Genomic DNA, 56,754 nt, shown 5'->3' with positions numbered 1-56,754 from the left:
CGTGCACGCCGAGGACCCGCACCACCTGGCCGAGGCCCCGCAGCGCCCCGGGCCCGCCTACGCGGACTTCCTGGCCTCCCGGCCGCGCGACGCCGAGAACACCGCGATCGAGGGGCTCATCGCCCACGCCAAGCGGCTCGACGCCCGCGTCCACGTCCTGCACCTCTCCTCCAGCGACGCCCTGCCGCTGATCGCCGCGGCGAAGCGCGAGGGCGTCCGCGTCACCGTCGAGTCCTGCCCGCACTTCCTCACCCTCACCGCCGAGGAAGTGCCCGACGGAGCGACGGAGTTCAAGTGCTGCCCGCCGATCCGCGAGGCCGCCAACCAGGACGCGCTCTGGGCCGGGCTCGCCGACGGCACCATCGACTGCATCGTCAGCGACCACTCGCCGTGCACCACCGACCTGAAGACCCCGGACTTCGCCTCCGCCTGGGGCGGCATCTCCTCCCTCCAGCTCGGCCTGCCCGCCATCTGGACCGAGGCCCGCAGGCGCGGCCACTCCCTCGACGACGTCGCCCGCTGGATGTCCGCCGCCCCCGCCGCGCTGGCCGGGCTGACCCGCAAGGGCGCCATCGAGGCGGGACGCGACGCCGACTTCGCGGTCCTCGCCCCCGACGCGACCTTCACCGTCGACCCCGCCGAGCTCTTCCACCGCAACCAGGTCACCGCCTACGCCGGGAAGACCCTGCACGGCGTGGTCCGCTCCAGCTGGCTGCGCGGTGTCCGCATCGCCTCCGATGGCGTCCTCGCCGAGCCCGCCGGCCGCCTCCTCGAACGAGACCGCTGACCCAGCCGACCGGCCCGCTCCCTGTACGAGGCGGCCGACCCAGCCCGTCGGCCGCCTCCCCGTACGAGACCGCTGACCGAGCCGACCGGTCCGCTCCTCGAACGAGATCGCTGACGAGCTCACCGGCCCGCTCCTCGATCGCGCCCCTGACCGTGCCCGAAAGGAACCCCTGACCATGACGGACGCCGCGATACCGCGCTTCACCGGCGACGCAAGCCCCTACGCGGGCGGCGACCCGTACGCCGACCATCGCACCGCCGACTTCCCCTTCACCCACCTAGTCGACCTGGCCGACCGCCGTCTCGGGGCGGGCGTCATCGCCGCCAACGACGAGTTCTTCGCCGAGCGCGAGAACCTCCTCAAGCCCGGGCCCGCCCTCTTCGACCCGGAGCACTTCGGGCACAAGGGCAAGGTCATGGACGGCTGGGAGACCCGCCGCCGACGGGGTGTCAGCGCCGCCGAACCGCACCCCACCGCCGACGACCACGACTGGGCCCTCGTCCGGCTCGGTGCGCCCGGCGTCATCCGGGGCATCGTCCTGGACACCGCCCACTTCCGGGGCAACTACCCGCAGGCGGTCTCCGTCGAGGCGGTCGCACTGCCCGGCTCCCCGTCCCCCGAGGACCTCCTCGCCCCCGACGTGAAGTGGACGACGCTCGTCCCCCGTACGGCGGTCGGCGGCCACGCGGCCAACGGGTTCGCCGTCGACGCCGAGCAGCGCTTCACCCACCTGCGGGTCAACCAGCACCCGGACGGCGGGATCGCCCGGCTGCGCGTGTACGGGGAGGTCGTCCCCGACCCCGCCTGGCTCGGCGCGCTCGGTACGTTCGACCTCGCGGCCCTGGAGAACGGCGGCCAGGTCGAGGACGCCTCCGACCGCTTCTACTCCCCGGCCACCAACACCATCCAGCCGGGCCGCTCGCGGAAGATGGACGACGGCTGGGAGACCCGCCGTCGACGCGACCGGGGCAACGACTGGATCAGCTACCGTCTCGCCGCACAGTCCGGGATCCGGGCCGTCGAGATCGACACCGCCTACCTCAAGGGCAACTCCGCGGGCTGGGCGAGCCTCTCGGTACGGGACGGCGAGGACGGCGACTGGGCGGAGGCCCTTCCCCGGACCCGGCTCCAGCCCGACACCAACCACCGCTTCGTCCTGGACGGAACCGTCCGCGCCACGCACGTACGGATCGACATCTACCCGGACGGCGGCATCTCGCGGCTCCGGCTGTTCGGATCGCTCACCGACGAGGGCGCCGGGACCCTGGCGGCCCGTCACCGGGAGCTGGGCGGCTGACCCCGAACGCGCCCCGGCACCTGGCGCACCGCGGTCGCAGGGGGATCGCGGTGTGCCCGGCCGGTCCCGTTACGTGAGGGTGTGTCACCCTGGTCGAGGTGCGGTGAGCGGGCCCTGAAGGCCGGGCGAGCCGCACTTTCCGACGCCTCGACCAGGAGCCTTCATGATCTTCATCGTCGTCAAGTTCACCGCCCTCGACCCCGAGGAGTGGCTCACCCGGCTGGACGGCTTCACCGTCGCCACCCGCGGCGAGCCCGGCAACCTCTTCTTCGACTGGTCGCGCAGTGTGGAGAACCCCGACGAGTTCGTCCTGCTGGAGGCCTTCGCCGACGCGGCGGCGGGGGAGGCGCACGTGAACTCCGACCACTTCAAGGCGGCGATCGCGACGATGTCGGAGCTGGTGGCCGAGGTCCCCGAGATCATCAACGTCGAGGTGGAGGGCACCGGTTGGTCCCGGATGGCGGAGGTCACCCCGCGCAACCGCTGACCGGGTGGGCCCGTTCACCTGCCAGCCTAGAACTCCTCGTGGGACTCCGGGTCGCCGCCGAACCGCCGCTGCCGCCCGGACGCGATCGTCGTCAGCTCCTGCGCCGTCAGCTCGAACCCGAACAGATCCAGGTTCTCGCGCTGCCGGCCCGGGTCCGCCGACTTCGGGATCGGGACCGCGCCCAGCTGGGTGTGCCAGCGCAGCACCACCTGCCCGGGGCTCACCCCGTGGTCCTCGGTGATCGCCACGATCGAGGGATCCTCCAGCACCTCGCGCCCCCGGGCCAGCGGACTCCAGCTCTCCGTGACGATGCCCTTCGCCGCGTGCACCGCGCGCAGCTCCTCCTGCGGCAGCAGCGGGTGCATCTCGATCTGGTTCACCGAGGGCAGCACGCCCGTCTCCCGCTCCAGCCGCTCCAGCTGCGCGGCGGTGAAGTTGGAGACGCCGATCGAGCGGACGAGACCGTCCTCGCGGAGCCGGATCATCGCCTTCCAGGTGTCCACGTACTTGTCGACGCGGGGGAGGGGCCAGTGGATCAGATAGAGGTCGACGTACTCGACGCCCAGGCGGGCCCGCGACTCCTCGAACGAGGCGAGCGTCTCCTCGTACCCGTGGTGGCGGCCGGGCACCTTCGTGGTGAGACGGACCTCCTCGCGGGGGACCCCGCCGCGGGCGATGCCCCGCCCGGTTCCGGTCTCGTTGCCGTAGTTGAGGGCCGTGTCGACCAGCCGGTAGCCGAGCTCCAGGGCCCCGGCGACGGCCTCCTCGGCCGCCGCGTCGTCCAGCGGGTAGGTGCCGAGTCCCACCGCGGGGAGCCGCGTGCCGTCGTTGAGCGCCTGAACCGGTGTGCCGGACATGTGCTGGTCCCGTCCTTCCCGTCGCTGCCCCCGTCCCCGCCAGCGTAGGGGCGTGGCCGGTACGGGGGCAGCCGGACGGGGCCGACGGGGGAGCGTTCCGGGGGCCGCCGGGGGAAGCGGCGAGCTGCCCGGTCGGCGGGCGGGCTCTCCGGCCCGCCGGGCGGGAGGCGCGTGCGCCGGGAGGTGGGGCAGCTCGGGCCCGGGGGTCACTCAGGCCCGGGGGTCGCTCAGGCCGCGTGGCCGCCGTCCACGACGACCTCCGTGCCCGTGATGAAGCCTGCCTCCGCGCTCACGAGGTACGCGACGAGCGAGGCGATCTCCTCCGTCGTGCCGAAGCGGCCCAGGGCGGTCGCCGCGCGCTGGCCCTCGGCGTACGGCCCGTCGGCCGGGTTGAGATCGGTGTCCACGGGCCCGGGCTGGACCAGGTTCACCGTGATGCCGCGCGGCCCCAGCTCCCGGGCGAGCGGCTTGGTCAGCCCGACGAGGGCGGACTTGCTGAGCCCGTAGAGGGTGGAGCCGGGCCCGCCCGCGTACCGGCTCAGGGCGGTGCCCACGGAGACGATGCGGCCACCGTCGGCCAGCCGCTCCGCCGCCGCCCGGCAGGCGAGGAAGACCGCCCGCACGTTCACCGCCAGCGTCCGGTCCACCTCCGGCCCGGCGAGCGCGGAGATCGGTCCGAGGACGCCGATGCCGGCGTTGTTGACCAGGATGTCGAGCCGGCCGAGCGCGTCCGTCGCCCGGTGCACGGCTTCGGCGCCCGCGTCGGCGTCCGCCGCGTCGCAGCGCAGGGCGACGCCCCGGCGGCCGAAGCCCTCGATCTTCGCGACGACCGCACGGGCCGCTTCCTCGTCCTGAACATAGGTGACGGCGACGTCCACGCCGTCCTGGGCGAGCCGCAGCGCGATCGCGGCGCCGATGCCCCGGCTGCCCCCGGTGACCAGGGCGGCCCGGGCCGGGAGGCCGGTGGTGAGGGTGGTGGGGGTGGGCAGGGTGCTGGACATGGCCGGTTCCTTTGCTGAGGGACGCCGTCGCTTCGACGACATCCCTCAGCAAACGCGGGCCGGGGCCCGCGCACCGGCGGCTTTCGGACGCCCACGGCCGCAGGGCCCGGCAGCCCGGGCCGCCTACCGTGCGGGCAGCAGTGCGGGATCCGTCGCCGCGGCCCGCAGCCGGATCAGGATGGCCCGCGCCGCCTTTTCGTAGCCGAGGTTGTTGTTCTGGAGCACCGACTCGGCGTTGGCCAGCTCCAGCAGGGCGATCACCTCGAACGCCAGCTGGCACACGTCGGTGTCCCCGGCCAGCTCCCCGGCGGACCTGGCCTCCTCGATCGTCTGCTCCACGAAGGTGACCCAGCCGGTCTGCGCGGACGCCAGGGCGTCGTGCACCCTGCCGCCGCGGGCGTCGAACTCGGCGGTGGCGGCGTAGAAGAAGCAACCGCCCCGGAACACCCGCTCGCGGGAGTACGCGATCCACGCCTCGCACAGCCGCCAGACCCGTCCGAGCCCCGGCGGCACCGACCGGGTGGGGCGCAGCACATGGTCGACGTATATGGCCACCGCCCCCCGCACGGTGGCCAGCTGGAGCCCCTCCTTCGAGCCGAACAGGGCGAACACCCCGCTCTTGCTCAGCCCGAGCTCGGTGGCCAGCCGCCCCAGCGACAGACCCTCCAGCCCTTCGACCGAGGCGATCTGCACCGCCCGCCCCAGGATCAACTGCCGGGTCTGGTTCCCCCGCTCGACCCGCCCGTCCGCTCTCAACGACGTCATGTGACCACTCCGTGCCTCAGAGTTATCGAGGCGTCAGTCTAGGGAGCGGTGGCGCGGCCGAAGGACCCTCCGCCGTCCGGCCGAACGGCTCGACCGCCGCTGACCACGGGTGATGCCCCAGGACGCTCCGAGTGTTGAGACAGGTGTTCCTTTTCCAGGAGCCCAGCGGATAGCGTGATCACTCCGCGTGCGAGCCGGTGAGGTCTCCACAACACTTTCCGTGGAGATCACAGGAGATCCAGGTGTCCGCTGTCGCCGTGCCCACGACCCTCGCACCCCCGCGCCGCGCCTGGGTCACCGATCTGCCCGTGCTGGCGGTCGCCGTCGTCTGGGGCGCGAGCTACCTCGCGGCCAAGGGCATCACCACCGCCCACACGGTCATCGCCGTCCTCGTCCTGCGCTTCGCGATCGTGCTGCCCGTGCTCGTGGCGACCGGATGGCGCAGGCTGCGGGCGCTGACCGGCGCGCAGTGGCGGGGCGCCGGGCTGCTGGGCCTCGTGCTGAGCGGGATCTTCCTGCTGGAGACGTACGGGGTGGTGCACACCTCCGCCACCAACGCCGGGCTGATCATCAGCCTCACCATGATCTTCACGCCGTTGGCCGAGGCCGCCGTGACCCGGGTGCGCCCGTCGGCGGGATTCGTCGCGGCGGCCGGGCTCTCCGTGGCCGGAGTGGTCCTGCTGACCCAGGGCGGCGGGTTCACGAGCCCCTCGGGCGGCGACCTCCTGATGCTCCTCGCCGCCCTCGCCCGGACCGTCCACGTCCTGGCCATGGCCAGGATCAAGGCCGTCCAGGACGCCGACTCGCTCTCCCTCACCACGGTCCAGCTCGGGGCCGCGGTCGCCGTCTTCGCCGTGCTCGCCGCCGTCCCCGGCACCGGCGCCTCGCCGTGGAGCGCGGCGGCGGACTTCGGCGTCCGGGAGTGGGCGGGCCTGGTCTTCCTCTCGGTGTTCTGCACGCTGTTCGCGTTCTTCGTGCAGATGTGGTCCGTACGCCGCACCTCGCCGTCCCGGGTCAGCCTGCTGCTCGGTACGGAACCGCTGTGGGCCGCCGCCGTCGGCATCGGCCTGGGCGGCGAACGGCTCGGACTGCTCGGCGTCGCCGGGGCGGTTCTCGTCCTGGCGGGCACCGCGTGGGGCCGGCGCGGCGCGGACCGGGCCGCCTGATCGCCGCCGTCAGGACGTGTTCACCGCTGTCAGGAGCTGCTCGCCGGCGTCAGACCCAGTCCACCGCCGTCAGACCCAGTCCATCGTCGTCAGGACCTGTTCGCCGGCGTCAGGACTTGATCGAGTCCGCGGCGATCATCACGGCCGCCCCCGCCACGATCAGCACGATGTTGACGAACAGCCCCCGGTCGCTGAGGAAGTCGATCCGCCGCACCACCGTCCACAGCCGGAACCAGCCCGTCCACTCGTACAGCAGCCCGCCGGCTCCCTGGGCGAAGACGAGGAACCCGATCGTCTCGATGATTTTCTTCATGGGCCGAGCCTCCCGCCCGCCCCGCACCCGCCGCGTCGGCCACCGGTCCCGTCCGCAGCGCCGAAAGTAGCCGGTCCCACGACTTTGGTCGCTCCCTCGCCGCACAGGTCCCTCCGGGCTCCCCGGCTGCGTAACTTTGTCGATATGACGCGTACCGAGTACCGCTGGCTGCTCCCGTCGGCCATGGCCGATCCCGAGCTGCCCGGCGACCGGCCCCGGACGCGGCGCACCGTGCGGGACTGGGCCGTCGACATCACGGTCTTCCTCTGTGCCGCGGGCATCGGCCTGCTGGCGCTCGCCGCGATCGACGCCGACGAGACCACGGCGGACGTCTTCGTCCTCGTCGACTCGATGATCGGCGCGGCGGCCTGCTGCGCGCTCTGGCTCCGACGACGCTGGCCCGTCGGGCTCGCCGCCGTGCTGACCGTCGTCTGCATCGTCGAACCCGTGGCCGCCGGGGCGCTGATGGTGGCCCTCTTCAGTCTGGCCGTGCACCGCCCCTTCAAGCCGGTGGCGATCGTCGGCGCGGGCGCGCTGATCGTGGCTCCCCTACAGCCCCTCCTGCGCCCCGACCCCGCGACGACCTTCCTCGTCTCGGTCATCTTCGGGGTCCTGCTCGTCCTGCTGGTCCTCAGCTGGGGCATGGTCGTACGCTCCCGGCGCCAGCTCGTCCTCTCCCTCCGCGAACGGGCCCGCCGAGCCGAGGCCGAGGCGGCGCTGCGCGCCGAACAGGCCCAGCGCCTGGCCCGGGAGGCCATCGCCCGCGAGATGCACGACGTCCTGGCCCACCGGCTGACCCTGCTCAGCGTGCACGCCGGGGCCCTCGAATTCCGGCCCGACGCCCCCGCCGCCGAGGTCGGCCGGGCCGCCGGCGTCATCCGGGACAGTGCCCACGAAGCCCTCCAGGACCTCCGCGAGATCATCGGCGTCCTGCGCGGGCCCGGCGACACCGACGAGGGCCACCGGCCGCAGCCCACCCTCGCCACCCTGGACGCCCTCGTCGCCGAGTCCCGGCTCGCGGGCATGAAGGTCGCCGTCGACAACCGGGTCGCCGAACCCCAGGACGCCCCCGCCGCCACCGGCCGCACGGTCTACCGGATCGCCCAGGAGTGTCTGACCAACGCACGCAAGCACGCGCCCGGCGCCGAGGTCTCCCTCACCGTGACGGGCGGTCCCGGCGAGGGACTCACCATCGAGGTGGAGAACCCCGCCCCCACCGAACCCTTCGAGCGGGTACCCGGATCGGGCCAGGGGCTCATCGGCCTCACCGAACGCGCCACGCTCGCCGGCGGCGGGCTGGAGCACGGCCCGACGGAGGACGGCGGCTTCGCGGTCCGGGCCCGCCTGCCGTGGCCCGCCGCGTGAAGCCCCCGGGCGGCACGGGGCCCCGCCGGAGGACCGTGACCGCGACGCGTGCCCGAAGGCCCGTGGCCGTGACGTGTTCCCGGAGGACCGGGACCGCGACGCCCGGCGTACGGGGCCCGCTCACCGGCTGGCTACGGTGGCCGTCATGAACACCCCGGCGTCCCCGACATCCCCGGCGTCACCCACGCCCCCGCCCGTCCGGCTGCTGATCGTCGACGACGACCCGCTGGTCCGGGCCGGACTGACCCTGATGCTCGGCGGCGACGAGGGCATCGACATCGTGGGGGAGGGCGCGGACGGCGACGAGGTCGAGGAACTGGTCGAACGACTGCACCCGGACGTCGTCCTGATGGACATCCGGATGCCGGTCATGGACGGACTCACCGCTACCGAACGGCTGCGCCGCCGGCCGGGAGCACCCGAGGTCGTCGTCCTCACCACGTTCCACGCGGACGAACAGGTGCTCCGGGCCATCCGGGCCGGGGCGGCCGGATTCGTCCTGAAGGACACCCCGCCGGCCCGGATCGTCGACTCGGTCCGCCGGGTCGCCGCCGGCGACCCGGTGCTCTCGCCCGCCGTCACCCGCCAGTTGATGGCGCGGGCCGCGGGGAGCGGACACGCCGACCGGGCCGGCCGCACCGACCGCGCACGCGGGCGATTCGACCAACTCGCCGAGCGGGAGAAGGAAGTGGCCGTCGCCGTCGGACGCGGCGGCTCCAACGCGGAGATCGCGGGATCCCTCTACCTCAGTGTCGCGACGGTCAAGACCCACGTCTCCCGGATTCTCGCCAAACTCGAACTGAACAACCGCGTCCAGATCGCGCTGTTGGTCCATGACGCGGGACTCCTCGACACGGACGGGACGGACGGGGAGGGCGGGGGCGGCCTACGCTGACCGGACCGGAACGGACCGGAACGGACCGGAACGGAAGAGGGGCTGACCACCATGGCTGTGCTCGATCTGCGCGACCTGCCGGACTTCACCGCGAACCCCTATCCGTACTTCACGAAGCTGCGGGCCGAGGGGCCGGTGCACGCCGTGCGCACCGAGGAGATGGAGCGGGTCTGGCTGGTCGTCGGTTACGCGGAGGGCCGCGCCGCTCTGGCCGACCCGCGACTCGGCAAGGACTGGCGGTCCACCGGACGCTGGACCGCCTCCGAGGCCGTACTCAGCGCCAACATGCTGGAGTTGGACGCCCCGCACCACACCCGGCTGCGGCGGCTCGTCAGCCGGGAGTTCACCGCCCGGCGCATCGAGGCGCTGCGTCCGCGCGTCACCGAGATCACCGGCGACCTCCTCGACGCCATGGCGCCCCGGGGCTCCGCGGACCTGGTGGACGCGCGCGCCTTCCCGCTGCCGATGACCGTGATCTGCGAACTCCTCGGCGTCCCGGACCTCGACCGGGACGCCTTCAGGACACTCTCCAGCGGCATCGTCACCCCCACCCCGGAGCAGCGGGACGCCGACCCGGCCGGTGCGATGGGCGCCTACCTCGTCGAACTCATCGAGAACAAACGCCGTTCGCCCGGCGACGACCTGCTGAGCGGGCTGATCCGGACCGGGGAGGAGGACGGCGAGGGCCTCTCCTCCGCCGAACTGGTCGGCATGGCCTTCCTGTTGCTGGTCGCCGGTCACGAGACCACCGTCAATCTGATCGCCAACGGGGTCCGTGCCCTGCTCGACCACCCCGACCAACTGGCCCTGTTGCGCGCCGACCCGGGGCTGCTCGACAACGCCGTCGAGGAGATGCTGCGCTACGACGGACCGGTGGAGACCACCACCATGCGCTTCACCCGGGAGCCGGTCACGATCGGCGACACCGTGATAGCGCGCGACGAGCCGGTCCTCATCGCCCTGGCCTCCGCCGGCCGCGACCCGGGCCGCTTCCCCGACCCGGACACCTTCGACATCCGCCGCGAACCCCAGGGGCACCTGGGCTTCGGCCACGGCGCGCACTACTGCCTGGGCGCACCGCTCGCCCGCATGGAGGCCCGCATCGCGATAGGCGCGCTGCTGGAACGCTGCCCCGGTCTCGCCCGCGACCCGTCCGGGGGCGAGCCGGACTGGCTGCCCGGTCTGCTGATGCGCGGAGCGCGGAGGCTGCCGGTGCGCTGGTGAGGCCCCTCCGGTCGGCTGGTGAGGGCCGACCGGGGGCCGGTTCAGCCGCCGGGGATCTCCGTCATCGCCACCGGCCGGTGTTCGCGGCGGGAGACCTCGCACGCCTCGGCGATCCGCAGGGCGTGCAGGGCCTCCCGCCCGTCGCAGGGATTGGCCAGTTCGCCGCGTGCCACCCGCAGGAACGCGTCAAGTTCCGCCTCGTACGCCGGGGCGAACCGTTCCAGGAACCCCGGCCAGGGCTTGGCCGGTGCGCCGGGACCACCGGGCTCGGCCGAGGTCAGCGGCGTACGGTCGTCCAGGCCGACGGCGATCTGGTCCCGTTCGCCGGCCAGCTCCATCCGTACGTCGTACCCGGCTCCGTTGCACCGGGTCGCGGTGGCGGTGGCGAGCGTCCCGTCGTCGAGGGTGAGCAGGGCGGCGGCCGTGTCCACGTCCCCGGCGTCCCGGAACATCGCGGGTCCGGAGTCCGAGCCGACGGCGTACACCTCGCTCACCTCGCGGCCCGTCACCCAGCGCAGGATGTCGAAGTCGTGGACCAGGCAGTCGCGGTACAACCCGCCCGAGAGCGGGAGGTAGGCGGCGGGCGGCGGGGCCGGGTCGGAGCTGATAGCGCGCACGGTGTGCAGCCGGCCGAGCCTTCCCTCCCGTACGGCGGCCCTGGCCTCGCCGTACCCGGCGTCGAAGCGGCGCATGAAGCCGAGCTGGAGCACGCTGCCCGCCGCCTCGACCTCCGCGAGCGCGGCGAGGGTGCCCGGCAGGTCCAGGGCGATCGGCTTCTCGCAGAAGACGGGCAGTCCGGCGCGGGCGGCGCGGGCGATGAGCCCGGCATGGGCCGAGGTCGCCGAGCAGATCACCACGGCGTCGGGCGGGCCCCCGGCGGCGGCGTCCTGTCCGGCGAACAGGTCGTCCACCGGTACGGCCGTCCCCCTGTCCGCGCCGCGGCTCCGGCCGCCCGCTCCGGGGCCGCGTCCGCCAGCAACAGGGCGTCCACGGCGGGGTGACGGCTCAGCACCTCCGCATGGAATGTGCCGATCCGTCCCGTTCCGATCAGTCCGATGCGCATGGGCCCCAAGGTGACGTTCGCCCGGTCATCATGTCAAGCGTTTGTCCTGACAAATGGCGGCCGCACCGATCGGCGGCTCCCCGCCCCGGTACGCCATGGCTTTGTCCGGACAAGCGAACTACGCTCGCCCCGTGACCGCACATGGATCCGACCCGCCGCTGCCGCTGAGCGTGGACCGCACCAGCCCGGTGCCGCTCTACTTCCAGCTGGCACAGCAGCTGGAGGCCGCCGTGGAGCAGGGCCGGCTGGCCCCGGGCGCCCTGCTCGGGAACGAGATCGACCTCGCAGCCCGCCTCGGCCTGTCCCGGCCGACCGTCCGCCAGGCCATCCAGTCGCTCGTCGACAAGGGCCTGATGGTCCGCCGCCGGGGAGTCGGCACCCAGGTCGTCCACAGCAAGGTCCGCCGCCCGCTGGAGCTCAGCTCGCTCTACGACGACCTGGAGGCGGCCGGCCAGCGCCCCGCCACCAGCGTCCTGCGCAACACCACGGAACCGGCCACCGCCGAGGTCGCCGCCGCGCTCGGCGTCGCCGAGGGGAGCGAGGTCCACCTCGTGGAGCGGCTGCGCAGCGCCCACGGCGAACCGATGGCCCTCCTGCGCAACCACCTGCCTCCCGGGCTGCTGCCGCTGCTCACCGAGGAATTGGAGTCCACCGGCCTCTACCGGCTGATGCGGGCGTCCGGCGTCACCCTGCACAGTGCCCGCCAGACCGTCGGCGCGCGCGCCGCGGACGACCGGCAGGCGCGGGTGCTGGCGGAGCCCGTGGGCGCGCCGTTGCTGACGATGGAGCGCACGACGTACGACGACACCGGCCGGGTCGTCGAGTTCGGCTCGCACGTCTACCGCGCGGAGCGGTACGCCTTCGAGTTCCAGCTCCTGGTACGCGCCTGAGCGGTATCCGAACCCGCGGACGGGCTGAAGAGGTGGGCGCCGCGCCAACCGCCACGTAAGCATGCTCGGACAAACGGTTGACGTGAACATGTGGCGCGACTAGAACTCGCTGCACCGAAGGACGCGCCCCCACCGGCCCTGCCGGGCGGGAGCGGGCGGGCCTCGGGGATACTTGGGCAGCCGGGCCGGGACCGTACGCTCCCCGGCCCCGTCAAGCAGCACAGCGAGCAGCAGTAGAAGGGCACGGCGTCGTGGCAAGGGTTCGGACAGGGGTACGCGCGATGGGCGCCGTGCTGGCAGTGGTGCTGGGCGCCTCCCTCACGGGATGCAGCAGCACCGGCGGCAAGCGCGCCGAGGAGCGCGCGGCCGCCGCGGCCGAGGGACGGGCCGCGGTGAACACACCGCGCTGGACCTTCGCCATGGTCACCCACTCGGGCGACGGCGACACCTTCTGGGACATCGTCCAGAAGGGCGCCGAGCAGGCGGCCCTCAAGGACAACATCAACTTCCTCTACTCGCACAACGACGAGGCCAACCAGCAGGCCCAGCTCGTCCAGACCGCGATCGACAAGAAGGTCGACGGGCTGATCGTCTCGCTGGCCAAGCCGGACGCGATGAAGGCCGTGGTCGCCAAGGCCGTCAAGGCGGGCATCCCGGTCGTCACCGTGAACTCCGGCTCCGCGGAGTCCAAGGAGTTCGGCGCGCTCACCCACATCGGCCAGGACGAGTCGATCGCCGGCGAGGCCGTCGGCGACGAGCTGAACAGCCGGGACCGCGAGAAGGCCCTGTGCGTCCTGCACGAGCAGGGCAACGTGGGCCACGAGCAGCGCTGCGCCGGGGCGAAGAAGACCTTCGACGGCACGATGCAGAACCTGTACGTCGACGGCACCAACATGCCCGACGTCACCGCGTCCATCGAGGCAAAGCTCCAGTCCGACAAGAGCATCGACGCGGTCGTCACCCTCGGCGCCCCCTTCGCCGACGCCGCCGTCCAGGCCAAGCAGACCGCCGGCAGCAAGGCCGAGATCGACACCTTCGACCTCAACGCCAAGGTCGCCACCGGCCTCCAGAGCGACAAGCTCGGCTTCGCCGTCGACCAGCAGCCCTACCTCCAGGGCTACGAGGCCGTCGACCTGCTCTGGCTCTACCGCTCCAACCGCAACGTCCTCGGCGGCGGCCTGCCCGTCCTCACCGGCCCGCAGATCATCACCAAGGACGACGCCGACGCCCTGGCCGACTTCACCAAGCGGGGAACCCGATGAGCGGCTCCACCGCCGCACCGGAGACGCCGGCGAAGGTGGACGAGCGGCTGGTGCGCACCTCACCGCTGCGCAAGCTGCTCGGCCGCCCCGAACTCGGCTCGGTCGTCGGCGCGGCAGCCGTCTTCCTCTTCTTCGCGATCGTCGCCGACAGCTTCCTCCAGGCATCCAGCCTCGGCACCGTGCTGTACGCGGCCTCCGTCCTCGGCATCATGGCCGCGCCGGTCGCCCTGCTGATGATCGGCGGCGAGTTCGATCTCTCCGCCGGGGTCATGGTGACCAGCTCCGCGCTGATCTCCTCGATGTTCAGCTACCAGATGACGGCCAACGTCTGGGTCGGCGTCCTCGTGTCGCTGCTGGTCACGCTCGCCATCGGCGCGTTCAACGGCTTCATGCTGACCCGCACCAAACTGCCGAGCTTCATCATCACGCTCGGCACGTTCCTGATGCTGACCGGTCTGAACCTCGGCTTCACCAAGCTCATCAGCGGCACCGTCTCGACCAAGGCCATCGGCGACATGGAGGGCTTCGACTCGGCCCGCGCGCTGTTCGCCTCGACGCTGACCCTCGGCGGCGTCGAGTTCAAGGTGACGATCCTGTGGTGGGCGGCGCTCGTCGGCGTGGCCACCTGGATCCTCCTCCGTACCCGCTTCGGAAACTGGATCTTCGCCGTCGGCGGCGAGGCCGACGCGGCCCGCGCGGTCGGCGTCCCCGTCATCCGCACCAAGATCGGGCTCTATCTGGGCGTCGCCTTCGCCGCCTGGGTCTCCGGCCAGCACCTGCTCTTCAGCTACGACGTCGTCCAGTCCGGCGAGGGCGTCGGCAACGAACTGACGTACATCATCGCCGCCGTCATCGGCGGCTGTCTGATCACCGGCGGCTACGGCTCCGCGATCGGCTCGGCCGTCGGCGCCTTCATCTTCGGCATGACCAGCAAGGGCATCGTGTACGCCGAGTGGAACCCGGACTGGTTCAAATTCTTCCTGGGAGCGATGCTGCTCCTGGCCACCCTGCTGAACGCGTGGGTGCGCAAGCGCGCGGAGGCGACGGCATGACGGCCACCCCTGAAGACCCCGCCGGAGCGACCGCGGGACCGCTGGTCGAGTTGGACGACGTGTCCAAGTTCTACGGGAACATCAAGGCCCTGGAGCACGTCTCGCTGGAGGTCCACGCGGGTCAGATCACCTGCGTCCTCGGGGACAACGGCGCCGGCAAGTCCACCCTCATCAAGATCATCGCGGGGCTGCACCGGCACGACGCCGGACGGTTCCTGATCGACGGCGAGGAGACCGCTCTCGCCAACCCGCGCGACGCCCTGGACCGGGGCATCGCCACCGTCTACCAGGACCTCGCGGTCGTGCCGCTGATGCCGGTCTGGCGGAACTTCTTCCTCGGCTCCGAGCCCACGGTCGGCGTCGGCCCCTTCAAGCGCCTCGACGTCCGGAAGATGCGCGAGACGACCCGTACCGAACTGCTCCGCATGGGCATCGACCTGCGCGACGTCGACCAGCCCATCGGCACCCTGTCCGGCGGCGAGCGCCAGTGCGTGGCCATCGCCCGCGCCGTCTACTTCGGCGCGAAGGTCCTGGTCCTGGACGAGCCGACCGCGGCCCTCGGCGTCAAGCAGTCCGGCGTGGTCCTCAAGTACGTGGCGGCCGCCCGCGACGCCGGCCTCGGCGTGGTCCTCATCACGCACAACCCGCACCACGCCCACCTCGTCGGAGACCGCTTCATCCTCCTCAAGCGGGGCGCCATGTCCGGCAGCCACACCAAGGACGACGTCACGCTGGACGAGCTGACCCGGCAGATGGCGGGCGGCAGCGAGCTGGAGGAGCTCAGCCACGAGCTGGAACGCACCCCGACCCCCACCCTCCCGGGCGCCCACGGCGCGAAGGACGGGACTCCCTGAGCGGCGACCGCCCCGGCGCGGCCGACCCCGCCCACCGGCCCCCCGGGGCCGGGCAGTGGCAGAATCGAGCCCGGCGGGCGCCGTCCGCCGCCGGCCGCGACAGCGGCCCGGCCCCCCAGACCCCGCAGGGACGATGAGCACGTACCGCGACTTCGCACACCGCGGCTCCGCCCGCGCCACCGTCCTCAAGACCGTCGGCACCAAGGAACGCCGCTCGCACCTCACCGCCCCCCGGGTCCCCACGGTCGGGATCGACATCGGCGGCACCAAGGTGATGGCGGGCGTCGTCGACGCCGACGGCAACATCCTGGAACAGCTCCGCACCGAGACGCCCGACAAGTCCAAGAGCCCCAAGGTCGTCGAGGACACCATCGTCGAGCTGGTCCTGGACCTCTCCGACCGCCACGACGTCCACGCGGTGGGCATCGGCGCGGCGGGCTGGGTGGACGCCGACCGCTCCAAGGTGCTGTTCGCCCCGCACCTCGCCTGGCGCGACGAGCCCCTGCGCGACGCGATCGCGTCCCGCCTGGTCGTCCCCGTCATGGTCGACAACGACGCCAACACCGCCGCCTGGGCGGAATGGCGCTTCGGGGCGGGTCGCGGCGAGGACCACCTCGTCATGATCACCCTCGGTACGGGCATCGGCGGCGCGATCCTGGAGGACGGCCAGGTCAAGCGTGGCAAGTACGGCGTGGCCGGTGAGTTCGGCCACATGCAGGTCGTGCCCTCGGGCCACCGCTGCCCGTGCGGCAACCGGGGCTGCTGGGAGCAGTACAGCTCCGGCAACGCCCTGGTCCGCGAGGCCAGGGAGCTGGCCGCCGCCGACTCCCCGGTGGCGCACTACCTGCTGGACCGGGTGAAGGGCAACATCCCCGACATCACCGGCCCGCTCATCACCGAACTGGCCCGCGAGGGCGACGCGATGTGCATCGAGCTGCTCCAGGACATCGGCCAGTGGCTCGGCATCGGCATCGCCAATCTGGCCGCGGCGCTCGACCCCTCCTGCTTCGTCATCGGAGGCGGCGTCAGCGCCGCCGACGACCTGCTGATCAATCCCGCCCGGGACGCCTTCAGGCGTCACCTCACCGGCCGCGGCTACCGCCCCGAGGCCCGGATCGCGAAGGCGCAGCTCGGCCCCGAGGCGGGTATGGTCGGCGCCGCGGACCTGGCCCGGCTGGTCGCCCGCCGATTCCGCCGGGCCAACCGTCGGCGCGTCGAGCGGTACGAGCGGTACGCCCAGATCTACGACCAGGCGGCGAGCACCATCCGCAACACGCGGTCCACCCGGACCGTTGACTGAACCGCAGCCGCCCGTTCTGGCGTCCACCCTTCAGTACGCCGTCACCGCAGCACCTTGAGGACCACCTGATCATGATCGCAGCCGAGCACCCCGTGGTGCCGCACCAGTCGGAGTCTCCGGGCGACGGCGAGGGCAAGCCGCCCGAGGACCGGCGGCATGTGTTCAAGCGGCGTTTCATCACCGCGACGATCATCGTGCTGCTGATCGGCATCCCGGCCGGCTACCTGCTGATCTCGGCCGGTCAGAGCCGCCGCTCGGGCCAGGACAAGGAGGCCGAGGCGGCCGCCGTGGGCCTCCGGGAGGGCTGGCCCTCCAAGATGCAGCGCCGGATCTTCGAGATCCCGATCCCCGGCAACGGGCAGGGTGTCCAGTACTACGAGACGAACAACTGGAAAGCCAGCCGGATGTACGCGAAGTTCCGGACGACCTCCGCCGGTCTCGACCGCTTCCTGAGCGGGGTGGGCACCGGCCGCGCGGCGCTGGAGCCGGACTCGATCAACATCAGCCCCCGGGACATCAAGATCACCGGCTGGTCCTTCGGCCCGGGCGAGGACTGGGCCGGCACCACGCACAGCAACAAGAAGCCGCGCCCCACCCAGAACATCACGGTCAATATGACCGACCCGGCGGCTCCGGTCGTTTATGTCGTATCGGCGGCGACCCCGTGACGCGTCGCTGAATAGCGGTCTCGCATGGTGGAATCGCCACTCACTCGCAAATCTGGTTTGTATGTCCCGTTTGCGACATGCATCCTCGCGCTTTGTTCTCGGCGCAAGGCTAGGGAATAGGCGCCGGTCATACTCTCGTGTGGCTGAGACGTTGCCAAGCGGCGCTTGATCAGTTAGCTTCCTGGGGCGAGGTTGCTCATACGGGGGGTGACACGAGCACCTAGAGATACCCCAACCCCCTATGGGTACCTGCTCGTTTGGCGTGTCCGCCGGACGGATGCGCAGGTCTGCGGAGGGGGAAGCGTGCGATGGTGTCCATCCGGCTCGGGGAGAACTCAGGCGTGCGTCGAACAGAGCCCCGAGCAACGCCGGCGAGCTGACGGACCCGCGTCCTCCGCCGCCTGTGCGTGATCGGACCGGTTGCCGATCCTCATTCCACTCCCTGGCCGGAAAGAGCAACGAAACGCGATGCGATTCGCGTGCCCTTTTCATGCTCCGAAACGGAGTGAGATCTCAAGAAGTCGCCATTCCTGTGGTGCTGCTGATGCTTTACCGGATGTGCCCGCGCTATTGATCGAGGGGGACCCATGGAAAACAACAGCAAGACGCTGGTTCACGAGCGATTCGCACGGCGAGCCGCCTCCTTGCCGCACGCGATCGCGGTGGAGCAGGGAGATGTGCGGATCACGTACGCCGAACTGGACTCCTTCGCCGCCCGGCTGGCGGGCCGACTGCGATCCCACGGTGTCGGCAGGGGGTCCGTGGTCATGGTCCATCAGGAGCGGTCGATCGGCCTGGTGGCGTCCCTGCTCGCCACGTTGAAGGCGGGTGCGGTGTATCTGCCCCTGGAGCCGGGCCTGCCCGCCGATCGCGTCACGGCGTTCCTGGAGGAGACGGGCTGTGCCGCCGTTCTCACCGGACCGGGCGGCCCGGATCGCTTCGGTGTGCCCGACCTGCCGGTTCTGCGGGTCGACGCAGTCGGCGGAGCGATTTCCCCGGACCCGGAGTACGCCCGCGAACATGCGGCGTACGTCCCCGAACACGCGGCGGCGGAGGGAGCGGACTGCGCGTACATCATTTACACGTCGGGCTCCACCGGGGCTCCGAAGGGCGTGAGGGTCGCCCATGCGTCGCTCGCCCACCTCTTCGACGAGATCAACGAGCGCTACGGAATCGGTCCGGCGGACCGGGTACTGCAGTTCGCCTCCGTCACCTTCGACACCTCCATCGAGCAGATCCTCGTCGCGCTGCTGAACGGGGCGACACTCGTCCTCCCCGATCGCCCCTGGGCCCCGAGTGAACTCGCGGACGAGTTGATCGAGCGCCGCATTAGTGTCATGGACCTGACCCCTTCGTACTGGCGCACCTTCCTGTCCGAGCTCGCGAACAAGCCGGCGCGGCTTCCGGTCCGGCTGACGATCGTGGGCGGCAGCGCCGTCCACGCCGAGGACTGCAGGACCGCGCTGCGCCTCCTGCCGAACTCGCGCCTGGTGAACGCGTACGGACTGACCGAGACGACGATCACCTCCTGCACGATGGAGATCACGCCGCAGGTACTGGCCGACCGGGGCCCGGCCCCCATCGGACGACCTCTGCCGGGCACGGTCGTCCACGTCCTGGACGAGGACATGCGCCCGGTCCCGCCGGGGCGCCACGGCGAGCTGTACATCTCCGGACCCGGTGTGGCCCTGGGCTACTTGACGGACGAGGCGACGCGGGCGCGGTTCCTGGACGATCCTCACGCCGAGCGGGCCGGGGCGCGGATGTACCGCACCGGGGATCTCGGCGGCTGGACGCACGAGGGAGACCTGGAGATCGTGGGGCGGGCCGACCGCCAGATCAAGGTGCGGGGCTTCCGCGTGGAGCCGGAGGAGATCGAGGCCGTCCTCGCAGCGCACGAGGGGGTCGCGGACGCCGCGGTGAAGACGTACAGCCGTCGCGGCGAGTCCGAGATAGCCGCGTACTACGTCGAGGCGGCCACCACCGGCGACCGGGAGGCGCTCGGCCCGCGGGAGTTACGTGCCTTCGTCGCCGATCGGCTCCCCGGCTACATGGTGCCGTCCGCGTTCGTGCGGCTCCTCGACATGCCCGTGAAGACCAACGGCAAGGTCGACCACGACGTCCTGCCCGATCCGATGGCGGGTGCGACGCCGCGACCGACCCCTCCCGCGACCGACCCGGAGCAGCCGTCCGGCGTGATCGAAAGGGCCGTGGCCGGAATCTGGCGTCAGGTGCTCGGCACGGACCATGTGGAACCGTACGACAACTTCTTCGAACTGGGCGGGAACTCGATCCTCGCCGCCCAGCTCCTCGCCAAGGTCCGGGCCTCCCTGGGCATCATGATCACCCAGGTCCGTCCGCTGATCCGGCTGCTGCTCGACGACGCGACCCTGCGCGGTTTCGCCGCCGCCGTCGAGTCGGCCAGGGCCGGAACCTTCTCCGGCGACGACGCGAAGGCCGTGGACTTCGCCGCCGAGACCGTGTTGGACGTCCCGGTCGACCGGTCACCGGCCGCCCCCGCCTCCTGGGACCGGCCCGCCCACATCTTCCTCACCGGCGCCACCGGGTTCCTCGGCGTCTATCTGCTGCGTGAGCTGCTGGCCACCACCGACGCCACCGTGCACTGTCTCGTCCGCGCCGACAGCGACACCCACGCGATGGACCGGATCCAGGCGAACGCCCGGCACTACTTCGACGACGACCTCGCCGGACACCGTGCCTCCGGGCGGATAGCCGCCGTCCGGGGAGACCTGGCCGAACCGCGGCTGGGCCTCTCGGAGGACGACTTCGACCGACTCGCCGGCCTCGTCGACGTCATCCACCACCCGGGTGGGCTCGTCAACTTCATCTACCCCTACACGCACATGCGCGCGGCCAACGTCGACGGCACGCGCGAGATCATCCGCCTGGCCGCTCGCTACCGCAATGCCCCCGTCCACTACACCTCCACCATGGCGGTGATCTCCGGCTTCGGCACCGCGGGCGTCCGGCACGTCACCGAGCGGACGCCCGCCGCCCACGTCGATCACCTGTCCGTCGGCTACGTGGAGAGCAAGTGGGTCGCCGAGGAGCTGCTGCGCAACGCCGCCGAGGCAGGTCTTCCGGTGGCCGTCTACCGGGCCGCCGACATCTCCGGCGACCGGGAGACCGGCGCGTGGAACACGGCCACCGAGATGTGCGCGATGAAGAGGTTCATCGTGGACACCGGCACCTCTCCGATCGCCGAACTGCCCCTCGACTACACGCCCGTGGACTGTTTCGCCGCGGCCGTGGCGCACATCGCCCGGCGCCGGCTGCCGACCGGCGAGGTCTACCACCTCACCAATCCGGGCAAGGTCAACGTCGCCGTGCTCACCGACCGGCTGCGGGCCCACGGGCACACCCTCCGTGACGTGCCCTGGAACGAATGGCTCGACGAGGTGGTCAGGATCGCGGTGGAGCAGCCCGACCACCCCATGACCCCGTTCGCCCCGCTCTTCATCGACCGGTGTGCCACGGGCGTGATGAGCGTGGCGGAGATGTACCTCGAAACGACCTTCCCGGTCTTCACCCGGGACAACGTCGACGAGGCCCTGCGGGGCAGCGGCATCGAGATCCCACCGGTCGACGGCGAGATGCTCGACCGCTACATCCGGTATCTGACCGACATCGACTTCCTGTGAGGCCGGCATGTTGATAGCGAGCCTGCCCCGGCCCTGGTCGGCCTGGGAAGTACTGGATCTGGATCTGACCCGCGCGCCCGCCGAGGGACCGGTGGCGTTCGGCGACGACCTGAGCCCGCAGGGTCTGCTCAGCGCCTATCGCCAGGGGCTGTACCCCTTTCCCGCCGAGAGCCCCGAGCACCGGCTGTTCAACGAGATGAGTTACGAGCCCGACGTGGCGGCGGGGCGGGTGAAAGTGTTCGCCGGCTCCCAGGAGCCCTTCTCGGTCGCCTGGTGCTCTCCCGACCCGCGCCCGCTCATCCCGGTGGACCGGCCCCACATCCAGCGCAGTCTGCGCCGGCAGCTGCGTGCCGCGACGAACTGGACGACCACCGCCGACGTCTGCTTCGAACGCGTCGTCTCCCACTGTCGGGAGGGCCGCTCCGAGCGCTGGCTCACCGACCGGCTGCTGGCCAGCCTGTGCCGGCTGCACGCGTGCGGTTACGCGCACAGCGTCGAGGTCTGGGAGGACGGCGAGCTGGTCGGAGGCACCTTCGGCGTGCGCGTCGGCCCGGTCTTCAGCGCGGACTCGCAGTTCACCCTGCGCAGCGGGGCGGGCAAGGTCGCCGTCGCCGAACTGACACGGCGCTTCGCGGAGGCCGGCGGCCTCGCCATCGACGTACAGCACGACAGCGACCACGCGCGGCTGCTCGGAGCCCGCCCGGTTCCGCGGTCGCGGTATCTGGAACTCCTCCGTACCCCGCACGACGGTACGGCCCTGGCCACCGGCCCGCAGCCCGCGCGCCGACTGGCCGACTGACGCGGGCCGTCGCCGGGCGCCGCCCCCCCACCAGCCGCCGTACGACGTCACGAGCCGGCGTGACATCGCGCGCCTCGGCACGGCCCCGCACATCACCTCGGCACGGCCCCGCACGTCGCCACCTTTTGCGGCACGACCTCACCTCAGGAGATTCGCCATGCCCATCAGCACCGGTACCGCCGCACTGCACGTCGCCACTCTCGCCGAACGCCCCGACCTGGAGTCGGCCCTGCTGACGATGGAGTCGTCCTGGCCCGCGTACATCGCCCCCGACCCGATGCTGGTCCACTGGGCCTTCGAACGGCACAAGCGGCACCAGCTCGTGCTCTTCGACGACGACGGCACGGTCGTCGCCCGTGCGGTCAGCGTGCCCCTCAATTGGGACGGCGAACCGGACACACTGTCCGACCGGGGCTGGGACGAGGCGCTCCGCCAGTGCATGTCCGACACCTTCTCGGACCGCGCCCTGGACACCCTGTGCGCGATGGAGATCGCCGTGGTTCCCGGCCGCAAGGCGCAGAACCTGTCCGCACGTGCCCTGGACGCACTCAAGGACCACGGGCGCCGGGAGGGGTTCCGGGATCTGGTGGCTCCGGTGCGGCCCAGCCTCAAGCACCGCCACCCGCAGCTCTCGATGGACCGGTACGCCCGGCGCACACGCCCCGACGGACTGCCCGAAGACCCCTGGCTCCGCGTGCACGTACGCGCGGGCGGCCAGGTGCTGAAGGTCTGCCCGGTCTCCATGACGATCTCCGGCAGCCTCGCGCAGTGGCGCTCCTGGACCGGGCTGCCTTTGGACCGCGGCGGCCCCGCCGAAGTGGCCGGCGCCCTGAGCCCGGTCGTGGTGGACCTGGAACGCGATCACGCCGTCTACATCGAGCCCAACGTCTGGATCCGGCATCCCCTGGCCGGGCTGCCCCCGTACGCGTAGGCAACCCGCCACCGCGCTCACTTCCTATCCCTCACCCCCTTTGGCCTCGCCGAGGCCCGACCACGAAGGACGCATCCTGATGACCGAGATCGTGAACGACTCCGCCGAGAAGATGGACCTGCGCGCCGCGCTCATCGAGAAGATCGGCGGATACATGACGGCCCACGCGATCGGTGTGGTGGCCGAGCTGGGGATAGCCGACCTGATCAAGGACGAGGCGCGCGCCGTCGACGAGCTCGCGGCGGAGAGCGGCACCCACGAGCCGTCGCTGCGCCGCCTGCTGCGCACCCTCACGGCCGTCGGGCTGGTCACCGAGCCCGAGCCCGGGCGCTTCGCCCTGACCGACGTCGGGTCCCAGCTGCGTTCCGACTCGCCCGACTCCCTGCGGGCGTTCTCCCGGATGTTCTGCCACCCCATCCTGCTCAGCGCCTGGCAGGGGCTCGGCCACTCCGTCACGACGGGGGAGCGGGCGTTCGACCACGTCCACGGCAAGAACTTCTACAGCTACGTCGCCGATCAGGGTGATGCCAACCGGCTGTTCAACGAGGCGATGAGCGAGGAGTCGAGGATCGCCGCCGGGCAACTCGCCGCCGGGTACGACTTCTCCCACGCCAAGAAGGTGATCGACCTCGGGGGCGGCGACGGCACCCTGCTGGCGGCGGTCCTCTCCACCCAGCCCCATCTGCGGGGCATCGTGTTCGACAGCGCGAGCGGCGTCGCCGAGGCGCCCGAAGCGCTGAAGCGGGCGGGCGTCGCGGACCGCTGCGAGGCGCTGGCGGGCGACTTCTTCCAGGACATCCCTCAGGACGGCGACCTCTACATCATCAAGAGCGTCTTCCAGGACTGGAGCGACGAGGACTCCCGGGCGCTGCTGCGCTCCTGCCGCTCCCAGATGCCCGATTCGGCCACCTTGCTGATCGTGGGCTCCGTGCTCCCCGAGACCGCGTCCACGGACCAGCCGATCATGTTCTTCACGGACCTGAACATGCTGGTCAACACGGGTGGACGGGAGAGGACCGAGAGCGAGTTCCGCGCGATGCTCCAGGAGACCGGATTCGATGTCCGGTCCGTACGACTGGGTGCGGCGGGGCCGCTGTCGATCATCGAGGCCGTGCCCGCGGTGGCGCTGTGACGGCGTCGGACTTCGGCGCGGAGCTGTTCCTCGGACGGCTCCGCGCCGGCCTCCTCACCGTCGTCTCCGATGACCCGAGACGTCTCGCGCCCGAGGACGAGGAGTTCCTCGCCCGCCTGCGGGACTTCTGCGAACAGAAGGTGGACGGCGACCTCATCGAACGGGAGGACCGCATCCCCGACGCGGTCGTCGAGGGGCTGAAGGACATCGGCGCCCTCTCCATCAGGATCCCCCGGGCGTACGGCGGCCTCGGGCTGTCCGGCATGTGCTATTTCCGGGCGCTGATGATCGTCACCACCGCGCACTCGGCGATCGGCGAACTGCTCGCGGCACACCAGGCCATCGGGCTGCCCCAGCCGATCACGCTGTTCGGCACCGAGGAGCAGAAGCGGGCCTTCCTGCCGCGCTGTGTCCGGGAGATCTCGGCGTTCACGCTCACCGAGCCGGACATCGGCAACGACCCCTTCCGGATGCGCACCACGGCCGTCCCGGAGCCCGGGTCGGGGACGTACACGCTCAACGGGGTGAAGCTCTGGGCGACCAACGGAGTGATCGCGGACCTGCTCGTGGTGATGGCCATGGTGCCGGCCTCGGGCGCGGGACCCGGCGGGATGACCGCGTTCGTGGTGGAGGCCGACTCCCCGGGGGTGACGGTGGAGCACCGCAGCTCCTTCCTCGGTCTCCGGGGCCTGGAGAACGGCGTCATCCGCCTGCACGACGTCGTCGTTCCCTCGGGCAACCGCATCGGTGCCGAGGGGGCGGGGCTGGACATCGCGCTCGCGGCGCAGGACACCAGCCGGCTGTCGCTCCCCGCCGTGTGCGCGGCCGCGGCGAAGTGGAGCCTGAAGATCGCCCGTGAGTGGGCCGGGGTACGGGTGCAGTGGGGGCGGCCGATCGGTGAGCACGACGCGGTCGCGGGGAAGCTGTCGTTCATCGCGTCCACCGCGTTCGCGCTGGAGGCGATGGTGGAGGTCACCGGGCGCCTCGCCGAGCTGGGCGTCGCCGACACCCGTCTCGACGCGGAGCTGGCCAAGCTGTACGCGTCGGAGCAGGCGTGGCTGGTCGCCGACGAACTCGTGCAGCTCCGCGGCGGCCGCGGCTACGAGACGGCCCGGTCGGCGGCGGCCCGGGGGGAGCGCGGTGTGCCGGCGGAACAACTGCTGCGGGACCTGAGGATCGGACGGATCTTCGACGGCTCCACCGAGGCCCTGAGGACCTTCATCGCCGCGTCCGTCATCGAGAACCACCGCGCCGAGGACAGGACGTCGGCGGAAGCCGGCGGCACCGACCGGCAGGAGGCCCGCGGAGCCGCACCGGAGCACCTGACCGGACATCGGCGCTTCGTCGAGGAGGCCGCACGCGAACTGGCCCGGTCGGTCGGGACGTACGCGGAACAGCCGGACGCCCGACTCGAGCACCAGCAGCGGCAGCTGGGGCGGATCGTCGACATCGGGGCCGAGCTGTACGCGATGACCGTCACCTGCGCCTACGCCGAAGCCCTGACCGGACACGGCGAAAGCCCCGCCCGGTTGGCCGACGCCTTCTGCGCCCGGTCCCGGCTGCGCGTCACGGAGCTTTTCGGACAACTGGAGAGGAACACCGACGCCCGGGACCGGGCGATCGCCCGCCAGGTGCTCGACGGAGGCTTCGGCTGGCTGGAGGACGGTGTCCTCGACCCCTCCACCGACGGCCCCTGGATCGCCGAACCGAAGCCGGGACCGGCCACCGGCCGCAACCTGCGCCGCAAGATCCCGGCGCCCCGGCAGGACGGCGCGCACCACTGAACCCGACCGAGGACAAGGAGAGTTCGATGTACGACACCTACGTCACGGACCTGATCGCGTCGGCGCGCCAACAGATGGCGGGCCCGGTGGCCGGCAACCGGTTCCTCGACCTGCTCGAAGCGGGACTCCTGCCCGAGGCGAGGCTCGGCACGCTGGCCGGTGAGCTGTACCGCCTGGTCCGCAGCGATCTGCGCAGTTGCGCCCTGCTGGCTTCCCGCTTCCCCGCCCCGCCGGCCGGTGACCTCTTCCTGTCGATGGCCCAGGGCGAGGGGGAGGCACTGCGGCTGCTCCTCGACTTCGCCGCCGCGCTCGGCATGGACGAGAAGCAGTTGGCGGCCCACGAGCCGAGCCCGCTCGCCCAGGCCTACCCCGCCTATCTGACGCAGACCGCGCTCCACGGCACGCAGAGCGACATGGCCCTGGCCCTGCTGGCCAACGCGGAGGAGTCGGGCCGCCACTACGCCCGCGCGGCGGACGCCCTGCGGTCGCGGTGCGGCTTCAGCGACGTGTCGGTCGGCCACTTCCTCTACTTCGCCGACACCCCGCAGGAGCTTCTGGACCAGGCCGCGGACGTGCTGAGGGAAGGTCTGGGCCGGGGTGACGACCCCACGGAGGCCCTGCGTACCGCCCGCATGGTCCACGGCTACGAAGCCCTGTTCTGGAGCAGCCTCACCGAGGGCATCGACTCCGACTGACGGCCCGTCACCGGGCCGTCACCGAGCCGCCGTCAGGGCGCCGTCGACGGTCGCCCCGTATCCGGCCCGGACTCGATGAACCAGCCAATCGCAAGGGAGACACATGATCGGCTTCAGCGCGCCCGCCACCACGGCCCTGGACAGCTCGGGAGGCCCCTGCATGTACGCACAGGTCGACCGCCTGCGGGAGATGGGCCCCGCCGTCCCCGTCGAACTGCCCGAAGGGGTCAGAGCCTGGTCGGTGACCCGGGGAGACGTCGTCAGGCTGCTGCTGACGCACCCCGGCGTTTCCCGGAACCTCAAGAAGAACGTGCCGGAGTACGAGCCGGGATCGGTGCCCTGGCTCTCCCCCTGGGTGGACGTGGACTCCATGGCCACCGCCGAGGGCAGGGACCACGCCCGGCTCCGCCGACTGATCACGCCGGCGTTCACCCCTCGACGCGTCGAGGCGATGCGGTCCCAGGTGCGGGCCATCGTGTCGAGGCTCCTCGACGAACTGGAGTCGGGGCCCGGCGGCGAGACCGTGGACCTGCACCGGGCCTTCTCCTACCGCGTGCCGACCGAGATGATCTGCGACCTGTTCGGAGTGCCGCGCGAGCAGCGCGGTGAGGTGCTGGACCTGTTCGTGGCCGTCGGGCAGACCGACGTCAGCGAGGAGGAGTCGCTCGCGATCAACGACGACCTCGTGACGACGATGCGTACCCTCATCGACGCCAAACGCGGGGAACCGGGGGAGGACCTGACCAGCTTCCTCCTGGCCGCCCGAGAGGTGGACAACGACCCCCTCACCGAACATGAGCTGATATCGACCCTGCTCCTGATGCTCGGCGGCGGGAGCACCACCACCATCAACCTCATCGACCACACGGTGCGTGAACTCCTCGCCCACCCCGATCAGTTGCGCACCCTGCGGGAGCGGCCCGACCGGTGGAACGACGCGATCGAGGAGTCGCTGCGCGTCCACTGCCCGGTGATGCATCTGCCCATGCGCTACGCCGTCGAGGACATCGACCTCGGTGACGGGATCGTCATCCGGTCCGGTGACGCCATCCTGATCTGCTACGGAGCCCACGGCCGCGACCCCGGAGTCCACGCGGACCCGACCGCCTTCGACATCGACCGCGCGGACAAGGACCACCTCGCCTTCGGGCTCGGCGCCCACTTCTGCCCCGGTTCACATCTCGCCCGGCTGGAGGCCCAAGTGGCCCTGCCCGCGCTGTTCGACCGGTTCCCCCGGCTGGAACTCGCCATCAGGCCCGAGGAGACGGAGCACGAGCGCACCTTCATAGGCAACGGGATCACCGCGCTGCCCGTCCTCCTGCACCACACCTAGGTCCTGTCGTCGAACTGCCGTCGTCACCCGGCGGGCGGCCCCGCGGGGCAGACGGCAGCTTGACGACGGGGCCCAGGGCCCGCCGTTCCCCCAGTAGTCCTCGCCCCACTCGTAGCCCTGGAGAGACGCCGCGATGCCTGACCGTACCCAGCAAGACCCTCCGCGCGTTTCCGAGGCGGAGCTGGAGAGCATGACCAACCGGACCGTGGCCCTCCTCGACCGGGCGCGCTACCTCAACCTGGCGACGGTGTCGCCGGAGGGGCGCCCCTGGGTGGCGACCCTGGAGTACGCCTGGCTCGGGGATCCGCTGCGCTTCCTGTTCGGCTCGGCGACCGGCTCCCGGCACAGCCGCTCCATCGCGACCTCGCCGGGGATCAGCGGATCGCTCTTCGTCGCCGGGGACGCGGCCGGGCTGGACGTCGCCGCCGTCGACGGGGCCCAGTTCACCGGGGTGTGCTCCGAGGTCGCCGCCACCGACCTGGAGCCGTACCACTCCGTGTTCTACGCAACCGTCTTCCCGGACGAGCGGGAGCGCGCGCAGTGGATGCTGCCGCCGTCGGCGCTGCGCGCCCCGGCCGAACACCGTCTCTACCTGGTCGAGGTGGACCGGTGGTGGCTGATCGACACCCGCACGTGGGAACAGGACCGGGTCGACCGCCGTGCCGAACTGCCCGCCGTCGCCTTCGGCGGCGCACCGCACCTCACCCCCGGGCCACGGGTGCGTAAGCGCCCAGAATCGTCTCGGCGATGAGGCGGGGGGCGTCCGACCGGTCCAGCCGACCGCCGGCCACGTCCGTCGCCGCGCCCTTGATGATGTGGTGCAACGCGCTCGCCAGCCAGTCCGCCGGAAGGTCCTCGCGGAAGACGCCCTCCGCCTGCCCCCGGGCGATCAGCTCGCCCACCCGCTGCTCGGGTTTGGCATGCAGATCTCGCACCAGCGCGGGGGGCAGGCTGGACTGCGCCGCTTCGAGGACCGCGCTGGACTGGGCGATCAGCAGCCAGCTCGATGCGATCAGCCCGCGTAGGGCCTCCCGCGGATCGCCCGTGAGATCCAGTTCGCCCAGAACCTCGTCGCCGTCGTGGAGGAGCCGCGTCAACGCGGCCTCGATCAAGGCGTCCCGGGACGGGAAGTGCCCGTACAGCGTCACCCGTCCCACTCCGGCGGCCCGGGCGATCTCGATCACGCTCGCGTCCGGGTCGCGCGCCAGGCTGGTGATCGCCGCCTCGACGATCTTCTCCAGATTGTGCCGAGCGTCGGCCCGGCGGGCGGACTTGGTCACTGTGCGCGACATGCAACCCCTTAAGTCAAACACCGTTGTATGGGTTATAGTACGCGACAGAACTCGAACACACCTGTTTGACTTAACTTGAAGGGGGCGGACCGTCATGACCGAACCCATGGCTTCCACCACTCCAACCTCCACACCCGACCCCCGGCGCTGGAAGATCCTCGGAATCGTCGGCGTCGCGCAGCTGATGCTGATCCTGGACGTCACCGTCGTCGCCATCGCCCTGCCCCACATGGGCGCGGAGCTGGGGCTGGAGCGCGAGACGCTCACCTGGGTCGTCAGTGGCTACACCCTCGCCTTCGGCGGCCTCCTGCTGCTCGGAGGCCGCGCCGCCGACCTCTTCGGCGCCCGCCGCCTCGTGCTCCTCGGGCTGGTGCTGTTCACCGCCGCCTCGCTGGTCGCGGGGCTCGCCACATCGGGACCGATGCTGCTGGGGGGACGCGTCGTCCAGGGTCTCGCCGCGGCCATCCTCTCCCCTGCCGCACTGTCACTGGTCGTCACCACCTTCGAAGGCGACGAGCGGAACAAGGCGCTCGGCATCTGGTCCGCGCTGGGCGGCAGCGGTGCCGCGCTGGGGGTGCTCCTCGGCGGGGTGCTCACCGCGGGGCCGGGCTGGCCCTGGGTCTTCTACATCAACATCCCGGTGGGGCTGATCCTGTTCTTCACGCTGCGCACGCAGCTCCCGCCGCAGCCCCGCGCCACCACGAGCGGTCGCCTCGACGTGCCGGGCGCCATCCTGGTGACCGCGGCCACCGGAACCCTGACCTACGCCCTCATCAGGGCCGGGGACAAGGGGTGGGCCACGCTGACGACCGCGGGTCTCCTCCTCGCCGCGGCGGTGCTCTACGCAGCCTTCGTCGTTCGCCAGCGCACGGCCCGGAGCCCGCTCATGGACGTCAAGCTGCTGATCCGTCGGCCGGTCGCGGCCGGCACCGTCCTGATCCTCGTGGCCACCGCTCTGATGATCATGGTCTTCTTCCTCGGGACGTTCTACCTCCAGGACCATCGCGGGTACGGAGCTCTCGCCACCGGCCTGCTCTTCCTTCCCGTGGCGCTGGCGACCATGATCGGGGCGAACGGGGCGGGGCGCGTCATCGGCCGCACCGGACCCCGTGTGCTCGGCGTGCTCGGACTCCTGCTGGCCGCCGTCGGCATGGCCGTCCCCGCGCTCCTGGACGGGACCCTCGCGATGGTGATCGGCGTCGGGCTCGCCGCCGCCGGCACCGGAGTGGTGTTCGTGGTCGCGTCGGCCACGGCCCTGGGGCAGATCGAACCCCACGAAGCCGGTCTGGCCTCGGGAATCGTCAGCACCTTCCACGAGTTCGGCGCCTCGCTCGGGGCAGCCGTGGTGTCGAGCATGGCCGCGGCCAGCATCGCGGGAATCGACTCCTCGGGCTTCTCGCGCGGCTTCACCACCGGTGCGGTCGTCGCCGTCGCCGCCGCTGTCCTCGCGTTCTTCATCACGCCGAATCCACGCCCCGCGTAGGCACGGGGGACCAACAGGGTCGCCGGTGGGGAAGGTCTCCCACCGGCGACCCCGGCGTGCGGCGACTCCCCTGCGGCAGGGGGCGTCGCGGGGCGGGTCGGCTTCCCCCGGCGACGTGCGACCGCGCGGGATGTGGGAGCGTGGGCGGGTGAGTGAGACGGCGACTGAAAACATGCAATACCGCTTCGACGGACCAGAAGACGCTCCTGTCCTGGTGATCGGGCCCTCCCTCGGCACGACGTGGCACATGTGGGACCGACAGATACCCGAGCTGTCCCAGCACTGGCGGGTCTTCCGCTACGACCTGCCCGGCCACGGCGGCGCCCCCGCGCACGCCGCCGCGTCCGTCGCCGATCTGGCCGACCGGCTGCTCGCGACGCTGGACGGACTCGGCGTCCAGCGCTTCGGCTACGCCGGCTGCTCGATCGGCGGGGCCGTCGGCGCCGACCTGGCCCTGCGCCACCCGCACCGGGTCGCCTCGCTGGCGCTCATCGCCTCCTCGCCCCGGTTCGGCACGGCCGACGAGTTCCGCCAGCGCGGCGTGATCGTCCGCACCAACGGCCTGGAGCCGATGGCCCGCACCGCGCCGGAGCGCTGGTTCACCCCCGGCTTCGCCGCCGCGCAGCCCGCCATCGTCGAGTGGGCCGTGCAGATGGTCCGCACCACCGACCCCGGTTGCTACATCGCCGCCTGCGAGGCGCTCGCGGCGTTCGACATCCGCGGCGCGCTGGGCCGGATCGGGGTTCCCACCCTGGTGCTGGTCGGGGCGGAGGACCAGGTCACCGGTCCCGCCGAGGCCCGCACGCTGGTCGCCGGGATACCGGACGCCCGCCTGGCGCTCGTCCCCGGGGCCTCGCACCTCGCGCCGGTCGAGCAGCCCGCCGCCGTCAGCGACCTGCTGCTGATGCACTTCTCCACCGCCTGGCAGCAGGACACCTCGGCGGCTATCCCCGTGCTGCCGCTCGTCCCCGGGCCCGCGACGGCGACCGCCCCGTTCGCCCCGGTGGCCGAGATCGCCCCGGCCGCCGCGAAGCCCGAGACCTCCGCGCCGACGCCGGACGACCGGCACGAGCAGGGCACGAAGGTACGCCGAGAGGTGCTGGGGGACGCCCATGTCGACGCGGTGAACGCCTCGGCCGACGGCTTCACCGAGGACTTCCAGGAGCTGGTCACCCGGTACGCCTGGGGCGAGGTCTGGAGCCGTGACGGCCTCGACCGCCGCACCCGCAGCTGCATCACCCTCACCGCGCTCGTCGCCTCCGGCCACCTGGAGGGCCTGGCCGCCCACACCCGCGCCGCCCTGCGCAACGGCCTGACGCCCGCCGAGATCAAGGAAGTTCTCCTCCAGACCGCCGTCTACTGCGGACTCCCGGCCGCCGGAGCCGCGTTCGCCGTCGCGCAGAAGGTGATCCAGGAGGAAACCACGCCGCCCGCGTAGCAGGATGGAGCCATGAACGCATCGCCTCGAACACTCACCCTCACCAAGAAGACCCACTCCTGCGTCCGCGTCGAGAAGGAGGGGCGGGTCCTGGTCATCGACCCCGGGGGCTTCTCCGAGGACGACGCGGCGCTCGGCGCCGATGTCGTCCTGGTGACGCACGAGCACCCGGACCACTTCGACGAGGCGCGGCTGCGGGCGGGCCTGGAGGCGAATCCGGCGGCCGAGATCTGGACGCTGCGCAGCGTGGCCGACCAGCTCTCGGCCGCCTTCCCCGGGCGGGTCCACACCGTGGGCGACGGGGACGCGTTCTCCGCCGCCGGATTCGACGTCACCGTGCACGGCGAGCTGCACGCGGTGATCCACCCGGACATCCCGAGGGTCACCAACGTCGGCTTCCTCGTCGACGGTTCGGTCTTCCACCCCGGCGACGCGCTCACCGTTCCCGACCGCCCCGTCGACACCCTCCTGCTTCCGGTCATGGCCCCCTGGAACAAGATCTCCGAGGTCATCGACTACGTGCGCGAGGTCAAGCCGCGGCGGGCCATCGACGTCCACGACGCCCTGCTGACCGATCTGGCACGGCCGATCTACGACAACCAGATCGGGGCCCTGGGCGGCGCGGACCACGGTCGGCTGGCGCCGGGCGGGGTCACCGAGCTGTGAGCCCCCCGGCGACTGTCAGTGGGAGCCGCTAGGTTGGCTGCCATGCGCATCGCCACCTATAACGTCAATTCGATCACCGCCCGGCTGCCGAGGCTGCTGGCCTGGCTGGAGAGCAGCGGCACCGATGTGCTGTGCGTCCAGGAGACCAAGTGCGCGGCGGAGCAGTTCCCCACCGCCGCGCTCGCCGAGCTGGGCTACGAGTCCGCGGTCAACGCCACCGGCCGGTGGAACGGGGTCGCGCTGCTCTCCCGCGTCGGCCTCACCGACGTCGTCACCGGGCTGCCCGACGGCCCGGAGTACGACGGGGTGCAGGAGCCCCGCGCGATCTCGGCGACCTGCGGCCCGCTGCGCCTCTGGTCGGTGTACGTGCCCAATGGCCGCGAGGTCACGCACGAGCACTACGCGTACAAGCTGCGCTGGCTGGAGGCCCTGCGGAAGGCCGTGGCGGCGGACGCCGCGAAGGCCCTGCCGTTCGCGGTCCTCGGCGACTTCAATGTGGCCCCGACCGACGAGGACGTCTGGGACCCGGCGCTCTTCGTCGGCGCCACGCATGTGACGCCCGCCGAGCGCGCCGCCCTCGCGGCCCTGGAGGCGGAGGGGCTGAGCGAGGTCCTGCCCCGCCCTCTCAAGTACGACCGCGCCTACACCTTCTGGGACTACCGCGAGCTGAGGTTCCCCAAGAACAAGGGCATGCGGATCGACCTCACCTTCGGCAACGCCCCGTTCACCGCCGCCGTCAAGGACAGCTACGTCGACCGCGAGGAGCGCAAGGGCAAGGGCGCGTCGGACCACGCCCCGGTGGTCGTCGACCTCGATCTCTGAGCCGGGGCCTCGGGGGCCGGAGGCCGCACCGACTGTCCTGACAACTCAAGGTTGACACCGCCTGGGTGTCAACCTACGGTTGTCACATGACGCAGCCTCTTCCTGTCACCCCGTCCGTGCGCCTCGACGATCTGATCGAGGCCATCAAGCAGACCAACGACGACGCCCTGGAGCAGCTCTCCGGTGCGGTGCTCGCGGCCGACCACCTCGGAGACGTGGCCGACCATCTCATCGGCCACTTCGTGGACCAGGCCCGGCGCTCCGGCGCCTCCTGGACCGACATCGGCCGGAGTATGGGGGTCACCCGTCAGGCCGCCCAGAAGCGCTTCGTGCCCAAGAAGGGCGGCGGCTCCTCGGACCCGGACCCGAACGAGGGCTTCAACCGCTTCACCCCGCGCGCCCGCAACGTGGTGGTCGCCTCCCACAACGAGGCCCAGGCCGCCCGGCACGCCGAGATCGTCCCGGCCCACCTGATCCTCGGCCTGCTCGCGGAGCCCGAGGCCGTCGCCGCCCGCGTCCTCGCCGGGCAGGGCGTGACGACGGACGCGCTGCGGGCGGCGGCGACGGCCGTGCTGCCCGCGGCCGTGGCCGAGGCGCCCGAGCTGATCCCGTACGACGCGGACTCCAAGAAGGTCCTGGAGCTGACCTTCCGCGAGGCGCTCCGGCTCGGCCACAGCCATGTGGGCACCGAGCACCTCCTGCTGGCCCTGCTGGAGTTCGAGGACGGCTCCGGCGTGCTCACCGGCCTCGGTCTGGACAAGGAGGCCGTCTCCGCCGCGGTGGAGCGGGCGGTCGGCGAGGCGGCGCAGGCCCTCGGGCAGTAGAAGCCCCGAGTTCCCTCACGACGGGCGGCAGGCGGCGGGCGACGGGCCCGGCGCACCGACGACCGGCCACCGAGAGCCCGCCGCCCGGGCGCACGGTGGTCGGTCGCCGAGGGCCCGCCGCCCGGGCGCACCGGTCCTCAGTGCACCGAGAACCCGCCGTCCACGAACACCGACTGCCCCGTGACGTACGCCGAGGAGCGCCCCGCCAGGAACACCGCGGCCCCCGCGAAGTCCTCCGCGAGGCCGTTGTGGCCGATCAGGGTCCGCGCGGCGAGCGCCGCCACCTTCTCCGGGTCCGAGGCGAGGTGCTCGTTCAGCGGAGTCAGCACGAACCCGGGCACCAGCGTGTTCACGGTGACGCCGTGCGGGGACCACGCCTCGGCCTGGGAGCGGGCCAGGGACTCCAGGCCGCCCTTGGACACCCCGTACGCGCCGCTGTTCACGAAGGCCCGGTGTGCCTGCTGCGAGGTGACGTGGATGATCCGCCCGTACCCGCGCTCGGCCATGCCGGGCCCGAAGCGCTGCCCCAGCAGGAACGGCGCCTTCAGGTTCACCGCCATCGTGGTGTCCCAGACGTCCTCGCCCAGCTCGCTCATCGGCGGGCGCAGATTGATCCCGGCACAGTTCACCAGGATGTCCGGCTCCCCGAACGCCCGCACGGCCTCGTCCGCCCCCGCGCGCACCCCCTCGGTGGTGCTCAGGTCCGCGCTCACCCAGGCGGCCCGGCACCCCTCGGCGGTCAGCTCGTCCACGGTCGCGCGCAGCTCGGCCTCCCGGCGGGCCACCACGACGACGGCCGCGCCGGCCCGGGCCAGGGCGCCGGTGATCCCCCGGCCGATGCCGGAACTGCCGCCGGTGACCACCGCCACCCGGCCTTCCAGCGAGAACAGTTCCGAAACGTAAGCGTGTGCACTCATGTGCGTACTTTAGATATCTGCTCGGATCCCCGGCCGGGGCAGGGTGGGGGATCGGTGAACGCCGCGCGCCCTGTGGTGCGGAACCCGGCCGGGGTGGGACCCTAGTGGTATGAACATCCCTTTCTTGGACAACTGGCGTAAGCGTCAGGGGGGTACGCATGCGGGCGCACTCGCCGCAGCCGTCGAGGCAGACCCCGACGGTGTGGCCGAACTGCTCGCCGAATGCGAACTGCTGCGCGTCAGGGCGGGGCAGCAAGGACTCGAACTCGACGACACACCCGCCTCGTTGGCCGCGCTCGACCAGTTGCCGCCCCGCTGGCGCGACGACCCCGAGGAGCTTCCCTGGCTCGGCAACGACGCCGGTCTCTACCTCGGCACCGTGATCGTGCGGACCGTTCCGGGCGCGGCGTGGGACGTCTGGCCGAGCGGTCAACCCGTGGTGCGGCTGGAGTCCGGGCGGGAGATCGACGTCGTCGCGGCCGGACTCGACTGGGCGATGGCGGGCAGCCCCGAGCTCTCCCAGGTGTACGCGGAGTCCGCCGAGAACTGAGCGGCCAGGGCCTCCCGTCCCGATCAGGTCGGGCTCGCGGGCTCCGCTCTCCTCGCCTAATCCAGTTAAAAAGCCTTTTGCGCCATTTACGCGTGTCGGGTGCGAAGTCCCTTTTCGCGATGGATAGTTTGCGCTGACCTCGACACAGCGACAAGTGGGTAGGGCAGCGCATGGCCGTCGATCCGTTGATCGAACTGAGGGACGTCAACAAACACTTCGGAGAGTTGCACGTACTTCAGGACATCAATCTCACCGTCGGCCGCGGGGAGGTGGTGGTGGTCATCGGCCCCTCCGGCTCAGGGAAATCCACCCTGTGCCGGGCGATCAACCGGCTGGAGACGATCGAGTCCGGCAGCATCACGATCGACGGCAGGCCCCTCCCCGAGGAGGGCAAGGGCCTGGCCCAGCTCCGTGCCGAAGTCGGCATGGTCTTCCAGTCGTTCAACCTCTTCGCCCACAAGACCGTGCTGGACAACGTCTCGCTGGCCCAGCTCAAGGTCCGCAAGCGCAAGAAGGACGAGGCCGACCGGCGCTCCCGTGAACTCCTGGAGCGCGTCGGCCTGGCCGCCCACGCGGACAAGTTCCCCGCCCAGCTCTCCGGCGGCCAGCAGCAGCGCGTGGCCATCGCCCGCGCCCTGGCCATGGACCCCAAGGCGCTCCTCTTCGACGAGCCCACCTCCGCGCTCGACCCGGAGATGATCAACGAGGTGCTGGAGGTCATGCAGCAGCTGGCCCGGGACGGCATGACCATGGTCGTGGTCACCCATGAGATGGGCTTCGCCCGCTCCGCGGCCAACCGCGTGGTGTTCATGTCCGACGGCTGCGTCGTCGAGGACCGCACCCCGGAGGACTTCTTCACGTCCCCGTCGAGCGACCGCGCCAAGGACTTCCTGTCCAAGATCCTCAAGCACTGAGGGGAGGCATTCCATGTTGCGTACGAGGAACACGCGTACGGGCAGGGTCGTCGCCCTCGCGGCCGGTCTCCTGCTCGCCGCACTCGCCGCTGGCTGCGGCAAGGAGGGCAGCCCGCCGGTCAAGGGGCCAAAGGCCGAGGCGCTGCCTGTCTACCAGGTCGACACCGGCTTCGAACTGCCCGACTCCCGCACCTGGACCAAGGCGAAGAAGCGCGGCTATCTGGTGGTCGGCGCCAAGGAGGACCAGCCGTACCTGGGGGAGAAGGACCCGGCGAGCGGGGTCTACTCCGGGTTCGACATCGAGATCGCCCGGATGATGTCGGCCTCGCTCGGCTTCGACCCGAAGACGATCCGCTTCCGCACGATCGCCTCCGCCAACCGCGAGACGGCCCTGCAGAACGGCCAGATCGACTACTACGTCGGCACCTACACCATCAACGACATGCGCAAGAAGCTCGTCGGCTTCGCCGGCCCGTACTACATGGCGGGCCAGGGCCTGCTGGTGCGCACCGACGAGAACGACATCGACGGGCCCGAGGACCTGACGGGCAAGACCGTCTGCTCGGCGGCCGGCTCCACGCCCTACCAGCGCATCGCCGCCGACTACCCCGGGGCGACGCTCGTCGCGTACGACACGTACTCGATCTGCGTCGACAACCTCCTCACCTTCCAGGTCGACGCCGTCACCACCGACGACGCGATCCTGCTGGGCTTCGCGGCCAAGGCGCCCGACGAGATGAAGGTCGTCGGCAAGCCCTTCTCCGAGGAGCCGTACGGCATCGGTGTACCGCGCGACGACAACGCCCTGCGCGACGCGCTCAACGACGCGCTGGAGGCCAACGAGAAGGACGGCAACTGGAAGAAGGCGTACGAAGCGACGCTGGGGCTCTCCGGAGCGCCCGCGCCGACCCCGCCGCCCATCGACCGCTACCCGGCGAACTGAGGGGACGGCCCCACCCATGGACGTACTGACAGAGAACTTCTCCCTCTACGGCAAGGGCTTCCTCGGCACCGTCGAGCTGACCGTCTACGCCTCCGCGCTGGCGCTCGTCCTCGGCTTCCTGATGGCGTCCTTCCGGGTCGCGCCCGTCGGCTCCTTCCGGGTGCTGGGCACGGTCTGGGTCACCGTGCTCCGCAACACCCCGCTGACGCTGCTGTTCTTCGCGGTCCTGCTCGGCCTGCCCCGCTTCGGGCTCGTCCTGCCGTTCCAGGTCTTCGCGGTGCTGGCGCTCGGCTGCTACACCTCGGCCTTCATCTGCGAGGTGCTGCGCTCCGGCATCAACACCGTGCCCCAGGGCCAGGGCGAGGCCGCCCGCAGCCTCGGCATGAACTTCGGCCAGACCCTGAGCACCGTGGTGCTGCCGCAGGCGTTCCGGTCGGTCATCCCGCCGGTCGGCTCGACCCTGATCGCGCTGGCGAAGAACTCCGCGATCGCCGGAGCGTTCAGCGTCACCGAACTCCTCGGCACCTACAAGACGCTCAACGAGCTGGGCTACAGCATCATCTGGTCCTTCATCTGGATCGCCGTCGGCTACCTGATCATCACCCTGACCATCAGCGCGGTGTTCAACGTGATGGAGAAGCGCTGGGGAGTGGCACGATGACCAAGACCCTCACCCGCAGGCCCACGCTCCCGGCGGCCACCGCGCTCTACGACATCCCCGGCCCGGTGACCCGCAGACGGCACCTGATGTACGGGATCGCCTCGACCGTGGTGATCCTGGCGCTGTTCGGCTGGATCGTCTATCTGCTCTTCGACACCGACCAGTTCACCGCCGAGAAGTGGACGCCCTTCGCGTACAAGGGCATCCAGGAACTGCTCCTGCGCGGCCTCGGCAACACCCTCAAGGCGTTCGCGTACGCCGCGGTCCTCTCGCTCCTCCTCGGCGCGGTCCTGGCGGTCGGCCGGCTCTCCGAACACCGCGTGCTGCGCTGGATCTCCACCCTGCTCGTCGAGTTCTTCCGGGCCATGCCGGTGCTGGTGATGATCTTCTTCATCTTCGTGGCGCTGAAGGTCCAGCCGCTGCCCGCCCTGGTCGCCGGGCTGACGCTCTACAACGGCTCCGTCCTCGCGGAGGTGTTCCGCACCGGGATCAACTCCGTGGACCGGGGCCAGCGCGAGGCGGCGTACGCGCTCGGCATGCGCAAGACACAGGTCACCACGTTCGTCCTGGCTCCCCAGGCCGTGCGCGCGATGCTGCCGACCATCATCAGTCAGCTGGTGGTCGCGCTCAAGGACACCTCACTGGGCTATCTGATCACCTACGAGGAATTCCTCCACGCCGGAAAGCTGATCGCGTCGAATCTCGACTACGATCTTCCCTTCATCCCCGTCGTGATGGTGATCTCTCCGATCTACATCGGGATGTGCATGCTGCTCTCGTGGTTCGCCACCTGGGTGGCCCGTCGTCAGCGGCGCAATCCGAAGACGGAGGCGGTGGGGGTGGCCCCGGCCGAACCGGGGACGCTGCTGCCGGGAGGACAGTAGCCGGGCCCTGCCCGCCCGGCAGCAGTCGGTGATCACTTCTCGCGCAGCGGGACCGAGAGATGACTCGGGTCCGTGGAGGGCGAGGAGAAGGTCAGCTGCGCGCCGGTCGGGTTGTGCTCGATGTACAACGGATCGACGGTGTCGATCACCAGGGCGAGCCGGTGACCGGCCGGGACGTCGTAGGCCGTGGAGTACAGCTCCAGGTCGACGGGGAACGGCCGGCCCGGCGTCTGCCCGTGGAAGGTGTACGGAGCGTTGCTGACCAGTCTGCCGATGCCGAGCGGGCCCACGTCGTAGAGATACGCGACGAGGGTGCCGCTCGGCTTCGTGGCGGTGACCGTGGTGTGCAGCGCGGACGTGCCCCGGATCCGCTGCTCGGTGGCGTACCGCTCGGACTGCCACACACTCGCGAAGGTGCGCGGCAGCAGGGGCACGGAGACCGTCGGCGGCAGCTTCAGGAACTGGTCCAGCGCGTTGGACAGGATCGCGATGCCGCCGTTGGCGCCGGAGTCGACGTTCGCCCACACCTTCTTGGTGCCGTCCAGCGGGATCCGGTTCTTCACCGCGCCGACGGACTTCCAGTCCGGGTAGCCCTCGTATCCCTTGTCCGTACGGGACTTGAGCTGGACCGGCTGCTCGGTGTCGATGCCGTTGCGCTCGCCCCGGAGATAGCGGTCGAACCAGCGGCGGGTGCTCGTCCAGGTGTCGTTCGGCAGCCCGAGCAGGCCGGTGGCCTCGGCGGTGGCGTGGTCGCCGGGGCGGAACTCCAGCCGCTTGGGGCCGGTGAGCTTGTCGTAGAACGAGGCGTACTGGTTGGGCGGGAAGATCGTGTCGCCCCAGGCGTTTCCCATCATGATCGCCGCGCCGTTGGCGTTGATCCGGTCCAGATACGTCGCGGGGGAGCGCTTCTTCCCCCAGGCGATCATCTCCGGCTCCTTGTCCAGGTTGGAGCCCAGGAAGTCCTTGAGCGTCCGGTTGAGTTCGTCGCCGGGGCGGCCGGTGACCAAGCCCGCGCCGCCGAGCAGGGCGGCGGCCTGGAGGTGCTGGGTGCGCCCGCTGTAGATCGAGTCGATCAGGTCGGCCCAGCCGCTGAGCGCGGCCACCGCCTTGATCCGCGCGTCGTGCCCCGCCGCCAGCAGGCTGATGCCCGCCCCGTAGGAGACGCCGCCCATGCCGACGCGGTCCGGGTCGGCGGAGGTGTGTTCCAGTGCCCAGTCGATGACGGCGGAGGCGTCCGCGATGTCCGGCGGGCCCGCCACCTCGATCTCCCCACCCGATAGCCAGAAGCCGCGCGAGGTGTAACTCACCACGACGTAACCGGAGTCGGCGAGCTTCTGGGCCTGGGCCAGATACTCGATCTGCGGCATGGCCCAGCTCGTCGGGAAGACGATCAGCGGATGCTTCGTCCCGGCCGCGGCCCCGGCGGGCGTGAAGACGTTGCCCTTCAGGGTGATGCCCCCGGACCCGGGGATGTCGTGGAACGTCAGGCCCTGGGCGGTCGCGCCCGCGGGCACGGTGCCGGGGGCCGCCGTCGCCGCCGGAGCGGTGCCGAGCGCGGCTCCGGTGAGCAGGACGACGGCGGTGGTGATCGAAGCGGTGGTGCGCAGTGCCGGTTTCGGACGTACCACGGGTCACTCCTCACGCGTGTCAGTGCAAAGTGACCCGACGGTAACCCCAGTTGTTTACCGCTGGTAACTACCGGGTGCGTTGCGTGAAGGTAACGATTGTTGGACGTGGTGTCAGCAGCGCTGCGGGCCCGGAGCGCTACGTACGCGCTCCGGGCCCGCAGCGGGCGCTACCGGTTCACCTCAGGGCGCTCTTCGCCGCCCAGTCCTCCCACGAGAGGTTCCACGCGCCGTACCCGTTGCCCTCGGCGACCGTGCCCTTGGCCTGCGTGCCGGTCATCTCGAACGGGTCGCCCACCCGCACCTGTCCGTACAGGGCCGCGGCGTCCGCGTCGCTCATCCCGACACAGCCCGAACTCCGGTTGGCCCGGCCGAAAACGCCCGCGTTCCAGGGGGCGGCGTGCACGTACATCCCGGACCAGGTCAGCCGCATCGAGTAGTCGACCATCTTGTCGTAGGCGTCGCCAAGGCCCACCGTCTCGGAGCGCATGTTGATCGTGCCCTCCTTCGACATCAGCACCGCCGTGCCCCGCCAGGAGGCCTTCTCGCCGCCCGGGGTGCCCGCCGACATCGGGATGTCCAGGACCCGCTTCCCGTCCCGGTGCAGGGCGAGCCGGGACCGGTCCAGATCGACCTTGACCACCTGGGCCGCGCCGATCGTGAACGTCGTCGTGTAGTCGCGGACGAACCAGCCGCCGTCCGCACCCGTGTCGACCCCGTTCAGCTGGGCGTCCAGGGTGACCTTCGTGCCGGGCTTCCAGTACTCCCTGGGCCGCCAGTCGACGCGGTCCTTGCCCGAGTAGTCCTGGAGCCAGCCCCAGGAGCCCTCGGTGTCGTTGGAGGTGGAGACCTTCAGGGCCTTCTCGACCGCGGCCCTGTCCTTCACGGGGTGGTCGAAGACGACGGAGAGCGGCTGGGCGATGCCCACGGTCGTGTTCTTCCCCGGCGCGAGGAGAAGCTTGTTGACCTTCTCTGCCTTGGCGGTGGCGAACGTGGCCCGGTCGCTGCCGCCGCCCACGTCCTTGGCCTCGACCGTGTACGCGGTGCCTGGCGCGGCGACCCGATCGGATGTCCAGCTCCGTCCGTCGGCGGATATCTTCCCGGCCAGCGCGCCGTCCTCGCCCGCCGTCACCGACACCGCCTTCAGCTTTCCGTGAGCCAGCGTCACCTTCACCGGTCCGCCCGGGGCCGCCGCCCTGCCCTTGAGGTTCACCGAGACGCTGGTGCCGGGCGCCTTGGCGTCCCCGCCCACCTCTGCGGAGCCCGAGGGGTCGCCCGCACACGCGGTGAGCGCGGCGGCGAGCAGGGCCGCGGGCCCGCTCAGGGCGAGCCGGGCCCTGTGGCCGGCCGGGGCGGAACGACGGATGCGAGGACGTGCGGAACTCAACGGAAAAACCTCCAGGCAGGGGTGCTCACCAGGGGAGAGGCATTTCCCTCATGTCGGGTTCCTTCCTTTCCCCGGAGAAACCTCACTGCTCCGTCCGGAGTACGCTCCACCGTCGGCCAGCACCTCGGAACACGGGAGACCAGCAGTGAGCGTGACCGTCGACAGCGCCGCCACCGGCCCCCCGGCCCGCTCCGCTTCGGTGCTGCGCAGCGGGGCCGTGATGGCGGCCGGCTCCGTCGTCTCGCGTGCCACCGGCTTCGTCCGCTCGGCCGTCGTCGTCGCCGCTCTCGGCACCGGCCTGACCGCCGACGGCTACACGGTCGCCAACACCGTGCCCAACATCCTCTACATCCTGCTCATCGGCGGCGCGCTCAACGCGGTGTTCGTCCCCGAACTGGTCCGGGCGGCCAAGGAACACGCCGACGGGGGAGCCGCGTACACCGACCGGCTGCTCACCCTGTGCACCGTCGGCCTCCTCGCGCTCACCGCGCTCGCCGTGGCGGCGGCGCCCCTCGTCGTCGGCGTGTACACCGACTACGACGGCCGCCAGGCCGAACTGACCGTCGCCCTCGCCCGCTACTGCCTGCCGCAGATCCTCTTCTACGGACTCTTCACCCTGCTCGGCCAGGTCCTCAACGCCCGCGGCCGGTTCGGCGCGATGATGTGGACCCCGGTCCTCAACAACGTCGTGATCATCGGGGTGTTCGGGCTCTACATCGGCGTCGCCGCCGACTCCGACGGGGCCCTCTCCAACGCGGACGCCCATCTCCTCGGCTGGGGCACCACCGCCGGGATAGCCTTGCAGACCCTGGCCCTGCTCCCCGCCCTGCGCTCCGCCGAGTTCCGCTGGCGGCCCCGGTTCGACTGGCGCGCCAGCGGACTGACCCGGCCGGTCCGCGCGGCCGGCTGGCTGGTGCTGCTGGTCCTCACCAACCAGCTCGCGTACTGGGTCGTCACCCGGCTCTCCACCGCCACCGGACAGCACGCCGTAGAACAGGGCGTCGCGGGCGGGGCGGGCTACACCGCGTACAGCTACGCCTATCAGCTCTGGGTCGTCCCGCAGGGGATCATCACGGTCTCGCTGGTCACCGCGCTGATGCCCCGGATGAGCCGGGCCGCCGCCGACGGCGACCTCGCCGGGGTGCGGCGCGACGTCGCGTACTCCCTGCGCACCAGCGCCGCCGTCGTCGTGCCCGCCGCCACCGTGCTGCTGGTGCTCGCGCCCTGGGTGATCGGCTCCGTCTTCGGGTACGGGCGCACCACCGACGCCGACATCACGGTGATGGCCGGGATGATGGCGGCGTTCGCCCCCGGGCTGATCGCCTTCTCCGGGAGTTACGTCCTCTCCCGCGGCTTCTACGCGATGAGCGACACGCGCACCCCGTTCCTTCTCAACCTGCTGATCGCCGCCGTCCAGGCGGGCCTCTCGGTCGCCGCGTACCTCCTGCTGCCGGCGCGCTGGGCGGTGACCGGGATGGCCGGGGCGAGCACGGTGGCCTTCTGCGCCGGGTTCGCCGTCACCGGTCACGTCCTGTCGCGGCGGCTCTCGGGCCCCGGTGCCGGCTCCCTGCTGCGGTCGCCGACCCTCGGTGCGCACGCCCGCCTCGTCGCCGCCTGCCTGCCCGCCGGTGCGCTGGCGTACGGTGCGGCGCGCGCGGCGGAGGGCGCGGGTGACATGGCGGCCGCCGGAGCCGGGACGCTCACGCTGCTGCTCGTGGTGGTGCTGCTGGCCCGGCCGTTCGGGATCGGCGAGATCACCGGGATGGTGGCGGCCGGCCGGGCGCGGCTGCGCCGCTGACGGCGGGCCCGGTCAGCCGCCGGCCCGGTGGGACGCGGGCGTGTTGGGCACGGGGGCCTGGGCCTCGCGCGTCACATCGCCGGCCGGCTCGACCACATCGGGGCCGTACGCACCGGAGTTGACGACCCCCAGCAGCAGGCAGAACGACTCGTGCCGATGCCTGTCAGGCGGCGTCTCCCGACGGGGCTCGGGCGACAGCGGGGGCCGGGGTGGCGATCGCGTCCTCGGCGTCCGCAGTCGCCACCGCTACCCCGATTCCGAGCTTCTCCAGGATCTTCCTCTCGATCTCGTTGGCGAGGTCGGGGTTGTCCTTGAGGAAGTTGCGGGCGTTCTCCTTGCCCTGGCCGAGCTGATCGCCCTCGTAGGTGTACCAGGCGCCGGCCTTGCGGACGAAGCCGTGGTCCACGCCCATGTCGATCAGACCGCCCTCGCGGCTGATCCCCTGGCCGTAGAGGATGTCGAACTCCGCCTGCTTGAACGGCGGGGCAACCTTGTTCTTGACGACCTTGACGCGGGTGCGGTTGCCGACGGCGTCGGTGCCGTCCTTGAGCGTCTCGATCCGGCGGATGTCCAGGCGCACCGAGGCGTAGAACTTCAGCGCCCGGCCACCGGTGGTGGTCTCCGGGGAGCCGAACATCACACCGATCTTCTCGCGGAGCTGGTTGATGAAGATCGCCGTCGTCCTCGTCCGGCTGAGCGCACTGGTGATCTTGCGGAGGGCCTGGCTCATCAGACGCGCCTGAAGGCCCATGTGGGAGTCGCCCATCTCGCCCTCGATCTCCGCACGGGGCACCAGGGCCGCCACGGAGTCGATCACGATCAGGTCGATCGCGCCGGATCGGATCAGGATGTCGACGATCTCCAGCGCCTGCTCACCGTTGTCCGGCTGGGACAGGATCAGGTTGTCGATGTCGACGCCGAGCTTCTTCGCGTACTCCGGGTCCAGCGCGTGCTCGGCGTCGATGAACGCCACCGAACCGCCGAGCTTCTGCGCGTTCGCCACCGCGTGCAGCGTCAGCGTCGTCTTGCCGGAGGACTCCGGCCCGTACACCTCCACCACACGGCCGCGCGGCAGACCGCCGACGCCGAGAGCGACGTCCAGCGCGGTCGATCCCGTGGGGATGACCTCGATGGGCTCCTTCGGCCGCTCACCCAGGCGCATCACCGCGCCCTTGCCGAATTTCTGCTCGATCTGTGCGAGTGCGGTGTCCAGCGCCTTCTCTTGGTCGGTTCCTGCCATGAGCTTTCACCCGGTCCGATTGAGTGGCACGCCGCACGTCGGAGAACGTGAGCGTCTACTGCCGACAACGGACGCGTCGAAGATCCCAAAAACGAACATCCGATCGAATTTCGTGTCCAGTGAAAGGTATCAAACCGGGTATCAAACCGAGGGAAGCGGAACGGATGACGCACCGGACCGCTCCGGACGCGCGGACCGCGTCGCTCGCCTCCCGCCTCCCGCCTGTCGCCGGGCAGCAGGAGCCCGTGCCGAGCTGCTCGGTTTCCGCCCTCCGTCCCGCGATCTCGAGGCCCGGACGCGTCCCCCTACCCAATTACGGGCCACCGCGTGACCTTCACCGTGCCCTCGACGAGGTGCGGCCGGCTCGCGATCTCGGCATGGGTCAGGCCCGTCCCGAGTCCGGCCAGTACCTTGCGCTGCCGTTCCGTGAGCCGCTGTCCGTCGGCCGGCCGCGAGCCGAACTCGCCTCTCTGCTCCCTGCCCGCGCCTACCCCTACCTGTCCGGTCGGTCCCGCTCCGTGTCCCGGCCGCCCGGCGCCCGTTGACCCGACTGATTCCGCCGGCCATCGCGACCAGCACGATGGTGCGCACGTTGGCCGTCGCGGGCGCGCATGGCGTCGGTCATCCGGGTAACCGTTCGAGGCGGTCCTGACGATCCGGCACCCCCGGGGCTACCCTGCGGCGGGAGATCCGTTGACTGGAGGTACGTATGCGCCGTTCCGTCGGCCGGAACACGTCGCTGTTGGCCGTCCTCGCCGTGGTCGCGTCGGTGGGCGCCGCCACCCCGGTGGCTTCGTCACCGTCCGCCGCCCCGCGTCCCGCGCCGCCCAAGTCCCCGGTGGCGGTGGGCTACGGGGGAGCGGTGGCGAGCGTCGACCCGGACGCGTCGGCCGCCGGGATCGAGGTGCTGCGCAAGGGCGGCAACGCGGTGGACGCGGCCGTGGCCACGGCCGCCGCGCTCGGCGTGACCGAGCCGTACTCGGCGGGCATCGGCGGCGGGGGCTACTTCGTCCACTACGACGCCAAGAAGCGCACCGTGCGGACGATCGACGGCCGCGAGACCGCGCCCCGCAGCGCGGACGCCTCCCTCTTCCTGGAGAACGGCAAGCCGATCCCCTTCGAGGAGGGCGTGACCAGCGGCCTCGGCGTCGGCACCCCCGGCACCCCGGCCACCTGGGAGCGGGCTCTGGACGCGTGGGGCAGCAAGTCCCTGCGTACGCTGCTGAAACCGGCCGAGCGACTGGCCCGGGACGGCTTCGTCGTGGACGGCACCTTCCGCTCGCAGACGGCCGCCAACCAGGCTCGGTTCGCCGACTTCCCGGCCTCCGCCGAGCTGTTCCTGCCGGGTGGTGAACTCCCGTCCGTCGGCTCCGTGTTCAAGAACCCCGACCTGGCCCGTACGTACGAGAAGCTCGGCCGCAAGGGCGTCGGGGAGCTGTACCGGGGCGAGTTGGCCGACGACATCGTCCGTACGGTGCGCAGGCCGCCCGTCGACCCGGACGCCACCCGGAAGGTGCGGCCCGGCGACCTGACCCGTGAGGACCTGGCCGCCTACCGGACCCTGCGCAAGGATCCGACGAAGGTGAACTACCGGGGCCTGGACGTCTACGGCATGGCACCCTCCTCGTCCGGTGGCACCAGCGTCGGTGAGGCCCTCAACATCCTGGAGTCCACCGACCTCTCGCGCGCCGACCGGGTGCAGTACCTCCACCGCCTGATCGAGGCGAGCCGGATCGCGTTCGCCGACCGGGGACGCTGGGTCGGCGACCCCGCGTTCGAGGACGTACCCACGAAGGAACTGCTGAGCCAGCGGTTCGCCGACGCGCGGGAGTGCCTGATCCGGGACGACAGGGCGCTGGCCAGCCCCCTGGCACCGGGCGACCCGCGCGACCCCGAGCGGTGCGGCAGCGGCGGCACGGCCGCACCCACCATGTTCGAGGGTGAGAACACCACCCACCTGACGACGGCCGACAAGTGGGGCAACGTCGTCGCGTACACCCTGACCATCGAGACCACCGGGGGCAGCGCCATCACGGTGCCCGGCCGCGGCTTCCTGCTCAACAACGAACTGACCGACTTCTCCTTCGCGCCCGCCAATCCGGCCGTGCACGACCCGAACCTCCCGGGACCGCGCAAGCGCCCGCGCTCGTCGATCTCCCCGACCATCGTGCTGAAGCACGGCAAGCCGGTGCTCGCCCTCGGCTCGCCGGGCGGGGCCACGATCATCACGACCGTGCTCCAGTCGCTCACCGGACACCTGGACCGGGGGCTCCCGCTGGTCGACGCGATCGCCGCGCCGCGCGCAAGTCAGCGCAACGCGCCGACGACGGAGATCGAGCCGGACCTGTGGAACAGCCCGGTCCGCGCGGAGTTGGAGAAGCTCGGCCACGCCTTCAGGCAGAACCCGGAGATCGGGGCCGCCACCGGGGTACAGCGCCTGCCCGACGGCCGCTGGCTGGCGGCGGCGGAAAAGGTGCGCCGGGGCGGCGGCTCGGCCATGGTGGTGCATCCGGGCGGCGGTCACTGAGCCGACCGACGGAGCAGGGGCCCCGGGGCCGGTATCGCGCGACACGGCGCGTGGTGCCGGCCCCGCGGCCTTGGCCTGCGACAAGGGGACCCGTGCCGGGCTCCCTCGGTCTACGGAAAGGGTCCTTCCGCACCATGCGCACCCGCATGCTCGCCCTGACATCCGCCGCCTGCGGCGCCGCGCTCCTCGGAGCGGCTGCCCTGCCCGCGTCCGCCACCGCCACCGGCCCCGCCACCGCCACCGGCCCCGGGGCCGGTGGCGGACGGGAGCCGGTGGCGGCCGGGACGACCGCCGTCGAAGGGGGCACGACCGCCGCGACCGCCGCCGAACTGCTGGCCGAGGTCCGTGCCTGCACCCGGATCTCGCAAGGCGTCTACCGCACGGACAGCGGCAGCCCCAAGGCGACGGTGCCCGTCTGCGACACCAAGGAGGCCGTCTTCTGGAAGGCGGACATGGACATCGACTGCGACGGCCGGAAGACGAAGGCCTGCAACCGGAGGACCGATCCCTCCTTCCTGCCGGAGACCGCGTTCCAGAGCTCCCGCGGCGAACCCCTGGACTCGGCCGCGCTCCCCCATGTGGTCGTACCGGGCCCGAGCAAGGTGTGGGACTACCGGAAGTCGGGGCTCACCGGCGGCAGCGTCGTGGCGGTCGTGTACCGGGACCGGGTGCGGTACGGCGTGATCGGCGACACCGGCCCCACGGGCATCATCGGGGAGGCGTCGTACGCCATGGCGAAGGCCCTGGGCATCGATCCCGACCCGGCGACCGGAGGCGCCGAGTCCGGCGTCACCTACATCGCGTTCAAGGACTCCCGCATCTCCCCGATCGAGAGCCGCGCCCGGGCGCGGAGCCGGGGAGCGGAACTGGCCCGGGAGTTCGTCGGGCGCTCGTAGGAGGGCTGTCCGTACGGGTGCTCACAGCGCGGTCAGGACGCGCGGGCCGTCGTTCGTGATCGCCACCGTGTGCTCGGCGTGCGACGCACGGCTGCCGTCGGTGGTCCGCAGCGTCCAGCCGTCCTCGTCGTGGCGGAACTCGTCGCCGCCACCGCCGATGAGCATGGGCTCGATGGCCAGGACCATGCCGTGCCGCAGCGCCATGCCGCGCCCCGGGCGTCCCTCGTTCGGCACGGACGGGTCCTCGTGCATGGTCCGGCCGATCCCGTGGCCGCCGTACCCGTCCAGGATGCCGTAGCCCGCCTTCCGGCAGACCGTGCCGATCGCGTGGGCGATGTCGCCGATCCGGTTGCCGACCACGGCCGCGCCGATCCCGGCGGCCAGGGCCTCGTTCGCCGCGTCGATGAGCCGGGTGTCGGCGGGGCGGGCCTCGCCGACGGTGAAGCTGATCGCCGAGTCACCGGCCCAGCCGCCCAGGAGGGCTCCCGCGTCCACGCTGACCAGGTCCCCGTCGCGCAGGGGATCGGCCGAGGGGATGCCGTGCACGACCGCGTCGTTGACCGAGACGCAGATGACGGCCGGGAACGGGGTGGGCGCGAAGTGCGGCTTGTAGTTCAGGAAGGGCGAGGAGGCCCCGGCCGCGCTCAGCACCTCGCGGGCCGCCTCGTCCAGTTGGCGAGGGGTCACGCCGACCGCCGCCACCTCCCGCGCCCGGGTCAGGATCTGCGCGACGACCCGGCCGGCCTCGCGCATCGCTGCGATGTCTGTGTCCGTCTTGATGTGCACCATGCCCATTACTATACCGGTCGAACCGGTATAGTAATGACGGTATAGAAATGGCATTCCGTAGTACGATGGGCGCATGGTTCGCACCCCTCTGACACCCGAAGAGCGCCTGCGCGGCGAACGGCTCGGCGCGTTGCTCCGCGCGGCGCGCGGGGAGCGCAGCATGGCGGCCGTCGCCGCGAGCGCCGGAATCTCCGCGGAGACCCTCCGGAAGATCGAGACCGGCCGCGCACCCACCCCCGCCTTCTTCACCGTGGCAGCCCTCGCCGGTGCGCTGGGCCTCTCCATGGACGAGATCCTCGGCCGCTGCGCGCCGGAACCGGCCGCCGTCCCGCTGATCGCGTAGTCCGGGCCGTGCCCTGACCGGCGGGTCGCCTCTCGGAGCGCGTAGGGTCGCGCCGTGACTCTCCAGGACTTCGCGCGCACCGAATACGTCAGCCTGACCACGTACCGGAAGAACGGCACACCCGTCGCCACGCCCGTCTGGGCCGCCGCCGAGGGCGATGTGCTGTACGTCTGGACCCGCTCCGACTCGTGGAAGGTCAAGCGGCTGCGCAACAACGGCGAAGTCGTCGTCACCGTCTGCGACGTGCGCGGCAGGATCGCCGAAGGGGCCCCCAGCGCGGAGGGCACGGCGAAGCTCCTCGACGAGGACGGCACCCGCGCGGCGCGCAAGCTGCTGGCGCGCAAGTACACCTGGAAGTTCTGGCTCGTCGACTGGCCCGCGACCGTCGCCCGGCTCGGCAAGCGCCCGCACACCGGGATCGCCATCACCTTCTGAGCCCCCTTCGGGCCCCTAGTGCTCCCGCCGTCGGCGGAGCGCGCAGGGGTGCGCAGCCGGGCGGTGCACTCCTGCCGCATCGTGCCCGAAAGCTGCGCGTAGCCGCCCTGTAACACGCCTGCGGTCGAATGCCTCCGGACTGGAAGGCTTCAGTCGACGGTCGGCGAGGGCGACGATGACGGTGCATCAGCAGGCTTACGAAATCGTGGCGTTCGCGCATTACCTGCGAGAACTGGCGGCACGACTGGACCCCGGACGCGGCTGGTACGGGGTCTTCACCCGGCGCGACCCGGTCGGTATGCGGTCCTGCCTGGACGGGGCGGAGATCCCGCCCTGGGACGTGGTGGAGTCGTTGCTCGCGGACCTCGCCGCCCTGCGCGGCGCCCGGTTCGCCGAGCAGGTCTCGGTCCGGGCCGCCGCGCTCTACTCCGCGGCCGCGGCCACCCACGACCGGCGGCCCGGCGGACGCCAGGAGCTCGTCCACCGGCTGGGGTTGATGGTCCGCGAGCAGCACCGGGCGGCGGAACGCCTGCGCGGCGCCGGGCCCGGCGGCCCGGTCCCGGCCGAACCGGAAGCGCTGGCCTGGGCCCGCGACGACCATGAACGCGCCACCGCCCGCTGCGCCGAACTGCGGGGGCGGCTGGCGGCGGTGACGGTCCCCGGGGTCCGGCCGCGGGTCGAGGACGCCTACGGGCCGTCGGCCGGGGGCGTCGAGGGGGTCCGGCCCGACGCCTCGGCCTTCACCGCCGATGCCCCCGACGACCCGGCCCCCACCGCCCCCGCTCCCCGGCGCGGGAAGCCGCGCGGAGCCCGGTTCGCCGGCCTGGAGGTCGATGAGGAGGCGCAGGAGGCCGACTACGCGCCCTCGCCGCTGCCCGGTCCGCCCGTGCCCTCACGCTCGGGTCCGCCCGCCCCGCGCGGCGCCCGCTTCGGCGGTGGCGCGGGGGAGGAGGGGCGCGAGGGCCGGGGCGCTGCCGGGGGGAACCGTGCGCCGGACGCCCTGCCCGATCCGGCCGCCGGGCAGGCCGTCGCCGGGGCCGTCGCCCAGCTGATCCGGCTGCGCGCCGAGGGCCGGGGCGGCGAGGCGCACGTGGTGCTCTGCGAGGTCGCGGCCTGGCCCGCGCCCCGGCTGCCGGTGCTCGCGGTGGCCCTGTACCGGGCCGGGCTCGCCGCCGACTGGACGACCCTGCTCTGGGAGGTGTCCTCGCTGCCGCCCGCCGGATTCGCCGCCGCGGCGGGCGCGCTGGCCGTCGCCGGGCGCGAGGCGGACTGCGGGCTCCTGCTGCGCCAGGGCGTCGCCCGGCCCGCCGCCGAGGTGGCCGAGGCGGTGCTCGCCCTGGACGGCGCCGGCCGGGAGCGGGAGGCACGGGACCTGCTCGGCGCCTTCGTCCGCGTACGCACCCCGCAGGAGGCCGCCGAGCTGGCCGGGACCGGCGGCACCCGGCTGCCGCCCCTGCTCCTGGCGGCGGCCCGCGAGGTGTCGGTGGAACGGGAGTGGGACCTGGTGCACGCGCTGCGGGTGGCGGGCGTGCCGGGCGTCTGAGGTTCCCGGGCGTGTGTGGAGACCCCTGGGGGCGTCTTGACGACCACCGGAGACCGGGACCGTGGCCGTTGTGGACCGGTCGGGTGCGAAACATGATCGACTCCGCCGGTTCACGGCGATGGTCTTGCCCCGCCGGACGGAGGGGCTTACGTTCTCCATCCATGCACCGATCTACGTGCGTAGAGAACGCGTGCAGGCTCTCTGACGCCGCGTCGAAGGAGCAGCTCATGTCCCACGTCGTACGCGCCGCACTCGTCCAGGCGACCTGGACCGGCGACACCGAATCCATGATTGCCAAGCACGAGGAACACGCGCGCGAGGCCGCCCGGCAGGGCGCGAAGATCATCGGCTTCCAGGAGGTGTTCAACGCCCCCTACTTCTGCCAGGTCCAGGAGCCCGAGCACTACCGCTGGGCCGAGCCGGTCCCCGACGGCCCGACCGTCCGGCGCATGCGGGACCTGGCCCGCGAGACCGGCATGGTGATCGTCGTCCCGGTCTTCGAGATCGAGCAGTCCGGCTTCTACTACAACACCGCGGCCGTGATCGACGCCGACGGCTCGTACCTCGGCAAGTACCGCAAGCACCACATCCCGCAGGTCAAGGGATTCTGGGAGAAGTACTACTTCAAGCCCGGCAACGCCGGCTGGCCGGTCTTCGACACCGCCGTCGGCAAGGTCGGCGTGTACATCTGCTACGACCGGCACTTCCCCGAGGGCTGGCGGCAACTCGGACTCGGGGGAGCCCAGTTGGTGTACAACCCGTCGGCCACCTCACGCGGACTCTCCAGCCACCTCTGGCAGTTGGAGCAGCCGGCCTCCGCCGTCGCCAACGAGTACTTCGTCGCCGCGATCAACCGGGTCGGCCAGGAGGAGTACGGCGACAACGACTTCTACGGCACCAGCTACTTCGTCGACCCGCGCGGCCAGTTCGTCGGGGACGTGGCCAGCGACAAGGAAGAGGAACTCCTCGTCCGCGACCTGGACTTCGACCTGATCGAGGAAGTCCGCCAACAGTGGGCGTTCTACCGGGACCGACGGCCCGACGCCTACGACGGGCTGGTGGAGCCGTGACCGGACTGCACGAGCGCCACCTCGCCGTCAGCCCCGAGTGGCTGGCCCTCTACTACCGCCACCCCCTGGAACTCACCCACGGCGAGGGCCGTCACGTCTGGGACGCGGACGGCAACCGCTACCTGGACTTCTTCGGCGGCATCCTGACCACGATGACCGCCCACGCCCTGCCCGAGGTGACCAAGGCGGTCGCCGAACAGGCCGGGCGGATCATCCACTCGTCCACCCTCTACCTCAACCGCCCCATGGTGGAGATGGCCGAACGGATCGCCAATCTCTCCCAAATCCCCGACGCCCGGGTCTTCTTCACCACCTCGGGCACCGAGGCCAACGACACCGCCCTGCTGCTCGCCACCGCGTACCGCCGCTCCAACCAGATCCTCGCGATGCGCAACAGCTACCACGGCCGGTCGTTCTCCACGGTCTCCATCACCGGCAACCAGGCCTGGTCGCCCACGAGTCTGTCCCCGCTCCAGACCCTGTACGTCCACGGCGGCGTCCGCGGCCGTGGCCCGTACGCCGAGCTGAGCGACGAGCGGTTCATCCAGGCGTGCGTCGCCGACCTGGAGGACCTCCTCGGGCACACCCGCCGACCCGCCGCCCTGATCGCGGAACCCATCCAGGGCGTCGGCGGCTTCACCTCCCCGCCCGACGGCCTGTTCGCCGCGTTCCGGGAGGTCCTGGACCGGCACGGGGTGCTGTGGATCTCGGACGAGGTGCAGACCGGCTGGGGCCGTACCGGTGACCACTTCTGGGGCTGGCAGGCGCACGCCGAGAACGGGCCGCCGGACATCCTCACCTTCGCCAAGGGCATCGGCAACGGCATGTCGGTCGGGGGAGTGGTGGCCCGGGCCGAGGTGATGAACTGCCTCGACGCCAACTCCATCTCCACCTTCGGCGGTTCACCGGTCACCATGGCCGCGTCGCTCGCCAACCTCTCGTACCTCCTGGAGCACGACCTCCAGGGCAACGCGCGGCGCGTCGGCGGGCTCCTCATCGAACGACTGCGGGGCATCGCCGCCGCATCGCCCGCCGTGCGCGAGGTGCGCGGCCGGGGCCTGATGATCGGCATCGAACTGGTGAGGCCAGGCACCGACGAGGCCGACGCCGAAGCCGCCGCGGCCGTCCTCGAAGCGGCCCGCGCGGGCGGACTCCTCATCGGCAAGGGCGGCGGCCACAGCACCAGCGTCCTCAGGATCGCCCCGCCGCTGACCCTGACCGTCGCCGAGGCCGAGGAAGGCGCGGCGATCCTCGCGGACGCCCTGCACGCGGCGGGCTGACCCCCGCCCGGCGGGCCCCTACGTATGTCAACCGTGCGGGGCGGCCCCGGCCGGGGGTTTTCCGGCGGAGTGGGAGGTGTGTTGTGCGAGGTAACGGTGTGAGGGGGCCGGCGGGGCGGGGTGTGGCCCCGGCCGGTGTCGGTGGTGGGCTGTTCGGTGGTCGGTGTGAAGGGAAGGTTGGGAAATGACTCGGACTCTGATCTCTGGTGGTCTTGTGATCACGGCTGCGGACGAGGTGCACGCGGATGTGCTGATCGAGCAGGGCCGGGTGGTGGCGTTGGCAGCGCCGGGTTCGCAGGAGTGGGCGGCGGAGCGGGTGATCGACGCGTCGCAGAAGTACGTGATTCCGGGCGGGGTCGACGCGCACACGCATATGGAGCTGCCGTTCGGCGGCACGTTCGCGTCGGACACGTTCGAGACGGGGACGCGGGCGGCGGCGTGGGGCGGGACGACGACGATCGTCGATTTCGCGGTGCAGTCGAAGGGGCACGCGCTGCGGGCCGGTCTGGATGCCTGGATGGAGAAGGCGGACGGGAACTGTGCGATCGACTACGCGTTCCACATGATCATGTCGGACGTGAACGAGTCGACGCTGCGGGAGATGCCGAGGCTGGTCGAGATCGGTGTTTCCTCGTTCAAATTGTTCATGGCGTATCCGGGTGTCTTCTATTCGGACGACGGCCAGATCCTGCGGGCGATGCAGGTGGCCGGGGACACCGGCGGGCTGATCATGATGCACGCGGAGAACGGCATCGCGATCGACGTCCTCGTCGAACAGGCCCTGGCGAGGGGCGAGACCGATCCCCGCTACCACGGGGAGGTCCGCAAGGCGTTGCTGGAGGCGGAGGCGACCCACCGGGCGATCCAGCTGGCCCGGGTCGCGGGCAGTCCCCTGTACGTCGTGCACGTGTCGGCCGAGGAGGCGGTGGCGGAGCTGGCGGCGGCGAGGGACATGGGCCTGCCGGTCTTCGGTGAGACCTGCCCGCAGTACCTCTTCCTGTCGACGGACAACCTGGCGGAGCCGGACTTCGGGGGCGCCAAGTACGTGTGCTCGACACCGCTGCGGCCGAAGGAGCATCAGGCGGCATTGTGGCGGGGCCTGCGCACGAATGACCTCCAGGTGGTGTCGACGGATCACTGCCCGTTCTGTTTCACCGGTCAGAAGGACCTGGGCCGGGGCGATTTCTCCAAGATCCCCAACGGGCTGCCGGGGGTGGAGAACCGCATGGACCTCCTCCATCAGGCGGTGGTGGACGGGCACATCTCCCGCCGCCGCTGGATCGAGATCGCGTGTGCGTCCCCGGCCCGGATGTTCGGTCTCTATCCGCGGAAGGGCACGATCAGCCCCGGTGCGGACGCGGACATCGTCATCTACGACCCGCATGCCACTCAGGTGCTGTCGGCCGAGACCCACCACATGAACGTCGACTACTCGGCGTACGAGGGGAGGACGGTGACCGGCCAGGTCGAGACCGTCCTCTCACGGGGTGAGGTGGTGGTGGATCAGCGCAAGTACGTGGGTCACGCGGGGCACGGGGCGTTCCTGCCGCGTGGTCTCTGCCAGTACCTGGGCTGAGCGCCCCGGGGTCTCGTCCTCTATCGACTCGAAACTTTGGAGGTTCCGCGTGGACTTCGGACTCGTCCTGCAGACCGACCCGCCCGCCTCGCAGGTCGTCGGGCTGATGCGCCGGGCAGAGCGCAACGGCTTCCGCTACGGCTGGACCTTCGACTCGGCCGTGCTGTGGCAGGAACCCTTCGTCATCTACAGCCAGATCCTCGAACACACCACCAAACTCCACGTCGGCCCGATGGTGACGAACCCGGGAACGCGAACGTGGGAGGTCACCGCCTCCACCTTCGCGACCCTCAACGACATGTACGGCAACCGCACGGTGTGCGGCATCGGGCGCGGCGACTCCGCGATGCGCGTCGCCGGCCGCCGGCCCAACACCCTGGCCCGCCTCGGCGAGGCCATCGACGTCATCCGCGACCTGGCGGAGGGCCGGGAGGCCGAGGTCGACGGCAGCCCGATCCGCATTCCCTGGGTGAAGAACGGGAAGCTGCCGGTGTGGATGGCGGCGTACGGCCCCAAGGCCCTGGCACTGGCCGGACAGAAGGCCGACGGTTTCATCCTCCAGCTCGCCGACCCCTTCCTGACGGAGTGGATGATCAAAGCGGTCCGGCAGGCTGCCACCGACGCGGGCCGCGACCCCGATGCCCTCACCATCTGCGTCGCCGCACCGGCGTACGTCACCGCGGACAACTCCCCGCAGGCGCTGGCCCATGCCCGCGATCAGTGCCGCTGGTTCGGCGGCATGGTCGGCAACCACGTCGCCGACCTGGTGGAGAAGTACGGCGAACACTCCTCGATGGTCCCCGAAGAGCTGACGGCGTACATCAAGGACCGGCAGGGCTACGACTACGGCCACCACGGCCGCGCCGACAACCCCGATACAGTCTTCGTCCCCGACGAGATCGTCGACCGCTTCTGCCTCCTGGGCCCCGCCGAGACGCACATCGACAAGCTCCGCCACCTCAAGACCCTGGGCGTTGACCAGTTCGCCGTCTATGACATGCATGACAACCGCGAGGGCACCATCGACGCCTACGGCTCCACCGTCATTCCCGCCCTCCGCTGACAGAGTCGTTCGGTCCAGGCACCGGTACGGGTGGTTGACGGCCATCCACCTGTTCGGCTGTACGGTGCGAGCCGGCGCAGTAACTCCAGTGCCGCGTGCTCGGTCTTCCCGGCCTGGCGAGTCCGTCTTCCGGTGCTGTGACAGACGGCCACGTCGTGCAGGGCGCCGGCCAGGCACGCACCGGGGAGGGCGGGCACGCACGCGCA

General features: G+C 71.4%; 51 protein-coding genes and 2 pseudogenes (1 of these 53 running past the window's edge). 41 read left to right on the top strand and 12 right to left on the bottom strand.

The window, feature by feature from the left end; translation table 11 throughout:
• The 3 genes from allB to AC3CH1_RS05410 form a co-directional block, all read left to right on the top strand.
• On the top strand, window positions 1–787 hold the 3' portion of the coding sequence (allB, locus tag AC3CH1_RS05420; protein ID WP_488461806.1) for an allantoinase AllB. It extends 557 nt beyond the left edge of the window; only the last 787 of its 1,344 coding nucleotides appear in the window; the start codon falls outside the window, past its left edge; its stop codon occupies window positions 785–787.
• Between the two features lie 175 nt (window positions 788–962).
• Complete coding sequence (alc, locus tag AC3CH1_RS05415; protein ID WP_488461805.1) at window positions 963–2,084, top strand: allantoicase; 1,122 nt, start codon at window positions 963–965, stop codon at window positions 2,082–2,084.
• 163 nt (window positions 2,085–2,247) lie between these two features.
• Window positions 2,248–2,571, top strand: coding sequence for a putative quinol monooxygenase (locus AC3CH1_RS05410; protein WP_488461804.1), 324 nt, complete (start codon window positions 2,248–2,250; stop codon window positions 2,569–2,571).
• Between the two features lie 26 nt (window positions 2,572–2,597).
• Here the strand turns inward: AC3CH1_RS05410 and AC3CH1_RS05405 are convergent, their stop codons facing one another.
• The 3 genes from AC3CH1_RS05405 to AC3CH1_RS05395 all read right to left on the bottom strand — a co-directional run bounded on the left by AC3CH1_RS05405 (window position 2,598) and on the right by AC3CH1_RS05395 (window position 5,194).
• Complete coding sequence (locus AC3CH1_RS05405) at window positions 2,598–3,428, bottom strand: aldo/keto reductase (protein ID WP_488461803.1); 831 nt, start codon at window positions 3,426–3,428, stop codon at window positions 2,598–2,600.
• Window positions 3,429–3,655: 227 nt separating this feature from the next.
• A complete protein-coding gene (locus AC3CH1_RS05400; protein ID WP_488461802.1) occupies window positions 3,656–4,429 on the bottom strand; it encodes an SDR family NAD(P)-dependent oxidoreductase in 774 nt (257 codons plus the stop codon).
• A gap of 123 nt (window positions 4,430–4,552) precedes the next feature.
• Window positions 4,553–5,194 (bottom strand): TetR/AcrR family transcriptional regulator, encoded by a 642-nt coding sequence (locus AC3CH1_RS05395; RefSeq protein WP_488461801.1) that lies wholly within the window; start codon window positions 5,192–5,194, stop codon window positions 4,553–4,555.
• 242 nt (window positions 5,195–5,436) lie between these two features.
• On the opposite strand from AC3CH1_RS05395, the gene AC3CH1_RS05390 reads away from it, so the two are divergent.
• On the top strand, window positions 5,437–6,360 hold the full coding sequence (locus tag AC3CH1_RS05390) for a DMT family transporter (protein WP_488461800.1): 924 nt from the start codon (window positions 5,437–5,439) through the stop codon (window positions 6,358–6,360).
• A gap of 109 nt (window positions 6,361–6,469) precedes the next feature.
• On the opposite strand, the gene AC3CH1_RS05385 is transcribed toward AC3CH1_RS05390, so the two are convergent.
• Entirely contained in the window at window positions 6,470–6,673 is a 204-nt protein-coding gene (locus tag AC3CH1_RS05385) for a hypothetical protein (RefSeq protein ID WP_488461799.1), read from the bottom strand.
• Window positions 6,674–6,817: 144 nt separating this feature from the next.
• Here AC3CH1_RS05385 and AC3CH1_RS05380 point away from each other — a divergent pair, with 144 nt between their 5' ends.
• The 3 genes from AC3CH1_RS05380 to AC3CH1_RS05370 all read left to right on the top strand — a co-directional run bounded on the left by AC3CH1_RS05380 (window position 6,818) and on the right by AC3CH1_RS05370 (window position 10,157).
• On the top strand, window positions 6,818–8,038 hold the full coding sequence (locus tag AC3CH1_RS05380; protein ID WP_488461798.1) for a sensor histidine kinase: 1,221 nt from the start codon (window positions 6,818–6,820) through the stop codon (window positions 8,036–8,038).
• A 145-nt stretch (window positions 8,039–8,183) separates the two neighbouring features.
• Window positions 8,184–8,933: a response regulator transcription factor gene (locus AC3CH1_RS05375; RefSeq protein WP_488461797.1), complete on the top strand. Its 750-nt coding sequence runs from the start codon at window positions 8,184–8,186 to the stop codon at window positions 8,931–8,933.
• 51 nt (window positions 8,934–8,984) lie between these two features.
• Window positions 8,985–10,157, top strand: coding sequence for a cytochrome P450 family protein (locus AC3CH1_RS05370; RefSeq protein ID WP_488461796.1), 1,173 nt, complete (start codon window positions 8,985–8,987; stop codon window positions 10,155–10,157).
• A 41-nt stretch (window positions 10,158–10,198) separates the two neighbouring features.
• Here the strand turns inward: AC3CH1_RS05370 and AC3CH1_RS05365 are convergent.
• Window positions 10,199–11,220, bottom strand: a pseudogene (locus tag AC3CH1_RS05365) (Gfo/Idh/MocA family protein).
• 131 nt (window positions 11,221–11,351) lie between these two features.
• On the opposite strand from AC3CH1_RS05365, the gene AC3CH1_RS05360 reads away from it, so the two are divergent.
• The 14 genes from AC3CH1_RS05360 to AC3CH1_RS05295 all read left to right on the top strand — a co-directional run bounded on the left by AC3CH1_RS05360 (window position 11,352) and on the right by AC3CH1_RS05295 (window position 28,333).
• A complete protein-coding gene (locus AC3CH1_RS05360) occupies window positions 11,352–12,110 on the top strand; it encodes a GntR family transcriptional regulator (protein WP_488461795.1) in 759 nt (252 codons plus the stop codon).
• Between the two features lie 251 nt (window positions 12,111–12,361).
• The gene (locus tag AC3CH1_RS05355; protein ID WP_488461794.1) at window positions 12,362–13,372 is read left to right on the top strand and encodes a sugar ABC transporter substrate-binding protein; all 1,011 of its coding nucleotides are present in this window, start codon (window positions 12,362–12,364) and stop codon (window positions 13,370–13,372) included.
• Complete coding sequence (locus AC3CH1_RS05350; protein ID WP_488461793.1) at window positions 13,369–14,424, top strand: ABC transporter permease; 1,056 nt, start codon at window positions 13,369–13,371, stop codon at window positions 14,422–14,424. The genes AC3CH1_RS05355 and AC3CH1_RS05350 overlap by 4 nt, the downstream gene beginning before the upstream one ends.
• Complete coding sequence (locus AC3CH1_RS05345; protein ID WP_488461792.1) at window positions 14,421–15,278, top strand: ATP-binding cassette domain-containing protein; 858 nt, start codon at window positions 14,421–14,423, stop codon at window positions 15,276–15,278. Before AC3CH1_RS05350 ends, AC3CH1_RS05345 begins: the two co-directional genes overlap by 4 nt.
• A gap of 133 nt (window positions 15,279–15,411) precedes the next feature.
• Window positions 15,412–16,578, top strand: coding sequence for an ROK family glucokinase (locus AC3CH1_RS05340; protein WP_488461791.1), 1,167 nt, complete (start codon window positions 15,412–15,414; stop codon window positions 16,576–16,578).
• A gap of 71 nt (window positions 16,579–16,649) precedes the next feature.
• Window positions 16,650–17,246: a hypothetical protein gene (locus AC3CH1_RS05335; protein ID WP_488461790.1), complete on the top strand. Its 597-nt coding sequence runs from the start codon at window positions 16,650–16,652 to the stop codon at window positions 17,244–17,246.
• 587 nt (window positions 17,247–17,833) lie between these two features.
• Window positions 17,834–20,908, top strand: a complete 3,075-nt coding sequence (locus tag AC3CH1_RS05330; RefSeq protein ID WP_488461789.1) for a non-ribosomal peptide synthetase — start codon at window positions 17,834–17,836, stop codon at window positions 20,906–20,908.
• A gap of 7 nt (window positions 20,909–20,915) precedes the next feature.
• The gene (locus AC3CH1_RS05325) at window positions 20,916–21,707 is read left to right on the top strand and encodes a leucyl/phenylalanyl-tRNA--protein transferase (RefSeq protein ID WP_488461788.1); all 792 of its coding nucleotides are present in this window, start codon (window positions 20,916–20,918) and stop codon (window positions 21,705–21,707) included.
• A 157-nt stretch (window positions 21,708–21,864) separates the two neighbouring features.
• Window positions 21,865–22,638, top strand: coding sequence for an N-acetyltransferase (locus AC3CH1_RS05320; protein ID WP_488461787.1), 774 nt, complete (start codon window positions 21,865–21,867; stop codon window positions 22,636–22,638).
• 79 nt (window positions 22,639–22,717) lie between these two features.
• On the top strand, window positions 22,718–23,770 hold the full coding sequence (locus AC3CH1_RS05315; RefSeq protein ID WP_488461786.1) for a methyltransferase: 1,053 nt from the start codon (window positions 22,718–22,720) through the stop codon (window positions 23,768–23,770).
• Complete coding sequence (locus AC3CH1_RS05310) at window positions 23,767–25,554, top strand: acyl-CoA dehydrogenase family protein (RefSeq protein WP_488461785.1); 1,788 nt, start codon at window positions 23,767–23,769, stop codon at window positions 25,552–25,554. The genes AC3CH1_RS05315 and AC3CH1_RS05310 overlap by 4 nt, the downstream gene beginning before the upstream one ends.
• A 26-nt stretch (window positions 25,555–25,580) precedes the next feature.
• Window positions 25,581–26,249, top strand: coding sequence for a thiaminase II/PqqC family protein (locus AC3CH1_RS05305; RefSeq protein WP_488461784.1), 669 nt, complete (start codon window positions 25,581–25,583; stop codon window positions 26,247–26,249).
• A gap of 103 nt (window positions 26,250–26,352) precedes the next feature.
• Window positions 26,353–27,582, top strand: coding sequence for a cytochrome P450 family protein (locus tag AC3CH1_RS05300; protein ID WP_488461783.1), 1,230 nt, complete (start codon window positions 26,353–26,355; stop codon window positions 27,580–27,582).
• 190 nt (window positions 27,583–27,772) lie between these two features.
• The gene (locus tag AC3CH1_RS05295; RefSeq protein ID WP_488461782.1) at window positions 27,773–28,333 is read left to right on the top strand and encodes a pyridoxamine 5'-phosphate oxidase family protein; all 561 of its coding nucleotides are present in this window, start codon (window positions 27,773–27,775) and stop codon (window positions 28,331–28,333) included.
• Here the strand turns inward: AC3CH1_RS05295 and AC3CH1_RS05290 are convergent.
• Complete coding sequence (locus AC3CH1_RS05290) at window positions 28,284–28,874, bottom strand: TetR/AcrR family transcriptional regulator (RefSeq protein WP_488461781.1); 591 nt, start codon at window positions 28,872–28,874, stop codon at window positions 28,284–28,286. The two genes, AC3CH1_RS05295 and AC3CH1_RS05290, sit on opposite strands and share 50 nt — an antisense overlap.
• A 94-nt stretch (window positions 28,875–28,968) precedes the next feature.
• On the opposite strand from AC3CH1_RS05290, the gene AC3CH1_RS05285 reads away from it, so the two are divergent.
• The 5 genes from AC3CH1_RS05285 (at window position 28,969) to AC3CH1_RS05265 (ending at window position 34,107) form a co-directional block, all read left to right on the top strand.
• A complete protein-coding gene (locus AC3CH1_RS05285; RefSeq protein ID WP_488461780.1) occupies window positions 28,969–30,357 on the top strand; it encodes an MFS transporter in 1,389 nt (462 codons plus the stop codon).
• Between the two features lie 130 nt (window positions 30,358–30,487).
• The gene (gene pcaDC / locus AC3CH1_RS05280) at window positions 30,488–31,795 is read left to right on the top strand and encodes a bifunctional 3-oxoadipate enol-lactonase/4-carboxymuconolactone decarboxylase PcaDC (protein ID WP_488462154.1); all 1,308 of its coding nucleotides are present in this window, start codon (window positions 30,488–30,490) and stop codon (window positions 31,793–31,795) included.
• A 12-nt stretch (window positions 31,796–31,807) separates the two neighbouring features.
• Complete coding sequence (locus AC3CH1_RS05275) at window positions 31,808–32,461, top strand: MBL fold metallo-hydrolase (protein WP_488461779.1); 654 nt, start codon at window positions 31,808–31,810, stop codon at window positions 32,459–32,461.
• A gap of 42 nt (window positions 32,462–32,503) precedes the next feature.
• Window positions 32,504–33,283 (top strand): exodeoxyribonuclease III, encoded by a 780-nt coding sequence (locus AC3CH1_RS05270; protein ID WP_488461778.1) that lies wholly within the window; start codon window positions 32,504–32,506, stop codon window positions 33,281–33,283.
• A gap of 86 nt (window positions 33,284–33,369) precedes the next feature.
• Complete coding sequence (locus AC3CH1_RS05265; RefSeq protein ID WP_488461777.1) at window positions 33,370–34,107, top strand: Clp protease N-terminal domain-containing protein; 738 nt, start codon at window positions 33,370–33,372, stop codon at window positions 34,105–34,107.
• A 137-nt stretch (window positions 34,108–34,244) separates the two neighbouring features.
• Here AC3CH1_RS05265 and AC3CH1_RS05260 read toward each other — a convergent pair whose 3' ends face one another.
• Complete coding sequence (locus AC3CH1_RS05260) at window positions 34,245–35,024, bottom strand: SDR family NAD(P)-dependent oxidoreductase (protein WP_488461776.1); 780 nt, start codon at window positions 35,022–35,024, stop codon at window positions 34,245–34,247.
• Between the two features lie 109 nt (window positions 35,025–35,133).
• On the opposite strand from AC3CH1_RS05260, the gene AC3CH1_RS05255 reads away from it, so the two are divergent.
• The 5 genes from AC3CH1_RS05255 to AC3CH1_RS05235 all read left to right on the top strand — a co-directional run bounded on the left by AC3CH1_RS05255 (window position 35,134) and on the right by AC3CH1_RS05235 (window position 38,976).
• A complete protein-coding gene (locus AC3CH1_RS05255) occupies window positions 35,134–35,574 on the top strand; it encodes a DUF6278 family protein (RefSeq protein WP_488461775.1) in 441 nt (146 codons plus the stop codon).
• A 170-nt stretch (window positions 35,575–35,744) separates the two neighbouring features.
• Window positions 35,745–36,488: an amino acid ABC transporter ATP-binding protein gene (locus AC3CH1_RS05250; protein WP_361875023.1), complete on the top strand. Its 744-nt coding sequence runs from the start codon at window positions 35,745–35,747 to the stop codon at window positions 36,486–36,488.
• 13 nt (window positions 36,489–36,501) lie between these two features.
• Window positions 36,502–37,431, top strand: a complete 930-nt coding sequence (locus AC3CH1_RS05245; RefSeq protein ID WP_488461774.1) for a glutamate ABC transporter substrate-binding protein — start codon at window positions 36,502–36,504, stop codon at window positions 37,429–37,431.
• A gap of 16 nt (window positions 37,432–37,447) precedes the next feature.
• Entirely contained in the window at window positions 37,448–38,092 is a 645-nt protein-coding gene (locus tag AC3CH1_RS05240; protein WP_488461773.1) for an amino acid ABC transporter permease, read from the top strand.
• Window positions 38,089–38,976: an amino acid ABC transporter permease gene (locus tag AC3CH1_RS05235; RefSeq protein ID WP_488461772.1), complete on the top strand. Its 888-nt coding sequence runs from the start codon at window positions 38,089–38,091 to the stop codon at window positions 38,974–38,976. Before AC3CH1_RS05240 ends, AC3CH1_RS05235 begins: the two co-directional genes overlap by 4 nt.
• 32 nt (window positions 38,977–39,008) lie before the next feature.
• Here the strand turns inward: AC3CH1_RS05235 and AC3CH1_RS05230 are convergent, their stop codons facing one another.
• Entirely contained in the window at window positions 39,009–40,604 is a 1,596-nt protein-coding gene (locus AC3CH1_RS05230; protein WP_488461771.1) for a CocE/NonD family hydrolase, read from the bottom strand.
• A gap of 175 nt (window positions 40,605–40,779) precedes the next feature.
• A complete protein-coding gene (locus tag AC3CH1_RS05225) occupies window positions 40,780–41,988 on the bottom strand; it encodes a L,D-transpeptidase (protein ID WP_488461770.1) in 1,209 nt (402 codons plus the stop codon).
• 145 nt (window positions 41,989–42,133) lie between these two features.
• Between AC3CH1_RS05225 and murJ the strand changes: the two genes are divergently transcribed.
• Window positions 42,134–43,786 carry a murein biosynthesis integral membrane protein MurJ gene (gene murJ, locus AC3CH1_RS05220; RefSeq protein ID WP_488461769.1) on the top strand — a complete coding sequence of 551 codons (1,653 nt, stop codon included), beginning with the start codon at window positions 42,134–42,136 and terminating at the stop codon, window positions 43,784–43,786.
• Window positions 43,787–43,949: 163 nt separating this feature from the next.
• Here the strand turns inward: murJ and recA are convergent, their stop codons facing one another.
• Window positions 43,950–45,026 carry a recombinase RecA gene (gene recA / locus AC3CH1_RS05215; RefSeq protein WP_488461768.1) on the bottom strand — a complete coding sequence of 359 codons (1,077 nt, stop codon included), beginning with the start codon at window positions 45,024–45,026 and terminating at the stop codon, window positions 43,950–43,952.
• Between the two features lie 332 nt (window positions 45,027–45,358).
• Window positions 45,359–45,463, bottom strand: a pseudogene (locus AC3CH1_RS05210) (LuxR C-terminal-related transcriptional regulator); the annotation flags it as partial.
• A gap of 272 nt (window positions 45,464–45,735) precedes the next feature.
• On the opposite strand from AC3CH1_RS05210, the gene ggt reads away from it, so the two are divergent.
• Together ggt and AC3CH1_RS05200 are read left to right on the top strand one after the other, a co-directional pair.
• A complete protein-coding gene (gene ggt, locus AC3CH1_RS05205; protein ID WP_488461767.1) occupies window positions 45,736–47,553 on the top strand; it encodes a gamma-glutamyltransferase in 1,818 nt (605 codons plus the stop codon).
• A 134-nt stretch (window positions 47,554–47,687) separates the two neighbouring features.
• Window positions 47,688–48,449, top strand: coding sequence for a glycoside hydrolase family 75 protein (locus AC3CH1_RS05200; protein WP_488461766.1), 762 nt, complete (start codon window positions 47,688–47,690; stop codon window positions 48,447–48,449).
• A gap of 21 nt (window positions 48,450–48,470) precedes the next feature.
• Here AC3CH1_RS05200 and map read toward each other — a convergent pair whose 3' ends face one another.
• A complete protein-coding gene (map, locus tag AC3CH1_RS05195; protein ID WP_488461765.1) occupies window positions 48,471–49,238 on the bottom strand; it encodes a type I methionyl aminopeptidase in 768 nt (255 codons plus the stop codon).
• Window positions 49,239–49,311: 73 nt separating this feature from the next.
• Here map and AC3CH1_RS05190 point away from each other — a divergent pair, with 73 nt between their 5' ends.
• From AC3CH1_RS05190 to AC3CH1_RS05160, 7 genes are all read left to right on the top strand, one after another.
• Window positions 49,312–49,581, top strand: a complete 270-nt coding sequence (locus AC3CH1_RS05190) for a helix-turn-helix domain-containing protein (RefSeq protein WP_018961443.1) — start codon at window positions 49,312–49,314, stop codon at window positions 49,579–49,581.
• Window positions 49,582–49,635: 54 nt separating this feature from the next.
• On the top strand, window positions 49,636–50,016 hold the full coding sequence (locus AC3CH1_RS05185; RefSeq protein ID WP_488461764.1) for a PPOX class F420-dependent oxidoreductase: 381 nt from the start codon (window positions 49,636–49,638) through the stop codon (window positions 50,014–50,016).
• Window positions 50,017–50,191: 175 nt separating this feature from the next.
• Window positions 50,192–51,559 carry a hypothetical protein gene (locus AC3CH1_RS05180; RefSeq protein ID WP_488461763.1) on the top strand — a complete coding sequence of 456 codons (1,368 nt, stop codon included), beginning with the start codon at window positions 50,192–50,194 and terminating at the stop codon, window positions 51,557–51,559.
• 227 nt (window positions 51,560–51,786) lie between these two features.
• A complete protein-coding gene (locus AC3CH1_RS05175) occupies window positions 51,787–52,629 on the top strand; it encodes a nitrilase-related carbon-nitrogen hydrolase (RefSeq protein ID WP_018961446.1) in 843 nt (280 codons plus the stop codon).
• On the top strand, window positions 52,626–53,909 hold the full coding sequence (locus AC3CH1_RS05170) for an aspartate aminotransferase family protein (RefSeq protein WP_488461762.1): 1,284 nt from the start codon (window positions 52,626–52,628) through the stop codon (window positions 53,907–53,909). The genes AC3CH1_RS05175 and AC3CH1_RS05170 overlap by 4 nt, the downstream gene beginning before the upstream one ends.
• 184 nt (window positions 53,910–54,093) lie before the next feature.
• Window positions 54,094–55,485 carry a dihydropyrimidinase gene (gene hydA / locus AC3CH1_RS05165; RefSeq protein WP_488461761.1) on the top strand — a complete coding sequence of 464 codons (1,392 nt, stop codon included), beginning with the start codon at window positions 54,094–54,096 and terminating at the stop codon, window positions 55,483–55,485.
• A gap of 49 nt (window positions 55,486–55,534) precedes the next feature.
• On the top strand, window positions 55,535–56,548 hold the full coding sequence (locus tag AC3CH1_RS05160) for a TIGR03842 family LLM class F420-dependent oxidoreductase (RefSeq protein ID WP_488461760.1): 1,014 nt from the start codon (window positions 55,535–55,537) through the stop codon (window positions 56,546–56,548).
• Window positions 56,549–56,754 lie beyond the last annotated feature (206 nt).

Source organism: Streptomyces sp. MGP-P1 (assembly GCF_057766565.1).
The sequence above is the reverse complement of the archived record's forward strand: the minus strand, read 5'-3'. Positions and strand labels throughout refer to the sequence as shown.

Coding starts and splice junctions, on each gene's coding strand:
- AC3CH1_RS05395 (WP_488461801.1), bottom strand. CDS start 5,194: ATGACGTCGTTGAGAGCGGACGGGCGGGTCGAGCGGGGGAACCAGACC.
- AC3CH1_RS05300 (WP_488461783.1), top strand. CDS start 26,353: ATGATCGGCTTCAGCGCGCCCGCCACCACGGCCCTGGACAGCTCGGGA.
- AC3CH1_RS05260 (WP_488461776.1), bottom strand. CDS start 35,024: ATGAGTGCACACGCTTACGTTTCGGAACTGTTCTCGCTGGAAGGCCGG.
- recA (WP_488461768.1), bottom strand. CDS start 45,026: ATGGCAGGAACCGACCAAGAGAAGGCGCTGGACACCGCACTCGCACAG.
- AC3CH1_RS05240 (WP_488461773.1), top strand. CDS start 37,448: ATGGACGTACTGACAGAGAACTTCTCCCTCTACGGCAAGGGCTTCCTC.
- AC3CH1_RS05335 (WP_488461790.1), top strand. CDS start 16,650: ATGATCGCAGCCGAGCACCCCGTGGTGCCGCACCAGTCGGAGTCTCCG.
- AC3CH1_RS05330 (WP_488461789.1), top strand. CDS start 17,834: ATGGAAAACAACAGCAAGACGCTGGTTCACGAGCGATTCGCACGGCGA.
- AC3CH1_RS05290 (WP_488461781.1), bottom strand. CDS start 28,874: ATGTCGCGCACAGTGACCAAGTCCGCCCGCCGGGCCGACGCTCGGCAC.
- AC3CH1_RS05200 (WP_488461766.1), top strand. CDS start 47,688: ATGCGCACCCGCATGCTCGCCCTGACATCCGCCGCCTGCGGCGCCGCG.
- AC3CH1_RS05305 (WP_488461784.1), top strand. CDS start 25,581: ATGTACGACACCTACGTCACGGACCTGATCGCGTCGGCGCGCCAACAG.
- AC3CH1_RS05405 (WP_488461803.1), bottom strand. CDS start 3,428: ATGTCCGGCACACCGGTTCAGGCGCTCAACGACGGCACGCGGCTCCCC.
- AC3CH1_RS05235 (WP_488461772.1), top strand. CDS start 38,089: ATGACCAAGACCCTCACCCGCAGGCCCACGCTCCCGGCGGCCACCGCG.
- AC3CH1_RS05180 (WP_488461763.1), top strand. CDS start 50,192: ATGACGGTGCATCAGCAGGCTTACGAAATCGTGGCGTTCGCGCATTAC.
- AC3CH1_RS05255 (WP_488461775.1), top strand. CDS start 35,134: ATGAACATCCCTTTCTTGGACAACTGGCGTAAGCGTCAGGGGGGTACG.
- AC3CH1_RS05320 (WP_488461787.1), top strand. CDS start 21,865: ATGCCCATCAGCACCGGTACCGCCGCACTGCACGTCGCCACTCTCGCC.
- AC3CH1_RS05190 (WP_018961443.1), top strand. CDS start 49,312: ATGGTTCGCACCCCTCTGACACCCGAAGAGCGCCTGCGCGGCGAACGG.
- AC3CH1_RS05285 (WP_488461780.1), top strand. CDS start 28,969: ATGACCGAACCCATGGCTTCCACCACTCCAACCTCCACACCCGACCCC.
- AC3CH1_RS05270 (WP_488461778.1), top strand. CDS start 32,504: ATGCGCATCGCCACCTATAACGTCAATTCGATCACCGCCCGGCTGCCG.
- AC3CH1_RS05410 (WP_488461804.1), top strand. CDS start 2,248: ATGATCTTCATCGTCGTCAAGTTCACCGCCCTCGACCCCGAGGAGTGG.
- AC3CH1_RS05245 (WP_488461774.1), top strand. CDS start 36,502: ATGTTGCGTACGAGGAACACGCGTACGGGCAGGGTCGTCGCCCTCGCG.
- AC3CH1_RS05265 (WP_488461777.1), top strand. CDS start 33,370: ATGACGCAGCCTCTTCCTGTCACCCCGTCCGTGCGCCTCGACGATCTG.
- AC3CH1_RS05295 (WP_488461782.1), top strand. CDS start 27,773: ATGACCAACCGGACCGTGGCCCTCCTCGACCGGGCGCGCTACCTCAAC.
- AC3CH1_RS05275 (WP_488461779.1), top strand. CDS start 31,808: ATGAACGCATCGCCTCGAACACTCACCCTCACCAAGAAGACCCACTCC.
- AC3CH1_RS05175 (WP_018961446.1), top strand. CDS start 51,787: ATGTCCCACGTCGTACGCGCCGCACTCGTCCAGGCGACCTGGACCGGC.
- AC3CH1_RS05315 (WP_488461786.1), top strand. CDS start 22,718: ATGACCGAGATCGTGAACGACTCCGCCGAGAAGATGGACCTGCGCGCC.
- AC3CH1_RS05340 (WP_488461791.1), top strand. CDS start 15,412: ATGAGCACGTACCGCGACTTCGCACACCGCGGCTCCGCCCGCGCCACC.
- AC3CH1_RS05400 (WP_488461802.1), bottom strand. CDS start 4,429: ATGTCCAGCACCCTGCCCACCCCCACCACCCTCACCACCGGCCTCCCG.
- AC3CH1_RS05385 (WP_488461799.1), bottom strand. CDS start 6,673: ATGAAGAAAATCATCGAGACGATCGGGTTCCTCGTCTTCGCCCAGGGA.
- AC3CH1_RS05345 (WP_488461792.1), top strand. CDS start 14,421: ATGACGGCCACCCCTGAAGACCCCGCCGGAGCGACCGCGGGACCGCTG.
- pcaDC (WP_488462154.1), top strand. CDS start 30,488: ATGTGGGAGCGTGGGCGGGTGAGTGAGACGGCGACTGAAAACATGCAA.
- AC3CH1_RS05370 (WP_488461796.1), top strand. CDS start 8,985: ATGGCTGTGCTCGATCTGCGCGACCTGCCGGACTTCACCGCGAACCCC.
- AC3CH1_RS05325 (WP_488461788.1), top strand. CDS start 20,916: ATGTTGATAGCGAGCCTGCCCCGGCCCTGGTCGGCCTGGGAAGTACTG.
- AC3CH1_RS05350 (WP_488461793.1), top strand. CDS start 13,369: ATGAGCGGCTCCACCGCCGCACCGGAGACGCCGGCGAAGGTGGACGAG.
- AC3CH1_RS05375 (WP_488461797.1), top strand. CDS start 8,184: ATGAACACCCCGGCGTCCCCGACATCCCCGGCGTCACCCACGCCCCCG.
- map (WP_488461765.1), bottom strand. CDS start 49,238: ATGGTGCACATCAAGACGGACACAGACATCGCAGCGATGCGCGAGGCC.
- AC3CH1_RS05380 (WP_488461798.1), top strand. CDS start 6,818: ATGACGCGTACCGAGTACCGCTGGCTGCTCCCGTCGGCCATGGCCGAT.
- alc (WP_488461805.1), top strand. CDS start 963: ATGACGGACGCCGCGATACCGCGCTTCACCGGCGACGCAAGCCCCTAC.
- hydA (WP_488461761.1), top strand. CDS start 54,094: ATGACTCGGACTCTGATCTCTGGTGGTCTTGTGATCACGGCTGCGGAC.
- ggt (WP_488461767.1), top strand. CDS start 45,736: ATGCGCCGTTCCGTCGGCCGGAACACGTCGCTGTTGGCCGTCCTCGCC.
- AC3CH1_RS05250 (WP_361875023.1), top strand. CDS start 35,745: ATGGCCGTCGATCCGTTGATCGAACTGAGGGACGTCAACAAACACTTC.